General features: G+C 72.0%; 52 protein-coding genes and 1 pseudogene (1 of these 53 only partly in view). 29 read left to right on the top strand and 24 right to left on the bottom strand.

The features are described from left to right. The 3 genes from ABZW30_RS34370 to ABZW30_RS34360 all read left to right on the top strand — a co-directional run. A protein-coding gene (locus ABZW30_RS34370; protein WP_355675158.1) for a bifunctional GNAT family N-acetyltransferase/acetate--CoA ligase family protein crosses the window boundary here: on the top strand, positions 1 to 2,543 show its 3' portion. It extends 181 nt beyond the left edge of the window; 2,543 of the gene's 2,724 nt are visible here — the last part of the coding sequence; its start codon lies off the left edge, out of view; the stop codon is at positions 2,541 to 2,543. Positions 2,544 to 2,548: 5 nt separating this feature from the next. Next, complete coding sequence (locus ABZW30_RS34365) at positions 2,549 to 3,244, top strand: CBS domain-containing protein (RefSeq protein WP_355675157.1); 696 nt, start codon at positions 2,549 to 2,551, stop codon at positions 3,242 to 3,244. Positions 3,245 to 3,425: 181 nt separating this feature from the next. Beyond that, positions 3,426 to 4,610 carry a chloride channel protein gene (locus ABZW30_RS34360; RefSeq protein ID WP_355675156.1) on the top strand — a complete coding sequence of 395 codons (1,185 nt, stop codon included), beginning with the start codon at positions 3,426 to 3,428 and terminating at the stop codon, positions 4,608 to 4,610. Here the strand turns inward: ABZW30_RS34360 and ABZW30_RS34355 are convergent. After that, the gene (locus tag ABZW30_RS34355) at positions 4,513 to 5,403 is read right to left on the bottom strand and encodes a YhjD/YihY/BrkB family envelope integrity protein (RefSeq protein WP_355675155.1); all 891 of its coding nucleotides are present in this window, start codon (positions 5,401 to 5,403) and stop codon (positions 4,513 to 4,515) included. The genes ABZW30_RS34360 and ABZW30_RS34355 overlap by 98 nt on opposite strands. A 243-nt stretch (positions 5,404 to 5,646) precedes the next feature. Between ABZW30_RS34355 and ABZW30_RS34350 the strand changes: the two genes are divergently transcribed. The 6 genes from ABZW30_RS34350 to ABZW30_RS34325 all read left to right on the top strand — a co-directional run bounded on the left by ABZW30_RS34350 (position 5,647) and on the right by ABZW30_RS34325 (position 11,100). After that, a complete protein-coding gene (locus tag ABZW30_RS34350; protein ID WP_355675154.1) occupies positions 5,647 to 6,168 on the top strand; it encodes a hypothetical protein in 522 nt (173 codons plus the stop codon). Between the two features lie 316 nt (positions 6,169 to 6,484). Further along, the gene (locus tag ABZW30_RS34345; RefSeq protein ID WP_355675153.1) at positions 6,485 to 7,714 is read left to right on the top strand and encodes a hypothetical protein; all 1,230 of its coding nucleotides are present in this window, start codon (positions 6,485 to 6,487) and stop codon (positions 7,712 to 7,714) included. 587 nt (positions 7,715 to 8,301) lie between these two features. Then, positions 8,302 to 8,919 (top strand): CBS domain-containing protein, encoded by a 618-nt coding sequence (locus tag ABZW30_RS34340; protein WP_355675152.1) that lies wholly within the window; start codon positions 8,302 to 8,304, stop codon positions 8,917 to 8,919. A 115-nt stretch (positions 8,920 to 9,034) separates the two neighbouring features. Beyond that, positions 9,035 to 9,712, top strand: coding sequence for a response regulator transcription factor (locus ABZW30_RS34335; protein ID WP_355675151.1), 678 nt, complete (start codon positions 9,035 to 9,037; stop codon positions 9,710 to 9,712). Positions 9,713 to 9,812: 100 nt separating this feature from the next. Continuing rightward, entirely contained in the window at positions 9,813 to 10,094 is a 282-nt protein-coding gene (locus tag ABZW30_RS34330) for an SHOCT domain-containing protein (protein ID WP_355675150.1), read from the top strand. A 22-nt stretch (positions 10,095 to 10,116) separates the two neighbouring features. Next, on the top strand, positions 10,117 to 11,100 hold the full coding sequence (locus tag ABZW30_RS34325) for a nitroreductase family protein (RefSeq protein WP_355675149.1): 984 nt from the start codon (positions 10,117 to 10,119) through the stop codon (positions 11,098 to 11,100). A gap of 114 nt (positions 11,101 to 11,214) precedes the next feature. Here the strand turns inward: ABZW30_RS34325 and ABZW30_RS34320 are convergent, their stop codons facing one another. Continuing rightward, the gene (locus tag ABZW30_RS34320; RefSeq protein WP_355675148.1) at positions 11,215 to 12,930 is read right to left on the bottom strand and encodes a GAF domain-containing protein; all 1,716 of its coding nucleotides are present in this window, start codon (positions 12,928 to 12,930) and stop codon (positions 11,215 to 11,217) included. 197 nt (positions 12,931 to 13,127) lie between these two features. Between ABZW30_RS34320 and ABZW30_RS34315 the strand changes: the two genes are divergently transcribed. The 3 genes from ABZW30_RS34315 (at position 13,128) to ABZW30_RS34305 (ending at position 15,389) form a co-directional block, all read left to right on the top strand. After that, the gene (locus ABZW30_RS34315) at positions 13,128 to 14,171 is read left to right on the top strand and encodes an alcohol dehydrogenase catalytic domain-containing protein (RefSeq protein ID WP_355675147.1); all 1,044 of its coding nucleotides are present in this window, start codon (positions 13,128 to 13,130) and stop codon (positions 14,169 to 14,171) included. A 26-nt stretch (positions 14,172 to 14,197) separates the two neighbouring features. Beyond that, on the top strand, positions 14,198 to 14,851 hold the full coding sequence (locus ABZW30_RS34310; protein ID WP_355675146.1) for a pyridoxamine 5'-phosphate oxidase family protein: 654 nt from the start codon (positions 14,198 to 14,200) through the stop codon (positions 14,849 to 14,851). A 229-nt stretch (positions 14,852 to 15,080) separates the two neighbouring features. Continuing rightward, positions 15,081 to 15,389, top strand: coding sequence for a hypothetical protein (locus ABZW30_RS34305; protein ID WP_355675145.1), 309 nt, complete (start codon positions 15,081 to 15,083; stop codon positions 15,387 to 15,389). A 281-nt stretch (positions 15,390 to 15,670) separates the two neighbouring features. On the opposite strand, the gene ABZW30_RS34300 is transcribed toward ABZW30_RS34305, so the two are convergent. Next, a complete protein-coding gene (locus ABZW30_RS34300; RefSeq protein ID WP_355675144.1) occupies positions 15,671 to 17,626 on the bottom strand; it encodes a putative Ig domain-containing protein in 1,956 nt (651 codons plus the stop codon). A 216-nt stretch (positions 17,627 to 17,842) separates the two neighbouring features. Between ABZW30_RS34300 and ABZW30_RS34295 the strand changes: the two genes are divergently transcribed. Next, positions 17,843 to 20,266 (top strand): ricin-type beta-trefoil lectin domain protein, encoded by a 2,424-nt coding sequence (locus ABZW30_RS34295; RefSeq protein ID WP_355675143.1) that lies wholly within the window; start codon positions 17,843 to 17,845, stop codon positions 20,264 to 20,266. A 128-nt stretch (positions 20,267 to 20,394) separates the two neighbouring features. On the opposite strand, the gene ABZW30_RS34290 is transcribed toward ABZW30_RS34295, so the two are convergent. Next, positions 20,395 to 21,363 carry an NAD-dependent epimerase/dehydratase family protein gene (locus ABZW30_RS34290; RefSeq protein ID WP_355675142.1) on the bottom strand — a complete coding sequence of 323 codons (969 nt, stop codon included), beginning with the start codon at positions 21,361 to 21,363 and terminating at the stop codon, positions 20,395 to 20,397. Between the two features lie 21 nt (positions 21,364 to 21,384). Between ABZW30_RS34290 and ABZW30_RS34285 the strand changes: the two genes are divergently transcribed. Both ABZW30_RS34285 and ABZW30_RS34280 read left to right on the top strand, forming a co-directional pair. Further along, positions 21,385 to 21,636 (top strand): hypothetical protein, encoded by a 252-nt coding sequence (locus ABZW30_RS34285; RefSeq protein ID WP_355675141.1) that lies wholly within the window; start codon positions 21,385 to 21,387, stop codon positions 21,634 to 21,636. A gap of 30 nt (positions 21,637 to 21,666) precedes the next feature. Further along, positions 21,667 to 22,749, top strand: a complete 1,083-nt coding sequence (locus ABZW30_RS34280) for a hypothetical protein (protein WP_355675140.1) — start codon at positions 21,667 to 21,669, stop codon at positions 22,747 to 22,749. Positions 22,750 to 22,798: 49 nt separating this feature from the next. Here the strand turns inward: ABZW30_RS34280 and ABZW30_RS34275 are convergent, their stop codons facing one another. The 4 genes from ABZW30_RS34275 to ABZW30_RS34260 form a co-directional block, all read right to left on the bottom strand. Continuing rightward, positions 22,799 to 23,017: a hypothetical protein gene (locus ABZW30_RS34275; protein WP_355675139.1), complete on the bottom strand. Its 219-nt coding sequence runs from the start codon at positions 23,015 to 23,017 to the stop codon at positions 22,799 to 22,801. A gap of 104 nt (positions 23,018 to 23,121) precedes the next feature. Further along, entirely contained in the window at positions 23,122 to 24,816 is a 1,695-nt protein-coding gene (locus tag ABZW30_RS34270) for a SulP family inorganic anion transporter (RefSeq protein WP_355675171.1), read from the bottom strand. Between the two features lie 8 nt (positions 24,817 to 24,824). Continuing rightward, the gene (locus ABZW30_RS34265; RefSeq protein WP_355675138.1) at positions 24,825 to 25,172 is read right to left on the bottom strand and encodes a metalloregulator ArsR/SmtB family transcription factor; all 348 of its coding nucleotides are present in this window, start codon (positions 25,170 to 25,172) and stop codon (positions 24,825 to 24,827) included. A gap of 3 nt (positions 25,173 to 25,175) precedes the next feature. Further along, the gene (locus ABZW30_RS34260) at positions 25,176 to 25,370 is read right to left on the bottom strand and encodes a hypothetical protein (RefSeq protein WP_355675137.1); all 195 of its coding nucleotides are present in this window, start codon (positions 25,368 to 25,370) and stop codon (positions 25,176 to 25,178) included. A gap of 260 nt (positions 25,371 to 25,630) precedes the next feature. Between ABZW30_RS34260 and ABZW30_RS34255 the strand changes: the two genes are divergently transcribed. Beyond that, on the top strand, positions 25,631 to 26,011 hold the full coding sequence (locus tag ABZW30_RS34255; protein WP_355675136.1) for a metalloregulator ArsR/SmtB family transcription factor: 381 nt from the start codon (positions 25,631 to 25,633) through the stop codon (positions 26,009 to 26,011). A 275-nt stretch (positions 26,012 to 26,286) separates the two neighbouring features. Here ABZW30_RS34255 and ABZW30_RS34250 read toward each other — a convergent pair whose 3' ends face one another. Next, positions 26,287 to 26,646: a hypothetical protein gene (locus ABZW30_RS34250; RefSeq protein ID WP_355675135.1), complete on the bottom strand. Its 360-nt coding sequence runs from the start codon at positions 26,644 to 26,646 to the stop codon at positions 26,287 to 26,289. 518 nt (positions 26,647 to 27,164) lie between these two features. Here ABZW30_RS34250 and ABZW30_RS34245 point away from each other — a divergent pair. Further along, the gene (locus ABZW30_RS34245; RefSeq protein ID WP_355675134.1) at positions 27,165 to 29,072 is read left to right on the top strand and encodes a putative Ig domain-containing protein; all 1,908 of its coding nucleotides are present in this window, start codon (positions 27,165 to 27,167) and stop codon (positions 29,070 to 29,072) included. 111 nt (positions 29,073 to 29,183) lie between these two features. On the opposite strand, the gene ABZW30_RS34240 is transcribed toward ABZW30_RS34245, so the two are convergent. The 3 genes from ABZW30_RS34240 to ABZW30_RS34230 are packed head-to-tail and all read right to left on the bottom strand — an operon-like array spanning position 29,184 to position 32,114. Next, positions 29,184 to 30,341, bottom strand: coding sequence for a hypothetical protein (locus ABZW30_RS34240; protein WP_355675133.1), 1,158 nt, complete (start codon positions 30,339 to 30,341; stop codon positions 29,184 to 29,186). Then, positions 30,334 to 31,062: a TIGR03943 family protein gene (locus ABZW30_RS34235; RefSeq protein WP_355675132.1), complete on the bottom strand. Its 729-nt coding sequence runs from the start codon at positions 31,060 to 31,062 to the stop codon at positions 30,334 to 30,336. The genes ABZW30_RS34240 and ABZW30_RS34235 overlap by 8 nt, the downstream gene beginning before the upstream one ends. Then, a complete protein-coding gene (locus ABZW30_RS34230) occupies positions 31,059 to 32,114 on the bottom strand; it encodes a permease (RefSeq protein WP_355675131.1) in 1,056 nt (351 codons plus the stop codon). The genes ABZW30_RS34235 and ABZW30_RS34230 overlap by 4 nt, the downstream gene beginning before the upstream one ends. A gap of 235 nt (positions 32,115 to 32,349) precedes the next feature. Here ABZW30_RS34230 and ABZW30_RS34225 point away from each other — a divergent pair, with 235 nt between their 5' ends. Then, the gene (locus tag ABZW30_RS34225; protein WP_355675130.1) at positions 32,350 to 33,348 is read left to right on the top strand and encodes a pyridoxal-phosphate dependent enzyme; all 999 of its coding nucleotides are present in this window, start codon (positions 32,350 to 32,352) and stop codon (positions 33,346 to 33,348) included. Between the two features lie 115 nt (positions 33,349 to 33,463). Here the strand turns inward: ABZW30_RS34225 and ABZW30_RS34220 are convergent, their stop codons facing one another. Further along, positions 33,464 to 36,022: a collagenase gene (locus ABZW30_RS34220; RefSeq protein WP_355675129.1), complete on the bottom strand. Its 2,559-nt coding sequence runs from the start codon at positions 36,020 to 36,022 to the stop codon at positions 33,464 to 33,466. A gap of 252 nt (positions 36,023 to 36,274) precedes the next feature. Between ABZW30_RS34220 and ABZW30_RS34215 the strand changes: the two genes are divergently transcribed. Both ABZW30_RS34215 and ABZW30_RS34210 read left to right on the top strand, forming a co-directional pair. After that, positions 36,275 to 36,505 (top strand): hypothetical protein, encoded by a 231-nt coding sequence (locus ABZW30_RS34215; RefSeq protein ID WP_355675128.1) that lies wholly within the window; start codon positions 36,275 to 36,277, stop codon positions 36,503 to 36,505. Then, positions 36,498 to 38,126: a radical SAM protein gene (locus ABZW30_RS34210; RefSeq protein ID WP_355675127.1), complete on the top strand. Its 1,629-nt coding sequence runs from the start codon at positions 36,498 to 36,500 to the stop codon at positions 38,124 to 38,126. Before ABZW30_RS34215 ends, ABZW30_RS34210 begins: the two co-directional genes overlap by 8 nt. A gap of 296 nt (positions 38,127 to 38,422) precedes the next feature. Here the strand turns inward: ABZW30_RS34210 and cynS are convergent, their stop codons facing one another. Together cynS and ABZW30_RS34200 are read right to left on the bottom strand one after the other, a co-directional pair. Then, complete coding sequence (gene cynS / locus ABZW30_RS34205) at positions 38,423 to 38,893, bottom strand: cyanase (RefSeq protein WP_355675126.1); 471 nt, start codon at positions 38,891 to 38,893, stop codon at positions 38,423 to 38,425. A gap of 113 nt (positions 38,894 to 39,006) precedes the next feature. Further along, positions 39,007 to 39,600 carry a carbonic anhydrase gene (locus ABZW30_RS34200; RefSeq protein ID WP_355675125.1) on the bottom strand — a complete coding sequence of 198 codons (594 nt, stop codon included), beginning with the start codon at positions 39,598 to 39,600 and terminating at the stop codon, positions 39,007 to 39,009. A 127-nt stretch (positions 39,601 to 39,727) separates the two neighbouring features. Here ABZW30_RS34200 and cynR point away from each other — a divergent pair, with 127 nt between their 5' ends. From cynR to ABZW30_RS34185, 3 genes are all read left to right on the top strand, one after another. Next, on the top strand, positions 39,728 to 40,645 hold the full coding sequence (gene cynR, locus ABZW30_RS34195) for a transcriptional regulator CynR (protein ID WP_355675124.1): 918 nt from the start codon (positions 39,728 to 39,730) through the stop codon (positions 40,643 to 40,645). 189 nt (positions 40,646 to 40,834) lie between these two features. After that, the gene (locus ABZW30_RS34190) at positions 40,835 to 41,740 is read left to right on the top strand and encodes a hypothetical protein (protein WP_355675123.1); all 906 of its coding nucleotides are present in this window, start codon (positions 40,835 to 40,837) and stop codon (positions 41,738 to 41,740) included. Between the two features lie 187 nt (positions 41,741 to 41,927). Next, positions 41,928 to 42,152, top strand: a complete 225-nt coding sequence (locus tag ABZW30_RS34185; RefSeq protein ID WP_355675122.1) for a hypothetical protein — start codon at positions 41,928 to 41,930, stop codon at positions 42,150 to 42,152. On the opposite strand, the gene ABZW30_RS34180 is transcribed toward ABZW30_RS34185, so the two are convergent. Together ABZW30_RS34180 and ABZW30_RS34175 are read right to left on the bottom strand one after the other, a co-directional pair. Continuing rightward, on the bottom strand, positions 42,139 to 42,363 hold the full coding sequence (locus tag ABZW30_RS34180) for a hypothetical protein (RefSeq protein WP_355675121.1): 225 nt from the start codon (positions 42,361 to 42,363) through the stop codon (positions 42,139 to 42,141). The two genes, ABZW30_RS34185 and ABZW30_RS34180, sit on opposite strands and share 14 nt — an antisense overlap. Before the next feature lie 202 nt (positions 42,364 to 42,565). After that, a complete protein-coding gene (locus tag ABZW30_RS34175) occupies positions 42,566 to 42,688 on the bottom strand; it encodes a hypothetical protein (protein WP_355675120.1) in 123 nt (40 codons plus the stop codon). A gap of 268 nt (positions 42,689 to 42,956) precedes the next feature. On the opposite strand from ABZW30_RS34175, the gene ctaD reads away from it, so the two are divergent. Together ctaD and ABZW30_RS34165 are read left to right on the top strand one after the other, a co-directional pair. Next, positions 42,957 to 44,660 (top strand): cytochrome c oxidase subunit I, encoded by a 1,704-nt coding sequence (gene ctaD, locus ABZW30_RS34170; protein ID WP_355675119.1) that lies wholly within the window; start codon positions 42,957 to 42,959, stop codon positions 44,658 to 44,660. Further along, positions 44,657 to 45,058, top strand: a complete 402-nt coding sequence (locus ABZW30_RS34165) for a cytochrome c oxidase subunit 4 (protein WP_355675118.1) — start codon at positions 44,657 to 44,659, stop codon at positions 45,056 to 45,058. Before ctaD ends, ABZW30_RS34165 begins: the two co-directional genes overlap by 4 nt. Here ABZW30_RS34165 and ABZW30_RS34160 read toward each other — a convergent pair. After that, positions 45,018 to 46,643, bottom strand: a complete 1,626-nt coding sequence (locus tag ABZW30_RS34160; RefSeq protein ID WP_355675170.1) for a ubiquinol-cytochrome c reductase cytochrome b subunit — start codon at positions 46,641 to 46,643, stop codon at positions 45,018 to 45,020. The two genes, ABZW30_RS34165 and ABZW30_RS34160, sit on opposite strands and share 41 nt — an antisense overlap. Before the next feature lie 320 nt (positions 46,644 to 46,963). Then, positions 46,964 to 47,413: an Lrp/AsnC family transcriptional regulator gene (locus ABZW30_RS34155; RefSeq protein WP_355675117.1), complete on the bottom strand. Its 450-nt coding sequence runs from the start codon at positions 47,411 to 47,413 to the stop codon at positions 46,964 to 46,966. Positions 47,414 to 47,587: 174 nt separating this feature from the next. Between ABZW30_RS34155 and aspA the strand changes: the two genes are divergently transcribed. Next, positions 47,588 to 49,090, top strand: a complete 1,503-nt coding sequence (gene aspA, locus ABZW30_RS34150) for an aspartate ammonia-lyase (RefSeq protein ID WP_355675116.1) — start codon at positions 47,588 to 47,590, stop codon at positions 49,088 to 49,090. A gap of 136 nt (positions 49,091 to 49,226) precedes the next feature. Here the strand turns inward: aspA and ABZW30_RS34145 are convergent, their stop codons facing one another. Then, a complete protein-coding gene (locus ABZW30_RS34145) occupies positions 49,227 to 49,991 on the bottom strand; it encodes a VOC family protein (RefSeq protein ID WP_355675169.1) in 765 nt (254 codons plus the stop codon). A gap of 378 nt (positions 49,992 to 50,369) precedes the next feature. On the opposite strand from ABZW30_RS34145, the gene ABZW30_RS34140 reads away from it, so the two are divergent. Further along, on the top strand, positions 50,370 to 51,260 hold the full coding sequence (locus ABZW30_RS34140; RefSeq protein WP_355675115.1) for a DUF4389 domain-containing protein: 891 nt from the start codon (positions 50,370 to 50,372) through the stop codon (positions 51,258 to 51,260). Between the two features lie 294 nt (positions 51,261 to 51,554). Here the strand turns inward: ABZW30_RS34140 and ABZW30_RS34135 are convergent, their stop codons facing one another. Together ABZW30_RS34135 and ABZW30_RS34130 are read right to left on the bottom strand one after the other, a co-directional pair. Continuing rightward, positions 51,555 to 52,004 carry a hypothetical protein gene (locus tag ABZW30_RS34135; RefSeq protein WP_355675114.1) on the bottom strand — a complete coding sequence of 150 codons (450 nt, stop codon included), beginning with the start codon at positions 52,002 to 52,004 and terminating at the stop codon, positions 51,555 to 51,557. Continuing rightward, a complete protein-coding gene (locus tag ABZW30_RS34130; protein WP_355675113.1) occupies positions 52,004 to 52,234 on the bottom strand; it encodes a hypothetical protein in 231 nt (76 codons plus the stop codon). Before ABZW30_RS34130 ends, ABZW30_RS34135 begins: the two co-directional genes overlap by 1 nt. Before the next feature lie 297 nt (positions 52,235 to 52,531). On the opposite strand from ABZW30_RS34130, the pseudogene ABZW30_RS34125 reads away from it, so the two are divergent. Beyond that, positions 52,532 to 53,140: pseudogene (locus ABZW30_RS34125) on the top strand (alpha/beta hydrolase); the annotation flags it as partial. Between the two features lie 94 nt (positions 53,141 to 53,234). On the opposite strand, the gene ABZW30_RS34120 reads toward ABZW30_RS34125, so the two are convergent. Continuing rightward, positions 53,235 to 53,492 (bottom strand): RICIN domain-containing protein, encoded by a 258-nt coding sequence (locus ABZW30_RS34120; RefSeq protein ID WP_355675112.1) that lies wholly within the window; start codon positions 53,490 to 53,492, stop codon positions 53,235 to 53,237. A gap of 424 nt (positions 53,493 to 53,916) precedes the next feature. Here ABZW30_RS34120 and ABZW30_RS34115 point away from each other — a divergent pair, with 424 nt between their 5' ends. Beyond that, positions 53,917 to 54,924, top strand: a complete 1,008-nt coding sequence (locus tag ABZW30_RS34115; protein ID WP_355675111.1) for a transporter substrate-binding domain-containing protein — start codon at positions 53,917 to 53,919, stop codon at positions 54,922 to 54,924. A gap of 55 nt (positions 54,925 to 54,979) precedes the next feature. Here ABZW30_RS34115 and ABZW30_RS34110 read toward each other — a convergent pair whose 3' ends face one another. Then, positions 54,980 to 55,585 carry a hypothetical protein gene (locus tag ABZW30_RS34110; protein ID WP_355675110.1) on the bottom strand — a complete coding sequence of 202 codons (606 nt, stop codon included), beginning with the start codon at positions 55,583 to 55,585 and terminating at the stop codon, positions 54,980 to 54,982. Positions 55,586 to 56,019 lie beyond the last annotated feature (434 nt).

Below are 56,019 nucleotides of genomic sequence, written 5' to 3'. Positions count from 1 at the left end.
AGGCCGCCGACCGGCTGTGCGGGTCGCCGCGGGCCGGTCTGCTGGCGCTCGGTGCCTGGGTGGGGGAGGAGCTGATCGGTGAGGCGGACTGCGAGCTGCTGGACGACCCGCCGGACACGGCGGAGCTGGCGCTCGCGGTGGCCGACCGCTGGCACCACCGGGGCGTCGGCACCCTGCTGCTGGAACACCTGGTGCACGCCGCCCGGGTGGCCGGCATCCGTTTCTTCGAGGCCGACACGCTGTTCGGCAACCGCGCCGTCCACCAGGTCTTCGCCGACCTCGGGCTGCCGGTCGAGCGCCGCTACGCGCTGGGCGAGGTGAGGATCCGGGTGCCGCTGGACGAGAGTGACGAGCGCTACCGCTCGGCCGTGGACGAACGCGGCCGCCGCGCCGACGTCGCGAGCCTGGGGGCGCTGCTGCGCCCGGCCTCGGTCGCGGTGGTCGGGGCGTCCCGGCGGGCGGGCTCGGTCGGGCGGACCGTCCTCGGGAAGATCCGGCGGGGCGGCTTCGCGGGCGCGGTCTGGGCGGTCAATCCGCACGCCCGGGAGATCGACGGCGAGCCCGCCTACCCGTCCGTCCGCGCGCTGCCCGCCGTGCCGGACCTGGCCGTGCTGGCCGTGCCCGTCGGTGCCGTCCCCGGGGTGGCCGAGGAGTGCGGCGCCGCCGGGGTCCGGGCGCTGGTGGTGCTCACCTCCGGTCTCGGGGCGCAGGAGGCCCGCGGGCTGATGAGGGCCTGCCGCCGGCACAGCATGCGCCTGGTCGGACCGAACAGCCTGGGCATGGCCCAGACCGATCCCACCGTCCGGCTGGACGCCGAGTTCGGCGGCGCCTTCCCGAGGCCGGGCAGCGCAGGGGTGGCCGTGCAGAGCGGCGGTGTGGGGATCGCGCTGCTCCAGCGACTGGCCTGGCTGGGCATCGGAGTGTCGAGCTTCGTCTCGCTCGGCGACAAGTACGACGTGAGCGGCAACGACCTGCTGCAGTGGTGGGAGGCGGACGATCGCACCGACCTCGCGCTGCTCCACCTGGAGTCCTTCGGCAGCCCGCGATCCTTCGCCCGCACCGCCCGCCGGGTCACCCGGACCATCCCGGTGCTGACCGTCGACGCCGGTCGATCCACCGCCGGCCGCCGGGGTGCCGCCTCGCACACCGCGGCCGCCGCCACCCCCACCGTCACCCGGGAGGCACTGTTCCGGCAGGCGGGCGTCACGGCCACCCACAGCATCGAGGAACTCGTCGATGCCGCCGCCCTGTTGCACGCCCAGCCGCTACCCGCCCCGCGCGGTGCGGTCGCCGTGGTGTCCAACGCGGGCGGCATCGGCATCTTGGCCGCCGACGCCTGCGTCGAGGCCGGGCTGGTCGTGCCGGAGCTCCCGGCGGAACTGGGGAAGTCGCTCCCGCCCGGCGCCTCCGTCCGCAACCCGGTGGACACCACGGCGGCGGTTCGCCCCACTGAACTCGCCCTGTTCCTACGGGCGTTGGAACGCGAGGAGGCCGTCGACGCGATCCTGGTGTGCCTGGCGCCGACGGCGCTGTGCGAGACCCCCGGCCAGGACCCGGTGTGCGCCCTGTTGGAGGGCCCGGCTCGGCGCCGCGTCCCGGTCGCGGCCGTGCTGCTCGAGCAGCAGGTGCCCGTCCGGTACCGCACCTGCGCCGACGGCGGCAGCCTCCCGGCCTACTCCGACAGCCTCTCCGCCGCCCGTGCCCTCGCCCACGCCCGGGACCGCGCCCGCTGGCTGGCCGAACCGCCGCCCGAGCCCGCAGCCGCCTCGGACTGCGACCGCCGCGCCGCCCGCAGTGTGGTGGAGGGCTACCTCACCTCCCACCCCGAAGGCGGCTGGCTCGACCCGCTGTCGACCGCCGACCTGCTGGAGGCCTACGGGTTGCCGCTGGCCACCTTGGTGTGGGCCCGCGACGAGCACACGGCCTCCGTCGCCGCCACCGGCCTGCGCCGGCTCGGGTACGAGGGGAAGGTCGCCCTGAAGGCGTACTGGCCCGGGCAGGTCCACAAGAGCGCTGCGGGCGCCGTCCGCACCGGACTGGCGACCGATGCCGAACTGCGCACCGCCTACCGGGAGTTCGCGCGGAAGTTCGACCCCGAGCTGGCCGGAGCGGTGGTCCAGCCGATGGCCGCCCCCGGCGTGGAGCTGCTCGCGGGTGTGGTCCAGGACCAGGTGTTCGGCCCGCTGGTCGTCCTCGGCCTCGGCGGCACCGCCGCCGACCTGCTGGCCGACCGGGTGGCCCGGCTCGCCCCGCTGAGCGATCGCGACCTGACCACCATGGTCACCGAACTGCGCAGCGCGCCCATGCTGTTGGGGAACGGCGGGGCGCCACCCGTCGACCTCGCCGCAGTACGGTCCGTCCTCGCCCGGCTGTCCCGGCTCGCCGACGACTTCCCGGAGCTCGTCGAGGCCGACCTCAACCCCGTCATCCTCCACCCCGACGGCGCGGTCTGCGTGGACGCCCGGATCCGCCTAGAACGCCGGCCCTCCTTCGACCCCTACCTGCGACGGCTGCGGCGCCCTGCGGCCGCCGAGGGGGAGTGAACACCGTGAAGCACAGCATCCTCGACGGCACGGCGGCCGACACCTTTCCGGCCGCCGAGCCCGCCCGCCCACCCGGCCGAGCCGCCGTCCGCGACTGCATGACCCGCCCCGGCATCGCCGTCACCCCCGACACCGACTTCCCCACCGTGGCCGCCGTGCTGAGCGCCTCCCGGCGCGGCATCGTGCCCGTGGTGTCCGCCGACGGCACCGTCGCCGGCGTGGTCGCCGCCTCCGACCTGCTCGCCGCCTACGCCGAACAGGACCCGCAGCACGAACTGCTCGCCCGCGACCTGATGGCCGCCCCGGCGCTCACCGTCACCGAGGACACGAGCGTCACCGGCGCGGTGGCACTGCTGGCCGAACACGCCCTGCACCACCTGCCCGTCGTGGACACCGACGGCCGCCTGATCGGCCTGCTCTCCTCGCACGACCTCCTCGACGCCCTGCGCCGCGACGACGAGGCCATCGGCTCCGAGGCGCTCGCCCTCGCCCTCACCCCCGGCACCGGTGTCGTCCCCGGCTCCCTGCACGTCCGCTGCGAACGCGGCCTGCTCTCGATCGGCGGCCGCACCCGCACCCGCGGCGACGCCGCCGCGCTCTGCCTCCAGATCGCCCGTATCGACGGTCTCGTCGCCCTGGCCGACCACCTGGTGTGGGACCTGGACGACCCCGAACCGGCGCCGAGCGCGGAATGCGAGTGAAATCGCCCATCCAGTAACAGAGTTGGGCCTTCGTCGGGGCCCTGGGTGGATGGCTGCCGAGGCGGAACGCGGCTGCGGGTGGAGCGGCGAAGCACCGGAGGGCGGCAGTGGGCCGTTCGAGTGATGCTTCGCGCGCCGCCGGTCGGTTGCGTTCGGACGGCCCGGGGGCGGTGGTTGCTCCGTGATAGACGTCGGGGACGCGGCTGCCGCCGCCGCGTTCGCTGCGCAGACCGGCGCCGAGGAGGAAATGAGCTTGTCGGCCGACCCCCGGTCCCCGGCACCCGGCGCGGCTCCACCGGATGCGGCGGTCGTCGTCCGTACCTCCGGCTACCTGAAACTGCTGGCGCTGGCGGCCGTCCTGGGGGTGCTGATCGCCGCCGCGGCCTACGGCTTCCTCGCCCTGGTCTCCGAGCTGCAGTCGATGACCTACACGGACCTGCCGAAGGGCCTCGGCTTCCACGGGACACCGCCCTGGTGGCCGTTGCCGCTGCTCGGCGTCGCCGGACTGCTGGTCGGCGCGACCGTCCGGTACCTCCCCGGGACCGGCGGCCACGAGCCGACCGAAGGCCTGTCGACCTCGGGCGCCCCGGGCGCGATCGAGCTTCCGGGCGTGTTCCTCGCCGCGCTGGCCACCCTCGGCCTGGGCGCGGTCCTCGGCCCGGAGGCACCGCTGATCGCGCTCGGCGGCGGGCTGGCCGTGCTGGCCGTCAAGCGGCCCGGTCGGGACGTCCCGCCGCAGGTCGCCGCCGTCGTCGGGGCCGCCGGAAGCTTCGCGGCCGTCAGCACCCTGCTGGGATCGCCACTGCTCGGCGCCTTCCTGCTGATGGAGGCCTCGGGGCTCGGAGGCCCCTTACTGGGGGTGGTCCTGGTCCCGGGCCTGCTCGCAGCCGGTATCGGCTCCCTCCTCTTCATCGGCCTCGGCAGTTGGACCGGTCTGGGCACGTACTCCCTGGCGCTGAGGAGCGTGCCGTACGCGGATCGACCCGACATCACCGAGTTCGGCTGGGCGCTGGTCATCGGGGTGGCGGCGGCCCTGCTCGGCACCGGTATCCGCCGGTTCGCCCTTCTGCTGAAGACCCGGGTCGAGCGGCACCGGATGCCCGCGACCGTGGTGATGGGCCTGGCGGTTGCCGGGTTCGCCATCGCCTACAGCGAGGCCACCGGCAAGGGCGCCCACCCGGGTGGCGCTGGCGCGATGACCGAGCCGGGACCGACCCGGCGAAGGGGCGTACGTCCCGCCCACCGACGCGGGGGCCGTGCGGGAACCGTCATTCCCCGTCCGCCGGAGCCGGAGCCGGAGTCGCCAGTAGCCGGGCCAGTCGGCCCTGGCCGGCCACCACGTACCCGATGCCGATTCCGAGCGTGATGGCCGTGAACACCACGATGAGCCAGCTGAGCAGGGTGAAGACCAGACCGAGTGGGCCGAACTGGGTCACGCTGTGGTTCAGCGAGCGGGGGATGTAGAGCTTCGATCCCGAGGCGAGCGCCGTCAGTGCGGCACCGGTCAGCGCGGCCCCCGGCAGCAACGGGAGCCAGGGGACACGGCCGCCGAGCAGCAGGTGCTGTGTCCACCACCAGAGCAGAGTGGCCGTGACCAGGTAGAGGAAGAACCCGAGGCCGTCGCCCACCCCGAATCCGGACCGCACCTGCCCCTGGATGGTCAGGCCGGCGAGCCACACCAATAGCCAGGCGAGCCACCGCCATGCTGCCAGACGTCCCGACAGATGGGGCAGGTGCCAGCTCCGTTCGCACAGACGTTGCAGGACGCGGCTGCAACTCGTGGCCGAGAGCAGGGTCACCAGGACTCCGACGCCGCCGAAGGCCTTGGCGGTGGTGGTCCGGCCGTTGGTCTCGAGCACCTGTTTGATCTCGTCGAGCGAGGCGCCGTGGAGCCCCAGGACGGTCCGCAGGGACTCGGAGACGCTGCTGCGCACCTCATGGGGCATGAAGGCGGCCAGCACGAACAGCACCGGGACGGCGGTCAGGAACGCCTGCGCCGCGAGGCGGGTGGCGATGTCCAGAACCTGGATGTGGATCAGCTGCGCCAGGAGTCGGCGCGGGAACGGGGCATCACGCAGCGTGGCCGTCCGCCCCCGCAGCCAGGCTGATCTGGTGCGGATCCAGTGAGCGCGGCTGGGCTGACCACGCTGCTCCCCCACCCCGCTCTCCCTCCGGTCGATGTCGGCACCCCGCTCGCCGCTGCGGTTCGTCGCCGACGCGAGCACCTCGGATTCCGTCCAAGACTGGGGGAGGGGATGGTGTGCGGCATCTCGGGCGGCCCGCCGTTCGGCGCAACGGCCCGGGGATTCACCTGCCAGGCAGGCCGAGCGCTGGGAAACCGGGGAGGATCGGGGCAACGGGTTTCATCGGTCGTCCTCGGCGTGGAGACAGGAGGAGGCGCCGTGACAACGTCCCACGGGCGTACCCCCGTCCCGCCCGAACCGGTCCCGGACAGAACCGGGGACCGGACGGACTACGCCGGCGCGGTCTACGGCTCGATGCTGGCGGCCTCCGTGATCGCGGCCTCCGGCTTCCACGAATCGCATCCGCGGCTGTCTCTCATCCTGCTGCTGGTGGGCACCGGGATCGTCTTCTGGATCGCCCATGTCTACGCGCACGTGGCCGGGCAGCGCGAGGTCGGCCGCCGGGTCACCTGGAGCCAGGTGCGCCTGACCGGCCGGCACGAGTGGCCACTCGTCGAGGCGGCGGCGCTGCCGGCCCTGGCGGTGCTGGTCAGTCCCTGGCTGGGGATGGGGGAGAACGCCTGGTTCGCCCTCGGCGTCGCCGTGACGCAGCAGGTGGCCTGGGCGACGCTGGGCGCCCGCCGGGCGGGCGCCTCATCGGGCCAGGCCGCCGCGGAGGGCGCGGTCAACCTGCTCCTGGGCCTGGTCATCGTGGCGGCCAAGGTGACCGTCGGGCACTGAATCACGACGACTCGCCCGACGGCGGGAGACCTGGTCGGCCACGGCGTCCGCCGTTCCGGCGACGACGACGGCGGTGCGCGCCACACCGCGCGGCAGCCCGGGCACGGCTCGTCTCTCCTCCGGGCGGCCTAGCCCGGGGTGCCGGGCGTCGGGGCTTACGGGGCAATGGTGGTCAGCGGCGTTCCGGCCGCGTGGAGTGGTGGGAGTCCCCATGAACGAGCCGCCAGGTCCTAAGTCCGTGCCGGGGGCCGGTGGGGCGGGGGACGACGGTCCGCCTTCCGGGGGCGGGCGTCCTTCGAGGGTGGGGCGGATCGTGATGAGTACCGTCTCGGCGGTGCTGATCACGTTGACGTGCATTCTGGTGCCGGTCTCGTTGCTGACCGTGTGGGTGCATGACATCGTCCTGGACACGGACCGGTACGTCGCCACGGTCGCTCCACTGGCGCGCGATCCTGCGGTTCAGGACGCGGCGGTCGACCGGATCGCGCACGCGGTGGACGTGCGGGTGGACGGTCCGGCGGTCATGTCTGATCTGGCCGCTTGGTTGCAGTCGCGGAGTGTGCCGCCGCGGGCCGCGTCGGCGGTCAAGTCCTTGGGGCCCAAGCTCGACGACGCGGTGAACCAGGTGGTGACCAAGGCGGCGACGGAGGTTGTGCACAGTGACACCTTCGTGACGGTGTGGACGCAGGCCAACCGTTTCGCCCATACGGCGGTGGTCCAGGTGCTCACCGGGCACGGTCGGGGCCCGGTGGAGGTCACGGACGGGACGGTGAGCCTTGACGTCGGGGCGGTGGTGGACCGGCTGAAGGAGGAGCTGGTGGCCGCGGGGCTGTCGCCGGCGGAGAAGATCCCGGACGTGAACAAGCGGCTGGTGTTGTTCCAGTCCGACGAGCTGGCGAAGATCCGGGGAGCCGCGCACGCCCTCGATGTGGTGGGCAACTGGATGCCCGTGGTGACCGTGCTGCTCGGTGTGATCGGTGTCCTGTTGGCGCGGCGCAGGCGTCGGGCGTTGGTGTCCACGGCCCTGGGTGCGGCCGGCGGCTGTCTGCTGATGGCCATCGCCCTGGTGGTGGCCCGTCACTACTATCTCCACCACCTGCCTGCCGCGGTGCAGTCCCAGGCGGCCGCGGCGGCGGTCTTCGACACCTTGCTGCACTTCCTGCGGATCAGTCTGCGCACCGGGATCGTCCTGGGTGTGGTGGTGGCGCTCGGTGCCTACTCGTCCGGTGCGGGGCGGTTGCCGCAGACGGTCCGTGGGCGGGCGGACAGCGTCGCCGAGTCGGTCGCCCGCTGGGGTGACCGGCACGGGGTGCGCACCGGGCGGGCCGGTACCTGGATCGATGCCCACCGCCGTCGGCTGGTTCTCGCGGTGGTGCTGGTCCTGGCCCTGGTGTTCGCTCTGTGGAACCATCCGACCGCGCTGACCGTGCTGCTACTGCTCGCCGTCCTCCTCGTGGTGCTCGCCGTCCTGGCACTGCTCGCGGCCTCCGGACGGGTCGCCACCTCCACGGACCCGCGGACGGGTGGGCGCGGGACCGGTGAGTGACGCCGGGTGGGCCGGTGTGGCGGTGGCCGGCGTCACCGCCGCCTACGCGCTCGCCTCGCGACGCCTGGCTGCGCAGCGACACCGCCCTACTGGGCCGACTGCTCGGCATCGGCCTGGTGCTCGGCATCGCGCTGGGCCGGCTGCTGCCCGGGCTCACCGGGTGGGAGCCGGCGCTCGTGGGCGCCGTCCTCGCCCCGACCGACGCGGCGCTCGGCAGGAGCGCGAGGCGGACTTCCGCTCCTACGTGCGCCAGGCCGCCGGCACCTCCCCCCTCCACCACCGACGAGCCGGCCAGGATCGCGGAACTGCACAGCACCGGCAGGCTCACGGACGAGGAGTACCAGCGCGCCAAGGCCAAGGTCCTCGGCCGAGCACCGTCTCCGGGGTCGCTCGGGGTTCCGTCCTCCCGCCACCCGACCGCCCTGTCCTGGGCCGGACCGGCCCTGGCGGCAGGGACCGTACGGCCCTGTCCGGCGGCTCCCGGCGGGCGGACAGTGAAGGCGGGACCACTCGAGGAGGAGCGAGGACGACACCGAGCAGCACCTGGAACCCCCCGCGCCTACCGCGCCGCTCCCTAGGAGACCACCGTGACCAGCACACCGAGCACCGTCGCCGACGTCATGACCCACGCCGTGGTCGCCGTCGGCCGCGACGCGGACTTCCGCGAGGTCGCCGAGACCCTGCAGCGCTGGCAGGTCAGCGCGGTGCCCGTGCTGACCGGCGACGGCCGGGTGATCGGCGTGGTCTCCGAGGCCGACCTGCTCACCGCCCGGGACCGCGACGGCGAGCGCGCCGACGCCCTGACCGCCGGGCGGATGATGTCCGTCCCGGCGGTCACCGTGCACCCCGGCAGCCCGCTCAACGAGGCCGCCCGGGCGATGGCCCGGGGCCACCTCAAGCGGCTCCCGGTCGTGGACGAGGAGGACTACCTGGTCGGCATCGTCAGCCGGGGCGACCTGCTCAAGGTCTACCTCGGCGACGACCGCGAACTGGCCTACCGGGTCCGCTTCGAACTGGTCGCCACCCTCGGCCCGAACGCCGCGGTGGACTCCGACATCCGCTCCGAGAACGGCCGGATCACCCTGACCGGCGGCCTGCCGGACACCGTTTCCGCCGACGTCCTGGAGCGCCTGGTGCGCTCCGTGCCCGGCGTGGTCGGCGTCGAGCTCCGGATCGCCGCCCCGGCCCCGTCACCCGGGCGGTGATCCACCGCGTCCGGTGCCCGGTCGCCGTCGTCCCGCGCGGCTGACCCGGTGCGCCTCGCGGCGTGAACGCGCAGAATCGGTGGTGCCATCGTCCGCGCACGTCAGGGAGCAGGCCATGGACACGCCCCAGCCCGTACGGGTGTTCCTGCTGGACGACCACGAGGTGGTCCGCCGGGGGGTCCGCGACCTCCTGGAGGCCGAACCGGACATCGAGGTCGTCGGCGAGGCCGACGACTGCGCGCAGGCCATCGCCCGGGTGCCCGCGCTGTGCCCGGACGTCGCCGTGCTCGACGTGAGGCTCCCGGACGGCGACGGTGTGAGCGTCTGCCGGGAGTTGCGCGACAGGATGCCCGGGTTGGTCTGCCTGATGCTGACCTCCTTCGACGACGACGACGCCCTGCTCGACGCGATCATGGCGGGCGCGGCCGGCTACGTCCTGAAGCAGGTCAAGGGCGCCGAACTGGTCACCGCGGTCCGTACGGTGGCCTCCGGCCAGTCCATGCTCGACCCGGCCACCACCCGCAAGCTGATGGAGAGCCTGCGCCACCACGAGGAGAGCGAGAGCGACGCCGCGCTCGCCGGGCTCACCCCGCGTGAGCGCGAGATCCTCGCACTGGTGGGGGAGGGCAAGACCAACCGGCAGATCGGCCAGGAGCTCTACCTCGCCGAGAAGACCGTGAAGAACCACGTGTCGCGGCTGCTCTCCAAGCTGGGCGTCGAGCGCCGCCTCCAGGCGGCCGTCATCGCCGCCCACGCCGAGCCGCCCGAACAGCACCGCCCGGGCCGGCACTGAGCCGGGTGGGCCCGGACAAAGTGCCGAACGGCCCAAGCGCCTCATCGGACCCCGGCAGCACGGTGGAAGTGGTCCACCCGGCACGGCCGAGGAGGCGGCGATGATGTACTGGAACGGCCCCGGCACGGACGGCTGGGGCATCGGCCTGATGACCGTGGGCATGCTGCTCTTCTGGGCACTGGTCGTGCTCGGCGCGGTCGCCCTGGTCCGGTACCTGAGGCAGGTGCCGGCGGCCCCGCCGACCCCCGCGGCGCCGCCCGAACGGCCCTCGCCGGAACAGCTGCTCGCCGAACGCCTCGCCCGCGGCGAGATCGACCCCGACGAGTACCGCACCCGCCTGGGCATCCTGCGCGAGGGCGCCGAGCCGTCCGCCTCCGGCTGACGCCGCTCCCCGGGAGGCCGCCATGCCCACCCTCGCCCTCGACGCCGCCGCCCTGGAGAAGCTCGTCTCCGCCGCGGTCGCCGCGCCCTCGATCCACAACAGCCAGCCTTGGCGCTTCCACCTCCAGCCGGACACCTCCACCCTGGAGGTCCGGGCCGACCGCAGCCGGGCCGTCCCGGCCGCCGACCCGCAGGGCCGGGCGCTGCACATCTCCGTCGGCGCGGCCGTCCTCAACTTGCGGGTCGCCGCCCGCCATCTCGGCTGGGCGCCCTCGGTGCGCCTGCTGCCCGATCCGGCGGAACCCGATCTGTTCGCCGCCGTCGGCCTCGACGCCGCGGCCGCCGTGTCCGCCCCGGGCACAGAGCGGCTGTACGAGGCGATCTGGCGCCGGCACTCCATCCGTACGCCGTTCACCGACGAGCCCGTCCCGCCGACCGTCCTCGACGAACTGGTCGCGGCCGCCCGCGCCGAGGACGCCGCCCTCCACCTGCCCGACCACGTTGAGACCGCCCGCCTGCTCCACCTGACCGCCGAGGCCGAACGCCGCAACACCACCGACGAGGCCCAGCGCGACGAGAGCCGCAGCTGGATCCGCACCGGCGACGCACCGCCCTACGGCATCCCGCTCGCCGCGCTCGGCCCCCAGGACCTGGCCGGCCACCTGCCCATGCGGGACTTCGCCGCCATCCACGCCGCCGAGCACCAGGCCCCCGCCCTCTTCGAGCACGAGCCGCGCATCGCCGTCCTCGCCACCGAGCACGACACCCCCGAGGACTGGCTGCGCGCCGGCCTCGCCCTGGAACACGTCCTGCTCGCCGCCACCGTCTACGGCGTCCGTGCCTCCCTGCTGCACCAGGCCATGGAGTGGCCCCACCTGCGCTGGGAAGCCCGCGACCCGCACCGACGCCCCGGCTACGTCCAGATGTTGATCCGCCTCGGCTACGGCCCCGAGGGAGCCCCGACGCCCAGGCTGGCGGTCAGGGAGGTGCTGGGCCGGGAGGGGTAGCGGCCGGTCCCGCAGGCAGGCCCGCCGTTCGCGACGGGGCTCAGCCGTGGAGCCGCTCGCGCACCGCGCCGCGAAACACGATCACATCGGGGTCGGCCCAGGGTGTCAGTGCGTTCAGGCGTCCGGAAGGGGAACCCGCCACACCAGCTCGGTGCCGCCCTCGGGGCGGGCGCGGGCGGTGAAGGTGCCGCCCAGGGCGGTGGCGCGGTCGGTGAGGTTGGCGAGGCCGCTGCGGCGGCCGCCCTCGGGGAGGCCGATGCCGTCGTCGGTGACCGTGACGGTCAGCTCCTGGTCGGCGGAGACCGCGGCGTCGACGGCGCCGGCCCCGGCGTGGCGGGCGGCGTTGGACAGGGCCTCCTCCAGGACCGCGACCGCCGCGTCCGCGATCTCGGCGGGGACGGTGGCGTCGAGCAGGCCGGTCATCCGCAGAGCCGGGGTGAAGCCGAGGAGGTGGGCGGCGCGGTCGACCACGGCGACGAGCCGGGCGCGCAGGCCGCTCGCGGCCGGGCCGGACTCGCGCAGGCGCAGGCCGAAGATGGTGGCGCGGATGGTCTTCGCGGTCTCGTCCAGGTCGTCGATCGCCCGCAGGACGCGGTCCGTCGCCTCGGGGTGCTCGATGAAGCGGGTGGCGCCCTGGAGGGTCATCCCGGTGGCGAAGAGCCGCTGGATGGCCAGGTCGTGCAGGTCGCGGGCGATCCGGTCGCGCTCCTTCAGCAGCGCCACCTGCTCGGAGTCGCGGCGGCGCTCCGCGAGCTCCATCGCCACCGCCGCCTGGCCGGCGAAGCCCAGCAGTGGCCCGGACTCGCCCTCGTCGAACAACGGTGCACCGGACGCGCGGGCCAGCATCAGCACACCGCGGATCCCGCGCTCGACCGTGCCGACGGGCACCACGACCGCCGGTCCCAGGCCCTCCCAGCGCGGCGGGCCGACCGTGATCCGGGGGTCCTTCTGGACGTCCGGGCTCACCACGATCCCGCCGGTACGGGCGGCCGCGCCCATGAACGAGCCCTCGACCGGCACCACCAGACCCCGGTGCTGCTCCGCACCGAGCCCGACGGCGATCCGCACCTCCAGCTCGCCGGTGTCCGGTAGCGGAACGGCGACGACGGCGAGGTCCGCGCCGGCGATCTCGGCGGCCCGGGTGAGCAGCAGGTCCAGCACCTCCTGCTCCGCACTGCCCGACAGCAGGCTGCTGGTGACCTCCGCGCTCGCCTCCAGCCAGCGCTGCCGCCGCCGCGACCGGGCGTAGAGGCGGGCGTTGTCGATCGCCACCCCGGCGGCGACGGCGAGGGTGGCGAGCACCGACTCGTCCTCGGCGTCGAACTCGCCCCCGCCGCGTTTCTCGGTCAGGTACAGGTTGCCGAACACCCTGTCCCGGATCCGGATCGGCACCCCCAGGAAGGACCGCATCGGCGGGTGATGGGCCGGGAAACCGTAGGAGGCCGGGTGGTTGGCGATCCGGGTGAGGCGCAGCGGCTCGGGGTGGCGGATCAGCTCGCCGAGGATGCCGTGCCCGGACGGCAGCGCGCCGATCCGCTTGACCTGGTCGTCCGTGACACCGACCGGGATGAACCGGGACAGCCGCTGGTCCTCACCGATCACGCCCAGGGCGCCGTACTCGGCGTCCACCAGGGTGACCGCCGCCTCCACGATGTGCTGGAGGGCCTGGGACAGCTCCAGGTCGCGGCCGACGGCCAGCACCGCCTCCAGCAGGCTGTGCACGCGGTCGCGGGTGCCCCTGGCGGCGTCCAGTCGGGTCTGGAGTTCCTCCAGCAGGTCGTCCAGCCGGAGGTTCGGCACGGGGGTGGAACTCTCCGATTCGCTGCCCAAGGCATCCTCCACGGCTCACCCGACGCCCCTGACCAGGGTAGGCGCGTACGGCCCGGGGCGCCGGACACGGGGAGGGGGCCCATCGGCCCAGCGGGAGGACCCCACCGGGCCCCTGGCAGCGGGCGCGGCGGCGTCGGAGCCTGGAAGGGCGAGTGGAACCCACCCGGCTCCGCCAGTCCCGGAGGAGTGATCGCGGCATGAGGGCGCTCACCTACCACGGACCCGGCCGCCGCACCTGGGGCGACGCCCCGGACCCGGTCGTCCGCGACCCGGAGGACGCCGTCGTCCGGGTGGACGCGGTCACCGTCTGCGGCACCGACCTGCACATCCTCAAGGGCGACGTCCCCGAGGTCGAACAGGGCCGAATCCTCGGCCACGAGGCCGTCGGCACCGTCACCGAGACCGGACCGGGCGTCCGCACGGTCGGCGCCGGCGACCGCGTGCTGGTCTCCTGCATCTCCGGCTGCGGCCGCTGCGCCTACTGCCGGGGCGCGCGTTACGGTCAGTGCACCGGCGGTGGCGGCTGGATCCTCGGCCACCTGATCGACGGCTGCCAGGCCGAGTACGTCCGCACCCCCTTCGCGGACACCTCCCTGTACCGGCTGCCCGAGGGCGTCGGCGACGAGGACGCCCTGCTGCTCGCCGACATCCTGCCCACCTCCTACGAGGTCGGCGTCCGCAACGGCAGGGTGGGCCCGGGCGACACCGTCGCGATCGTCGGCGCCGGGCCGATCGGGCTCGCCGCGATCCTCACCGCCCGCCTCTACAGCCCGTCCCGCATCGTCGCGGTCGACCTCGCCCGGAGCCGCCTCGACGCCGCCGAACGCTTCGGCGCCGACACGGCGCTGACCGTGGCCGAGGCCACCCCGGAGGCCGTCCGCGGGCTGAGCCGGGACGGACTCGGCGTGGACGTCGCGATCGAGGCGGTCGGCGTGCCCGAGTCCTTCGAGCTGTGCACGCGCCTGGTGCGCCCCGGCGGCCGGGTCGCCAACGTGGGCGTGCACGGTGGGCCGGCGGTGCTCCACCTGGAGGACCTCTGGATCCGCGACGTCACCATCACCACCGGGCTGGTCGACACGAACAGCACTCCGCTGCTGCTCGATCTGCTGGCGGTCGGCAGACTGGATGTCGCGGGCCTGGTCACCCACCGCTTCGGGCTCGACGAGATGCAGGACGCGTACGACGTCTTCGCCGACGCGGCCGGCACCGGAGCTCTCAAGGTCGCGCTCTTCCGGACGTGACCTGCGTGCGTAGAGGAAGCGCAGCCATGACCGAACGCCCCGACCCCGTCGCCATCGCCCGCCGGATCGTCCAACGCCGCGACCAACTCGGTCTGAGCGAATGGATGCTGGCCTACCGGGCGAACATGGCACCGGCCTACCTGCGGCAACTCCTCCAGGCCGGGCCGGAGTTGGACCCCGAGGCCTTCGTCCGGATCGCCTCCGCCCTCGGCACCACCTGGCCGGAGCTGCTGTCCGGCCACCGCCCGGACGCCCCGCCGGGGCAGAGCGACGCCGCCCCGCACCCGCTGCTGCTCCACCTGAGCGAGCCGCAGTGCTGGGACCTGATCGGCACCCACGGCGTCGGCCGGATCGGCCTGCCCGTCGGGCCGGCGCCCTTGGTGCTCCCGGTGAACTACACGGTGGACGCCAGAACGATCGTCTACCGCACCGCCCCCCGGGGTGCCGCCGCTCCGGCCGAGGGCTCGCCGGCCTCGTTCCAGGTGGATCACATCGACGACCGCCGCAGCCAAGGCTGGAGCGTCCTGATCCTCGGCGAGGCCCACCACATCGACGACCCGGACGAGCAGCGGCGGCTCTCGGCGCTGCCGGGCACCACACCGTGGGCCGGTGGCGCCCGCCCGCTGTGGGTGCGCATCCGGCCCGGCGAGGTCAGCGGCCGCCGGATCGGCACGGGGTGAGCTGTTCGCGCTGTGCTGAACGAGCGCGAATCGGAGCCCGGACCGGCGACGGAGGCGCTCCGCCTGCTCTCCCGGACGGCAGCCGGCGCCGACACGGAAACCGACACCGACGGAACACCGACGAACTCGGCGAGTCGCCGGCGTACGTCGGCTCTGCACGTCCACGGAGGACCGCCCAGGTCTCCCAGGCGCGCCGGTCGGCCGCGGGGGCGAACCGCACGGGCCGGCGGTGGTGCCGTATGAGCTGGGCTGTTCGGCGCCGCTGACCGATCAGGTCACCGCCGCGAACCAGCCGCGTCCGGCTCTCGACGACGAGTACGGGACGGCGCCGGAGCCGCGGGTGGGCTCGACCCTCGGGCTCGTCCAGGCACTGGCACACGGCGACCCGCTGGGGCAGGCCGTCGCGGTCTACACCCGCACCCGCCCCGACCCCCTCACCGTGGCCTTCGTCGACCTCCTCGCCCAGCAGGCCCGCGTCAACCGGGCTCGCCTCCCGGCCGGCGCGCCCGACCGGGAGGCGGCGAGCCCGACGGGCTGAGGCATGGCTCGCCGTCAGCGCGCCGGTTCACCGTGGCGCGACGGCTTCGGTACCGCCGGGGGCTCAGACCGCCGGGGGCAGGCCCGCCGCCTCGGTGGCGGCGACGGCCCGGCGCAGGGTCTTCCCGGCCTGGTCCAACTCGTCGGCGCGGCGGTCGAGTTCGGTGGGCTGCGCCGTCACGCGGCCCGGTGACGTGCAGGGCCTGGCTGCACGGAGGCCCGTGCGGGGCTGGAACCGCTCCCGGGTCCCGCCCTCGTGGACGGGGCCCGGGAGCGGGCCGCTCAGGACAGCTTCACCGACGCGTCGTCGACCAGGAACGCGGTCTTCCCGCTCGTCGAGTGCGCGACGAGCTTGATGCCCACCGTCGAGCCGAACTCGGCTGCCACGTAAGGCGTCAGGTCGAAGGACTGCGGCCGGTAGCCGTTGGTCGCGTCCTGGTTGGTCCAGGTCTTCACGGTCGCCAGGTAGTTGCCGCTCCACTGGTCGTAGAGCTCCAGTGAGAGCGTGTCCACCGCCGAACCCCCGGGTGCGGAGGCTCCCTGGGCGCTGCCGGTGATGTTCAGCCAGAAGGAGAGGTGCTCCTTGGTGTACCCGGGGGTGGTCTCCACCCACTGGGTGATGGAGTCGTCGTTCGCGGTGTTCTGCCCGAGCCATGCGTATGTCGAGCCGCTGTGCGCCTGGTGCGCGGTGGAGGGCGTGATGACGTTGTAGCCGGATGGGTTCCAGACGCCGTGGTCGGCGGTGCCGTTCTCGAAGCCCGGGTCGTTGAGCTGCTCGATCGGGGCGCAGCCGGTCTGCGGGCCGCGGAAGAACCCGGCCTTGAAGGTCTGGCTCTGGGTGTTGCCCCGGTCGTCCCGGCCGGTCACGGTGATCGTCTTCCAGCCGGTCGCGTGCGTCGTGCCCGTGATGTGACCGGTCGTCGGGTCGATCCGCAGGCCGGCGGGCAGGGCCTTGGCGCTGTACGTGATCGGGCGCCCGGCGCGGTCGGAGGCGAGCACCGGGATGTCGACGGGCTTACCGCTCTCGACGGTCTGCTCGCACGGCTGGGTGACCTGGAGCGGTGCGTTCCCGAAGACCGGGTCGTCGCCCTTGCACAGGTGGTCGTAGTTGGACCAGGTCGTCTGCACCGGGAAGACGCCGGTGGAGAGCGTCAGGTTGAACATCCCGCCGTTGGCGCCGACCGGGATCCAGGAGCACTTGTCGCCGTTCTCCTGGCCGGTCGCGTCCGTCCAGGCGCCGGAGGCGGTCTGGTCGGTGATGGTCTCGGCGTACTCGTGGCCGCCGATGATGCCGTAGCCGTCGAGTCGGCCGCGCGCTCCGGTATTGATCCAGTTGGTGCCGCAGGCGGGCACGTCGGTCAGGTACGGCATCAGGGTGTAGGCGAGGGTGCCGGCCGAGCTGCGCATGAAGGTGTGCCAGGCGCAGTAGCCGAGTTCCTTCCACTTGTCGGAGTCCAGGCCCTGGCCGGTGTTGACGATGTACTGCACGTCCCGGTTCCGGTTCGGGTCGGTGTTGCCGAAGTGCTGGGCGGCGGCGGCGACTTCGGCCGCGATCTCCGGCTCGGTGGCGGCCTTCGGCGCGGGCTTCGCGTTGTCCACCCAGACGCCGGCGAGGGTCTGGCCGGCCACCGGCATGCCGACGTGGTTGGCCTCGGGCGGGCAGTAGGACGAGCCGGGGGTGATGCCCTCGCAGTACTGGGTCATCACACGGGACCAGGTGTCGGTGCCGCTGCCCAGGCCCTTGAAGAAGTCCTGCTGGTAGGGCGCGGCGCCGTCCGGGTCGCCGGAGAGCGTGACGTTGCCGGTGGCGGGGTCGGTGCCGGGGTCGCCCCACTGGCTGCCCCAGTAGATCAGGTAGACCTTCGGCTGGCCGGTGGTGACTCCGATGGAGTCCTGGCCTCCCCGATAGGTCATCTGCAGGTCGTAGTTGTTGCGCGGGGACGCGGCGGCGGCGCGGGCCTTTGCCGCCTGTCGCTGGGCGAAGGTGTCGGCGTTGGGCATGACGTGCGGTCGGATGGCGCCGACCTGGACCCAGGTGCCGTTGATCTGCCGCCAGCCCTCGGCGGCGGGATGCGGGTCCTTCGGGGGCGTGGACGACGCGGGAGGCTGGGCCGGGGTCTCCGGCCGGTCCTGGGCGTGGGCCGGGCCGGCGGTGCCGATCGCGGCGAGGCCGAGGGCGAGGGTGCCGAGCAGGAGTTTCCGGAGTGGTCCGCCGGGGCGGGAGCGTGCTGTGGGCACAGGTTGGTCCTGACTCTCGGTCGAGAAGCGGGGAAGTGACAGCCGCCCGTGCGCTTCCCGTTGACGGCGTCGGATGCGGCATGTGAAATGACACATGTCACCGATCACATGGGTCAAGACCCGTGGGTCGAGGTTCGCGCCCGGACCTTTCCGACCCGCGACTTTGAACGTTCAAACCGCACCGCACCCCACCCCGCCGCACCGCCAAGGAGCCCCATGTCCTCCGCCCGTGCCCTGCCGTCGGGCCTCGCCGTCCTCGCGGCCCTGACCGTCCTCACCGCCCAGGCCGTCGTCGCGAGTCCGGCCCGGGCGGCGGACGGCGTCCCGGTGAACGGCGTCCCGGTGAACGGCGCAAGTTTCGTCCTCGGGGCCGGGCCGGACGGCGGGTGCCTGGGGACGAGGTTCGCGCAGGCCGCGGCCGGGACCCCGGTCGTCCGGGCGGCCTGCCAGGGGCTGTTGAGCCAGCGCTGGCGGCTGCTGCGGGTCAACACCGCGTCCCCGGCCGCCTACGTCCTGATCAACTCGGCGACCCGGCGCTGTCTGGTCGTGGGCGGCGGCGGCCACCAGCGCGTCCGCACCGCCGTCACCGAGGACTGTGGAAGCGTCCCCGACAACGAACGGTTCACCATCTCGCCGGCGCCCGGCGGCGGTTACACCCTCGCCGTCGTCGACAACGGGCAGTGTCTCACCGCCCCGCGCGGCGCGGCGGACCTTCCCGTCCAAGCCCGTGCCTGCGAGGCCTCCGCGGACCAGCGCTGGACGCTGACCCGTACGGAGCCGCTGGTCCTCAGCAACCCCGGCTTCGAGAACGGCGCCTCCGGTTGGACGTTCACCGAGCACACCGGCGTGGCCACCAACAACCCGCACTCCGGCAGCCGGCTCGCCTACCTCGACGCCGGCACCGGCTACCGGGTCGGCCAACAGATGACCGCCGTCACCGCGGGCACCTACGACCTGTCCGCCTGGATCGCCACCGGCTCGGCCGGCGGCACCTTCTCGGTCAGCGTCAACGGCACCGTCCTGCAGTCGCTGCCCCTGCCCGAGCAACCCACCTACGCCAAGTACACCCTCCCCCGGGTGAAGGTCGCCGCAGGGGACCTGGTCACCCTCGCCGTCGGCTCCTCCCCGTCGGGCTGGGTCAACGTGGACGACGCCTCGGTCGCCCCCTCGGCCCCGAACGACCCGCAGATCAGCTCCTCCGACCCCGACCTGGTCGCCATGTTCGACTGGGCCAAGACCAAGGCCAACAGCTGGGTCCAACAGGCGGGCACCACCGGCGTGTTGAACATGGACGAGAACAACACCGGCGGCACCTCCATCGGTACGTACGACACCACGTACTGGGCCGGCTACCCGTTCCGCTCCGCGTTCTACAGCCGCGACTTCGCCCACCAGATGGTCGGCGCCCACCTGCTCGGACTCGACGCCCAGAACAAGACCATGCTGCGCGGCTTCGCCGCCTCCGCCACCGATCTCAACGGCCACTACCCGGTGTGGGCCCTCAACCTGGACGCCAGGACCTACGCCGCCATCGACTACCACGGCCCGAACAGCTTCGTCCGGGAACTGCCCGCCCCCTTCGAGCTGGTCCAGAAAGCCGGCGAGGCCTACCGCTGGACCGGTGACCGCGACTACGCCGAGGACCCCCTTCTGACGGAGTACGTCCGCACCACCCTCGACACCTTCATCACCCAGCACCCCGGGCCGATCGACAACCACGGCATCCCGATCCCCCAGGCGAAGAGCAGCAGCATCTTCGCCGGTACGGCCAGTTACGCCGAGAACGCCGCCACCACCTACGCCGAGGCCGGCGACGCCCTCGCCGCCCAGTACCAGGCCTACCTCTCCGCGGCGACGCTGGCCGCCGCCCGTGGCGACAGCGCCGGCTCGGCCGCGTACGAGCGGGCCGCCGCCGGCCTGAAGAGCTACGTCAACACGACCTGGAGCGTCGACCCGGAGCAACCCGCCGACGTCGTCCACGGCTACGACACCCAGGGCCGCCCGGTCGGCGGCTGGGGCTACGAGACCAGCGTGCTGCTGCCGATGAAGAAGCTCCTCGACCCCGGCCCGCGCCTCGACTCCTACCTGAAGTTCATCGACGCCCAGGACTCCGGTCCGCAGGCCTCCGTCAACGCCGAGGGCTACACCTACCTGCCCGACACCTACTTCGCCAACCACGACGGCGCCACCGCCTGGAAGTGGATGCAGCACGTCTACCAAGGTGTCGACCAGCTCCACCTCAGCGGCCGGATGCTCAACGGCGACTACCCCGAGCTCCCGTTCACCCTGCTGAGCCAGACCGTCCAGGGCCTGCTCGGCGTCGAACCCGACGCCGCCGCGGACGCCCTGACCACCGCCTCCCAGCTCCCGGCCGGCATCGGCTGGCTCCAGGTCGCGGGCATCCCGATCGGGAACGGCACGGTGACCCTCCGGCACGACGGCCAGACCGGCAGCACCCTCACCAACACCGGTGACACCGCGCTGACCTGGGAGGCACGCTTCCCCGGCAGCCACACCGGGATCACCGTGGACGGGACGCCCCGGCCGACCCGCACCGTCACCGCCGACGGCACGACCTACACCCTCGCCACGGTCACCGTCGCCCCCGGCCGGACCACGACGGTGGCCGTCACCGGTTAGGACGCGAAGAAGCGGCCCGTACCGACGGCCCTTCTCGACGGCCCGCCCGGGCCCGGAGGTCACCCTCCGGGCCCGGGCGCGGGAGCGCATCGGCCCCGCCCCGTCCGTCGCCGCGGGTGTCGCAGGACTCAGCGCTGCCTCCAGGCGGTGAGGAGGCCGGCCTCCTGGCTGGGCGTCAGGGTCTCCGGCAGCGGCTCGAACGGCGCGATGTCGCGCGCGGTGTCGGCCACCGGGCGGAGCTTGAGCCCGGTGGCGAGGGCGGCGGTGGGGTCGGCGGTGCCGGTGGCGCGGATCAGCGGGTCGGTGGTCCACAGTGGCAGTGCGCGGTCCGGGACGTCGGCCGCCCGGAGGAAGTCGTCGTCCACCCAGGTGAGCGTGGTCCCGGCCGGGGCGACCGCGGAGGCGACGGCGCCGAGCAGGTCGCCCATGGTGAACGGCGGGGGAGTGGCGGCGTGGTAGGCGCCGGATGCGCCCTGTTCCAGCAGGGCGAGCATCCAGGCGGCGAGGTCGCGGGCGTCGACGACCTGCACCGGCGCGTCGGACCGGCCGGGGGCCAGTACCTCGCCGCCCCGGGCGAGGCGCCGTACCCAGTAGTCGAAGCGGTGGGTGTAGTCCTGGGGGCCGATCACGTACGTCGGGCGCACCAGCAGCGTGTCCGGGCCGAAGGCCTCCCGTGCCGCCCGCTCGCACCGGACCTTGAGCGGGCCGTAGCTGGTGGCGGTGACCGCATCGGGCTCCGGACCGTCCGCGGGCAGCAGCGGGGAGTCCTCGGTGAACGCCGGGGCGCCGGGGGTGTCGTACACGGCCATGGACGAGATCAGGAGACAGCGTCCGGCGGCGCCGGGGTCGAGCGCGTCGGCCAAGTGTCGGATCTGGCGGGGGAAGTACGCGCTGACGTCGACGGTGGCGTCCCAGCTGCGGCCGCGCAGCAGGGACAGGTCCGCGTCGCGGTCGGCGATCAGGTGAGTGGCGTCGGGGAGCAGGTGGGCACCGGACCTGCCCCGGTGCAGCACCGTGACGTCGTGTCCGGCGGCGAGTGCCGCCCGGGCGAAGTGGAATCCGACGAACCTGGTGCCACCCATGATCAGAATGCGCATCGGGCCATCGTGCCAGTGCGGGTGCGCATCGGACCAGCACTCGGCGTCCGCGCCGAAGCCCTCGGCATCTACGAGCCGGTGCCCTACAACAACCACCCGGCGAGGCTCCTGGTCGACCTGATCGCCTCGGCCAAGGCCGACCTGGCGGTCCGGGACGGTGCGGCGAGCTCCTTCTACCACCCGTCTTGCGACGTGACCCCGCTCCAGCAGACGATCGACGGCATCGAGGCGCTCGGCTACACCTTCGTCGGCCCGACCGACCTCGCCAACTGAACGTCCTGACCGGGTGAGGAGCTATCAGCAATGAACCCGATGAAGAGGACGGCCGCCGCCTGGTCCGCCTTGGTCGTCCTCTTCGTCGGCGCCGGATGTTCGTCGTCCGGCGCCGACGAAGAGGACATGCAGCCCAGTCCCTCGGCCGGCGCTCCGAGCGGTCAGCCCGACGACGGCAAGGTGGGCGAGTTCCGGGGCATGACGCTCCCCTCGTGGAACACCGACGACTACAACAGCCCGCAGGCCGCGACCTACCTGCGGCAGATCGCCGCCACCGGTGCCCGGTGGGTGACCTTCACCCCCACGTGGTACCAGGACCGCGTCACCGACTCGGACCTGCGCACCACCAAGGAGACCGCCGGCGACGACAGCCTGTGCGCCGTCATCCGCCTCGCCCACGACGCGGGGCTCAAGACCATGCTCAAGCCCCACGTCGACCTGACCGAGGGCGGCGACCGGGCCAAGATCACGCCCACCGACCGGGACGCCTGGTTCGCGGCCTACGAGCGCTTCATCGCCCACTACGCCCAACTCGCCACCGACACCGGCGTCGACCAACTCTCGGTCGGCACCGAACTCGCAGGCACCTCGCAGGACGGCGCGCACTGGAGCAAGGTCGTCGCCGCGGTCCGGGACCGGTACAAGGGACGGCTGACGTACGCCGCCAACTACGACGAGTACCAGAAGATCCCGTTCTGGAACGACCTCGACGTCATCGGCATCGACGCGTACTGGCCGCTGGCCGACCAGGCGACGACCGACCCGGCACGGCTGCGCCAGGCGTGGCAGCCCATCGCCGAGGAGCTCGCCGCGTTCTCCGAGCGCCAGCAGCGGAAGATCCTCTTCACCGAGGCCGGCTACGTCAGCCAGCGCGGCACCACCACCGCCCCGTACTCCTGGACCGTCAGCAAGAGCGACGGCGACGCCGAACAGGCCGCCGCCTACGAGGCGTTGCTCGCCTCCTTCGACGGCAAGCCCTGGTGGGCCGGCGTCTGCTGGTGGATGTGGGACGACTGGCCCGACAGCGGCGAGACGGCGAAGAAGCTCGCGTACACGCCCCACGGGAAGCCTGCGGAGGACGTGCTGCGGAAGTGGTGGGCGCGCGGCACGTGAGGGGTTTACGCGGTCCTGGAGCACTGCGGGCACGGGGGGAGGCTGTCGCTCATGTGTTCAGGATATCCAGGGTGCGAGGGGCGTTTTCCGTGGTCAGCGGGTGCGGATGGCCGCCGTGGGGACGCGCTGCCCGGGGTTCGGGGCGGATGTGCAGACGGCGGCCGGTGGCGGCGGCCTCCGCAAGGAGGGCCCGGAGCGCGGGCAGGTCGACGGTCTGCCGGGCGTCGGGGGAGCCGTGGTCGTCGTAGGGAGTGACGGTGAAACGCAAGGGTGGCCTTTCCGGGGACGCGGTGGGTGGGGTGCGGGAGACGGACGCACGCGGTCCTGCCGCCGTCGGGGTCGGGCTGGACGGTCAGTGCCCGGCGGTGCCGGTCACCGGGAGGCTCTGGCGGTGGTGAGGCCGTGCCCGTCGGGGCCGGCCTGGTCGTGCACGTGGGTACGGGCGTACGCGATGGCGTCGGGGGTGGTGGCGAACAGGTGTCCGTCGGCGCGCAGCCGGTCGAGTGTGCCGAGGGCGTCGAGGGGCCGGCGGTGTTCGTCGCGGATGCCGGAGACCAGGACGAGCGTGCCGCGGCGCTGGAGCTCGGTGATGGCGTCGCCGAGGACGGTGGCGCCGCTGGCGTCGATCGCGCTGACCCGGGACATCCGCAGGATCGCGACCTTGACCTCGGCGGATTCGGTGAGCTCCAGCAGGAAGCGGTGGGCCGCGGCGAACAGCAGTGGGCCGTCGATGCGGTAGGCGACGATGTGCTCGGCGAGCAGCGCCTGCTCCTCGTCGTGGTGGTCGGCCGGGGGCAGGTCGGCGTGCAGCGGGACCTGCTCCACGCGTGCTGCCTTGGCGACGGCGGCGAGCGCCAGGACGCCGGAGACGAGCAGGCCGACCACGACGGCGGTGACCAGGTCGAAGGCGAGGGTGGCGGCGGCGGTGAGGGCCAGGACCGCCGCCTCGCCACGCCCGGTGCGGGCCAGCGCGCGCAGCGAGCCGACCTGGACCATCCGTACGGCGGTGGCGATCAGCACCCCGGCCAGGGCGGCGAGCGGGATCCCGGAGACCAGGGGCGCGGCGGCGAAGACGATCACCGCAAGGACGGCGGCGTGGACGAGGGCGGCGAGCCGGGAGACGGCGCCGGAGCGGACGTTGACGGCGGTGCGGGCGATGGCGCCGGTCGCTGCGACACCGCCGAACAGCGGGGCGGCCAGGTTGGCCAGGCCTTGGCCGAACAGCTCACGGTCGCCGTCGTGGCGCTCGGACACGCTCATGGCGTCCGCGGCGGTCGCGGACATCAGCGACTCCAGGGCGGCCAGGGCGGCGACGGCCAGCGCCGACGGCAGCAGGGCGGGGACGGCGGAGAGGTCGAGGAAGCCGAGCGAGGGGGCAGGGAGCCCGGTGGGCAGGTGGCCGATGGTGGCGACCGGCAGGTCGGCGAGCTTGGCGCTGACGGTCGCGGCGACGACGGCGATCAGCGAGAACGGCAGCGCGGGCCGCAGCCGTACGCCGATCAGCATCACGGCGGCCACGGCGACGGCGACGGCGAGGGCGGCCCAGTGCGGTGCGGACGTGAAGTCGGCGACGGCCTTGGCAGCGACGACGGCGGGATTGTCGCCCTCGGGCTTCCTGGCGCCGAGCGCTCCGGGCACCTGCTGGAGGGCGATGACCCCGGCGATGCCGACGGTGAAGCCCTCGACGACGGGGACGGGCACATAGGCCATCCAGCGCCCGGCCCGGGCCAGGGCGAGGGCCATCAGGAGCACTCCGGCGAGCAGGCCGACGGTCAGCACCCCGTCCGTGCCGTAGCGGCCGACGATCGGGACCAGGACGACGGTCATGGCGCCGGTCGGCCCGGAGACCTGGAGGTTGGAGCCTCCGAACACGGCGGCGAGCGCGCCCGCGACGACGGCGGTGGCCAGGCCCGCCTCGGCACCGGCGCCGGAGGAGATGCCGAAACCGAGGGCCAGCGGCAGTGCGACGATCGCCACCGTGAGGCCGGCGAGCAGGTCCTTGCGCGGGGAGCGGCTCATCGTGGCGAGGATCTGCCGGGTGGGCAGGACGGCACGCACCCGGCTCATCACGGTGTTCACGCCGTCGCCTCCAGGGCGGTGGTCGCGGCCAGTTCGGGCAGCAGCCGGCTCTGGCCGGTGATCACGTCGCCGAGGATCCGGCGGGCGGCGAACAGCAGCTCGGCGACGTCGGGCGTGGCGAGCGCGTAGACCACCGTGTTGCCGTCGCGGGTGGCGGTGACCAGGTTGGTGCGCCGCAGGACGGCGAGTTGCTGGGAGAGGCTGGAGGCCTCGATGTCGAGGGAGGCGAGCAGGTCGCGTACCGGAAGCGGGCCGTCCTGGAGGAGTTCGAGGATCCGGATACGGGCCGGGTGGCCCAGGGTGCGGAAGAACTCCGCCTTCGCCTGGTACAGCGGGACGGCCATGGTTCAGCTCTCTCCTTGCTCTTCCTCAGCGGTGTGCGGCACGTCGATGCCGTGGGCGGTCGCGATCCGCAGCAGGGCCGCCACGCGCCCGGCGTAGGCCTGGGAGCCGTCGTCGTCCCCATCGGCCCGGGCCTGCCGAAGGGCCTGGCGGGCCCGGGCCAGCTGTTCGTGCAGTTCCTCGTCGAACACCGCGGTCACGACTCTTCCCTCCCGGGGTTGCCGGCGGGTGCCGGGCGCACCTTCGCCGATCCGACCGCATGCCAGCATGTATGGACTTGAAGAATTTATCAAATCACATGTTTAGCATGTGATGGATTCAGTAGTAGTGATCTGCTGTGATCGGCATTGGTCGTCGCGGGCCCGGCCGCACCCACCCCTCGACCGGCGGGCATGGGCGGCCGACCGGTTGGTAAGGTCAACTCTTCGATGATGTTCCGCCCGATGGAGACGGTGACGACGTGAACGCCGAAACGCCCACCCCGCCTCCCGTGGTCGGTGCACCCCTGTATCAACTGAAGGCGGAGTTCTTCAAGACCCTCGGCCACCCGGTGCGCATCCGCGTCCTGGAGCTGCTGAGCGAGCGCGAGTACGCGGTCTCCGAAATGCTGCCCGAGGTCGGCGTCGAGGCCTCGCACCTGTCCCAGCAGCTCGCCGTGTTGCGACGCTCCAACCTGGTGATCGCCCGTCGCGAGGGCTCCACCGTCTACTACCGCCTCACCAATCCGCAGGTGGCCGAGCTCCTGCGGGTCGCCCGCACCATCCTCGGCGGCGTGATCAGCGGCCAGGCCGAGCTCCTGGACGGCCTGCTCGCCCAGCCCCAGAAGCCCGGGCGCGACTGACCGCTCCCGCGCACCCGGCCGGTCCACGGGATGCCCGCCGCCACCCCCGGGCACGATTCCGGGGGTGGCGGCGAGCCGGCATGAACCCCTCGCGACCAAGCGGGGTCGGACAGGTCGAAGGAAGGCCCGCAACGCGCGTACGCACCGCGCCCACCCGGCGCGAAGCGGCACACCACCACTGCCCGCACCGGGGACGGAGCGGTCGGCGCGGCTGTACGGCGCCGCGGTGAGATACGCCTTCCTCCTTTTGCCCTTCCATGCAATTGACAAGGTTATCAACTGCTAAGGTCATCATGTGACGGCACCGCCGGAAGCGTGCTGTCGCGGTGAGGCCGCCCTGGAACCGACGCCGGGGCGGCCTCGCCCATCGCTCCTTCCCCGCCGGTCGGTTCGAACGCGAGCTGCGCGACCTGCACGGCCTCGTCCTGCTCGACCACCCGCTGCCGCACGGCCTCGTCCGCCACCCGCACCAGCCGCGCGGCTGGTACCCGATGCGTCCCGACGCCGCACGCCCCCGCCAGCCGTTCCGGCGTCGGCATCGCCGAAATCTGGTGCGGCACCGTCACCAGCCGGGTCGAACTCGCCCCCGACGGCACCCTCACCCGGCTCAAGACCGTCGACCCGTCGTTCTTCAACTGGCCCGCCCTACCGGTCGCCCTCGCTGACACGATCGGCCCGGACTTCCCGCTCACCACCAAGAGCTTCAACCTCTCCTATGCGGGCAACGACCCCTGAAACGACGGGATTTGGCTTTTCTTCGAGGTCCCGAAATGATCGCCGGGGAGAATATCCCATTGCTGATTTCTCGCCGGACTCTTTCCTTCTCGGAGGTTTCGGCGGCGCGAACACATCGCTTTTGCGCAACCCGTTGACTGAGGCCCGTCACCGCTGCTTTTCTTCCGTTCACGCCCCCTGCCGCAGCCTCCTCAGGCCGGCCACCGGGCACTGGTTTCCGCTGCTCCACCATCGCTCCGCAGCTCTGCTGCTGACGTGGCGTCGGTCGACGTCCGTCAGCCCCCATGGCACTGCCGGCAAGCACGGGCCACCCCACCGTTACGCCTCGCGCCCGTGTCATCGCCGTACCCCGCCCTGCCACGAGCCGTCATCCGGGCCGACCGGCACCGGAGTCGGCAGGAGAGAGGAACCCCCACACATGGGCATCCCCCGCGTCCGTGCGCTCAGACGAGCGGCCCTGGCCGCCGTCGCGTCGCTGTCCCTCGTCACCGCCGCCCTGACCACCAGCGGTGCCGCCCAGGCGGCGGACGAGCCGGCGTCACCGCAGAACGGCTCCGTGACCAACCCGTACAGCCCCGCCTACCAGCACCCGTACCGGCACGGCGTGCTGCCCACGGTCGGTCAGAACGACAAGATGAAGCAGTGGGCCTCCACCCACGCGACCCCCAACGCGGCCACCGGACCGCAGACCCTCTCCTACGGCGGAGGGATCGACGGGATCGGTGTCCAGAGCGGCCACTCCAAGGTCTACCTGGTCTTCTACGGCAACCAGTGGGGTACCCAGACCACCGACGCCAACGGGAACGCCAGGTTCTCGGGCGACTCGGCCGGAGCGGCGGGTGCCGCGCAGCAGATGTTCAAGGGCATCGGCACCGGCAACGAACTCTGGTCCGCGGACCTGACGCAGTGGTGCGACGGGCCGAACGTGGCCACCGGCGCCACCAGTTGCCCCTCGAACGCGAACTTCGTCCCGTACCAGAGCGGCGGCGTGCTCGCCGGCGTGTGGTACGACAACGCGGCGGCGTCACCGAGCGCCGCCTCCGGCCACCAGCTCGGCCAGGAGGCCGTCAACGCGGCCGCGCACTTCGGCAACACCACGGCGGCGTCCAACCGGGACGCCTACTACGTGATCCTGTCGCCGCACGGCACCAACCCGGACAACTACCAGAACCAGTACTGCGCGTGGCACGACTACAACGGTGACTCGACGCTGACCGGCGGCGCGGTGACCTCCCCGTACGGCGACGTCGCGTTCAGCAACCAGCCGTACAACATCGACTCGGGCGCCGGCTGCGGCGTGGGCTTCGTCAACTCGCCCGGCACGCTGGACGGCTGGACCATGACGCTCGGCCACGAGTGGCACGAGATGATGTCGGACCAGAACCCGGCCGGCGGCTGGACCAACCACGTGTCCGGCAGCTCCTACAACGGCCAGGAGAACTCCGACGAGTGCGCCTGGCTGTCCCCGGGCACCGCGGGCGGCGCGGCCAACATCACCTTCGGCAGCTTCGGCACCTGGGCCGAGCAGGCCAGCTGGTCCAACGACACCAACTCCTGCGCCATCTCCCACCCGATCGTGGGCGGCGGCTCGACGGGCAACACGGTGACCGTCACCAACCCCGGCAACCAGACCACCGCGCAGGGCTCCTCGGTCAGCCTGCAGGTCCAGGCCAGTGACTCGGCCTCCGGCCAGAGCTTCACCTACTCGGCCACCGGCCTGCCGACCGGTCTGTCCATCGACTCCGCGACCGGCCTGATCACCGGCACCGCCACCGCCGCCGGCAGCTACAACGTGACCGCCACCGCCAAGGACACCACCGGCGCCACCGGCTCCACCAGCTTCGGCTGGACGGTCAGCGGCTCCGGCGGCTCCTGCACCCCGGCGCAGCTGCTCGGCAACCCCGGCTTCGAGACCGGCTCCGCCGCGCCGTGGACCGCGACCAGCGGTGTCATCGACAACTCGGCGTCCGAGCCGGCCCACAGCGGCTCCTGGAAGGCGTGGCTGGACGGCTACGGCACCACCCACACCGACACGCTGTCCCAGACGGTGACGATCCCGGCGGGCTGCAAGGCGGCGCTGAGCTTCTGGCTGCACATCGACACCGCTGAGACCGGCACCACGGCGTACGACAAGCTGACCGTGCAGGTGAACGGCACCACGCTGAAGACCTACTCCAACGTGGATGCCGCGGCCGGCTACCAGCAGCGCACCTTCGACCTCTCCGCCTACGCGGGCCAGAGCGTCACCCTGAAGTTCACCGGCACCGAGGACGCCTCGCTGCAGACGAGCTTCGTGATCGACGACACCTCCATCCAGACCAGCTGACCCCTGGTTCATCAGCGATGGGCCCGGCGGCACCAGCCGCCGGGCCCACCCCCTTCGGGGTTTCCGGCCGACCGGCACGGAACCCCGGCCGCGAAGAGACGACGGCGGAGGTCAGTGGGTGGTCGTGGTCGGCCCGAGGGCTCGCAGGTGATCCAGGACCGCCGGGTCCTGGGCGTCGAGCCAGTCGGCGAGTTGGCGGAAGGACACGCAGCGGACGCCGTCGCGGTGGCACAGCTCTTTCATGGTCGCCCCGGCCGCCTGGAGGCCGGGGCCGGTGTCGTGCCGGGGGTCGAGGTCGGTGTCGATGACGAGCGGCGCGCGGGTGCCGTGGTAGACGCGGTCGAAGGCGTTCAGGTACGCCTGCGGGGGCTGGTTCGCGGAGAGCACCTGGTGCGTCCCGGAGGCGTCCGGGATGCGCTGGAGCGGGAAGTTCCAGATGCCGTCGATCCGGGCCGGCCAGCGCTGGTCGTCGCCAGGCGAGCCGGCGTCGTAGCGCCAGCCGGCGTCCTTCTCGGCGGGCAGCAGGTTCGTCCGGCCCTCCAGGCACGGGGCCCGGCCGCCGACCAGTTCGGTCTGGTAGTCGAAGGGCAGCGGGGGCAGGTCGGTGAAGCCCGTCCCGGTCTTCCAGAAGTTGACCATCGAGTAGCCCTGGCTGATCTCGCTCTGCCAGTCGGTCATCGACCAGTCCCGGGCCCCTCCGGGGCCGCAGAACTGGCCGATGAAGCCGTCGGCGATCTCGTCGCCGTCCAGCCAGGCGCGGCCGAGCTGCTGCAGTGTGGCACGGACCTGGCCTTCGGTCGGGAAGGGGACGGCGGCGGTGCCGGCCTCGTGCTGCGGCGGCTGGTACTGCCACCGCGCCGACGCCGGGAGCAGATCGACGCCGCGCAGGAAGAACGTCACCTCGGCGCCGCCGGCCTTGGCCGACGTACGGGTACGGGAGAACAGGTGGCGCTCGTCCTCGGTCGGGGCGTCGAAGGAGAAGACCACGAACTGCGGCGGCTGCTCACCGGGCTTGAGTCGGACGGGAGTCGGCTGGCCCGGCTGCGGGCCGGTGTCGGAGGTCGACCCGTCGCCGAGCACGGTGACGGTCGGGTCCGCCGCGCCGGCGCCGGGCGGGGACGTGGCGGCGGAAGCGGCCGGGCCACTTCGGTGGTCGGGGACGGCCGGCATGAAGGCGAGCGCGGCGACGACGCCCAGCGCGAGTGCGGCGGCCGCGCCGCGGTGGTCACCCGCGCCTCCGCCGTGCGGAGCCGACGGGCGCTCACTCATAGGGGTTCTCCGGTTCGGCGATCCGGCGGACCAGGGTCGCGGTCAGGGCGGGAACAGCGCCGTCCTGGCCGTTCTGTCCGTCCGGCTGCCACTCGCCGGTCACCTCGACCCACGTGCCCTCGGGCGGTGCGTCGGTGCCGTGGATCACGACCTTGCTGCTCGACGCGTCGGCGGCGCAGCAGGAGATCGTCAGCCGGGCGAGGTCCCAAGTCCCGTCGCCGGGGCCCGGTGTGGCGAAGCCGGTGAGCCGGATCCGGTGGCCCTTGAGCGAGCCGCTGCTGTCCCAGAGCGCGCGGGAGTCGAAGTCGGCGAGCCGCATGCTGACCGGGTCGGTCGTGGGCAGCGGTGCGAAGTCGCCCGCCGCCTCGGCGGGTTTGACGGCGGTGTTGTCCGAGTGCTGCGCGGTGAAGGCGCCGAGCGCCCGGGGCTGGAGCAGGTAGATCGCCAGTACGGGCAGGAGCAGCAGCCACGCGGTGCGGGGAGCGCCGTGCCCGTGCCCGTGCCCGTCATCCGCGTCCCCGCGGTGGCCGGGCCGGAGCAACTCCCGGGCGGCGACCCCCGCGCCGACCAGCCCGACGACGACGAGCAGCACGCCGCTCGCGATCAGGTACGGCCGAAGGCCCCTGCGCACGTACCGCAGGTACAGCTCGCTGAAGAGCGAGATGTGCAGCACCGCCGCGCCGACCAGGATGTGCAGCACCGCCCGGACTTCTCGCCTCACAGGAGCCACCAGCCGGTCAGGGTCGCCGCGGTGACGGCGACGACGAACGTGGCGGCGCAGAAGCGCCAGGCGAAGGCCCGTCCGAAGGTGCCGGCCTGGAGGGCGATCAGCTTGGCGTCCACCATCGGGCCGACGACCATGAACGCGAGCTTGGCGGTGGCGGAGAAGCCGGTGAGCCCGGCCGCGACGAAGGCGTCCGCCTCCGAGCAGACCGCGAGCAGGACGGCGAGTACGGCGAGTACCAGGACGGAGACGCCCGGCAGCCCGGCCAGGTCCTTGAGCAGCCCGCGCGGCACGGCGACGTTGAGGGTGGCCGCCGTCATCCCACCGATCACCAGGAAGCCGCCGGCGTGCAGGAAGTCGTGCTCCAGCGAGGCGCGGAAGGCCGGCCACCCGGTCGGGCCGCCCGACGGCACCGTGGGCCTCAGCCACTCCGGGCGGCCGAACCGTGACCAGAGCAGCCCCATCACCACCGCGGTCGCGAGGGAGGCGATGAAGCGCGCGGCCACCAGCTCGGGCTGCCCGCGGAAGGCGACGGCGGTGGCCACGAGAACCACCGGGTTGACGGCCGGTGAGGAGAGCAGGAACGCCAGCGCGGCCGCCGGAGCCACCCCCCGCGCGATCAGCCGCCCGGCCACCGGCACCGAGGCGCACTCACACCCGGGCAGCACGACTCCGGCGGCGCCGGCGATCGGCACGGCGAGCAGCGGGTTCCTCGGCAGCGCCCGCTCCAGCAGGCGGGCCGGGACGAACGCGGCGATCGCGGCCGACAGCACCACGCCGAGGAGCAGGAACGGTAGCGCCTGCACGCAGACGGCGACGAAGACCGCGCCCCAGGCCTCCAGCCATGCCGGCCCCGTCCAGTCGCCGAGGACCTGACGTCCGACCAGGACGGCGAGCATGCCGCCGACCAGCAATCCGAGCGAGCCGATCGGATGGTGGGCACGGGCCGTCGGTTCCGGTTCCGACTTCGGTTCCGGTTCCGGTTCCGACTTCGGCTCCGGATCCGCGATCGGGTTCGGCCGGGCCTCGATGGCGATCTCGTCGGCCATGGGCGGCTGGACGCTCCTTCGCTCGGGGTGGTTCGGGATTGACGGGTCGCGGCCGCGTTCCGTGCTGCGACCGGGGGTGAGTCTAGGGGCTCCGGGAGCGCAGCCGTCCCGCCCCCGGACCTGGTCCGGTCGGCCGGTCAACGTTCGGCGATGCTTTCCGGCGGCCGGCGTGGTGGTTCACGCGGTCGCTCCCCCTCCCTGGGCAACGCTCCGCCGTTGCCCTACCGTCGGCCGTATGAAGCGTCCGCTGCTGCACCGGCGTTGGCCGGAACTGGCCGAGTCGCTGCCGTACCTCCCGCTGGGCGACGGGCCCACCCCCGTCCGCCCGTTGGCCGGGCTCGGCTGCCGGGGTGCGCTGTGGGTGAAGGACGAGAGCGGGTACGGGCGCGGCGGCTGGGGTGGCAACAAGGTCCGCAAGCTGGAGTGGCTGCTGCCCGAGGCCCGTCTCCGGGGTGCGCGGACCATCCTCACGGTCGGCGGGATCGGCACCAACTGGGGCCTGGCTGCAGCGCTTTACGCGCGTCCGTTGGGGCTCGACGTCGCCCTCGGCCTGATCGATCATCCCGTCGACGAGCACGTTCGGGCCCAGCTCCGACGGCTGCGCGCGAGCGGTGCGACGCTGCACTTCCTGCACACCCGGACCCGGCTGGTCCTGACGGCGCCCTGGCTGTTCGCCCGGCACACCCACGGCCTCACCCCGCCGTACTTCCTGCCCGCAGGCGGTTCCTCCGCGCTGGGGACGCTCGGATACGTCGAGTGCGCGCTCGAACTGGCCGGGCAGGTGGCGGACGGGCTGCTGCCGGAGCCCGGGTGGATCGTGACCGCGGTCGGCTCGGGCGGTACCGCGGCGGGCCTGGCACTGGGGCTCCGACTGGCCGGCCTGCGCACCCGGGTGCTGGGCGTCGTGGTCAACGACACCCTCCGCCTGGACGGGGCGACCCTCGCCAGGCTGGCGGGGAGGTCGCTGGCGCTGCTGCGGGAGCGGGGCGCGCACGTGACGGGAGCCGGGCTCAACGCGTCGGACGTGGTCGTGGAGTACGGATGGCTCGGCGCGGGCTACGCCCACCCCACCGCCGAGGGCGCCGTGGCGCTCGCGCGGGCGCAGGACCAGGCGGGTCTGGAACTGGAGCAGACGTACACCGCCAAGGCGTTCGCGGCGCTCCTGGAGCTGGATGCGGCAGGGCGCTTCGCGGGGGAGCCGGTGGTCTTCCTCAACACCTTCGGCCCGAGGTAGCGGCCGGTCGGTGTGGACGACGAACCTGTGGCACCCGGCATCGGCAGGGGCATCACGTGGACGTACGGGACCCACCCCGCCCGAGGCGGGGTGGGTCCCGAACGCAGGTAGCGCGTCAGTACTGGGTGCTGACGGTCACCCCGCTGAAGTCCGTGTTGGCGTACAGGCTGATGTACCGGTAGCCGGCCGCCGAGTTGGTGACGGTGAGCGTCTGCGTGGTGCCGGGGTTGGTGGAGGAGGCGGTGTAGGCGCTGGGGGAGGCCCAGGTGTCCTGGTTGTAGTAGAGGGAGGCGCTGCCGGTGCCGCCGGAGGCGGAGACCTTCAGGGTGGTGGTGCCGGCCGGCAGGTAGACGTAGAAGTAGTCGAGGTTGCCGGCGGTGCGGGCCTGGTTCGGGCGGGAGCAGTTCTGGCCGAGCGCGTCGGTGCGCGGGTCGGTGCACGTCGGCAGGGCGGCGCCGGTGGTGACGGTGACCGATGACGGGGTGCTGGCGGACTTGCCGGCGCTGTCGGTGACGGTCAGGGCGACGGTGTAGGTGCCGGGGCCGGCGTAGCTGTGGACCGGGTTCCGCTCGTCGGAGGTGGCGCCGTCACCGAAGGTCCAGTGCCAGGAGGTCAGCGACGCCTGGGAGTTGGTCTCGACGGACTTGTCGGTCAGGGTGACGGTGGCGCCGTCGACGGACTGGCCGAACAGGGCGGTGGGGCCGTCGGCGTAGCAGGCGCCGGCGGCGCAGGCGTTCAGCCAGGTGTCGAAGTCGGCGTCGTAGGAGGTGCCGAGGTTGTTGTAGACCGCGTAGCCGCCCTGGTAGTCACCGGTGCGGAAGTGGTCGAGCATCGCGTGGACGTCGGCCGGGTGCTTCTCGATCATGTACCGCACGGCCAGGTAGCCCCACGGGTAGGTGCGCACCGTGTCCGAGTTGCCGTAGGTGTTCTGGAAGACGGTGCTGAGCTTGTACCGGTGCGTGGCGGCCTCGGTCATCGCCTGGGTGTCGGTGGTGCCGCGATAGGCGTAGGACTCGTACTCGGCGACGCCCTCGATCCACCAGATGTCCGGGACGGAGGTCTCGGTGGTGAAGTTGCCCTTCATGTCGTAGATGTTGTCGAGGTAGTGCGTGTACTCATGGTTGAGGTTCCACACGTTGGCGGGGAAGCCGTCGTTCCACGCCTTCTGGTACATCACCGACACGGGCCGGTTGTTGGGGTCGGTGACGTCCATGACGGTCTGGCCGCCGTTGTCGGTGGAGTTGCCGTAGATGGCCCAGGAGTAGGTGAGGTAGTCGTCCCGGTTGGAGAAGACGGCGAGGGTGATGGTCTTGCCGTACTGGCCGGGTATGGGGCCGTTGTCCTTGACGAGGTTGTGGAAGAAGCCGTCCTCGCCGCGCAGGCTGGCGCAGACGGTAGCCAGGTCGGCGGGGGAGAGGGCCTCGGCACGTATGGTGCGGTTGTCGCAGACCAGGGTGTCGGGCAGGACGGCGGCGGTGAGCTTGCCGGGCAGGTCGCAGGTTCCGTAGTAGGAGCACTGCGCGTTGTCGTACTGGTTGGCGTTGTAGGCGGTGTACACGTACAGCTTGCCGACGGCGCCGGAGATCGGGGTGGTGTCGAGCACCTGCTTGACCAGGGGCTTGGCGAAGGTCTCGACGCTGCCGCCGTCGCCGGCGGTGCGGGCGAGGTCGTTGCCGGCGTTGACGTCGAGGAAGGCGTTGGGGGTGGTGAGCAGGTCCTTGTGGTTCTGCGCGAAGTTCGCGAGCGTGGTGATGACGCTCGGGTCGGCCGTGACGGCACTGACGTAGGCGGGGTTCCAGTTGGCCCGCCACAGCGGTGCCCACAGCACGGCGTTGACGGCGCTGACCATCTTCGGGAACGCGTTGTAGTCGTTGTTGTAGCCGTTCAGGACCTGCTTGTAGACGTTCAGGTACTGGGCCTGGATGTTGGCGCTGTCGGTGAGGACCAGCACCTCGCTGAGCACCGGGCCGTTGGCGTCGCTGACGTCCGTCCGGTGCGCGCTCGCGAAGAAGGCGTCGAGGCCGGCCTTGACGGCGGCGGTGAGCGTGGCGTCGTAGGGGCCGACGGCGCTCGCGTTGTTGGACTGGACGTAGTAGCCGGCGCGCAGGAAGAGCACGAGCTGAAGGATGTTTGCGGAGTTGTCGCCGGTGTAGTTCGCCGCCTGGGCCCGGAAGGCGTTGGCGATGGTGAGCATCTGGGACTGCTTGAAGATGTTGCCCGCGTCGGTTCCGGTGACGTTGTACAGCGTCTTGACGCAGTCCGTGGTCGAGCCCTGGACGAAGGAGACCAGGTCGGCGCCGCTGCGGGAGCCGAAGTCGGCGGGCGTACAGCTGGGTACGGCCGGGGCCTGCGCGGTCAGTGCGTGCTTGGCCGCCGTCGGGGCGTTCGGATGCGGGGCGGTCTGGACGGCGGTCCCGGCCGGCTGGAGCGCCTGGCCGAGCAGCGCCGGCGCCAGCGGTGCGGCGGTGCGGCCCATGTCCTCGGTGGAGGACGCGGCGACCTCGGGCCCGAACGGCTTCGGTGCGGTGGCGGTGGAGGAAGCCGCAGCGGTGGCCGCCGCCGGCGAGGCGGCCACGGGTGCCGCGGACGCGGCGAGTGCGGGGGTCGGGAGCAGGGTGGCGGAGCCGGCGAGGGCGGCGGCCACCAGGAGCGGAAGGGATTGGCGCAGACGCACTGCGGTGTCCTTGTCCTGAGGTGGGGGAGGTAACGGGGCGTCAGCCACGAGGGGGAGGGGGGAGTTGACGTGTGACCTGTCACCGGATTGAGGGTCAGAACAATGTCACAGGTTATATGTCATCGCAAGAGGTGGAGCGCGGGTGGAAGGTCGGCAACACGCCATCGATGACCGAGGATCACGATTGGTGACTCTCGGTGATCTATGGTGGTTCGCGCACCCCACACCCCCCCACCCGAGGAGTCGCCCACCATGTCCACACCGAACCCTGGCGCCGAAGTACCCTCCTTCCTGGCGTGGCCGTTCCCGCACCGCCCGCACCCGGGCGACCCGATCGACATGGAGTTCATCCTCGACAAGCTCGCACCGGACACGCGGAACCAGCTGATCGCCGTGCGCCTGGAGGCAGTTGCGGCCGTTCACCAGGCGGTCGCCGAGGGGGCCAGGAAGGCCGCCTCCCTCATCGCCGGCGCCAATGGCTAGGGTCGCTGCACCCGAAGTCGTACTGATCGGCTACCAGGACCAGGGCAACCTCGGCATGGGATACCTGGCCGCGGTCCTCAAGGAGCAGGGCCGGACGGTCGAGCTGATCGACGTACGGGACGGGCCGCAGCGGATCGCGGCCCGGCTCGCTCCGACGACGGCTGCGGCGCAGCCCCTCGTCGTCGGCTTCTCGCTGATCTTCCAGTTCTTCCTGCCGCAGTTCCGCCGGGTCGCCACCGAGCTGCGCCGGGCCGGAGTGACCAGCCACTTCACCATGGGCGGGCACTACGCGAGCCTGTGTCACGACGAACTGCTCGCCCAGATGCCGGAGTTGGACAGTGTCGCCCGCTACGAGGGCGAACACACCCTGGTCGAGCTGGCGGACCGGCTCGCCGCCGGTACGGACTGGCGCCCTACCCCCGGTCTCGCCTTCCTGTCCGACGGGAAGGTGACCGAGAGCCCCACCCGGCCGCTCATCCAGGATCTCGACTCGCTGCCCTTCCCGTACCGGCCGTACGAGCCGGAGCGGATCGTCGGATTCCCGACGGTCCCGTTGCTGGCCAGCCGTGGCTGCGCCCGCCGCTGCTCCTTCTGCTCGATCCACACCTTCTACCGGACGGCACCCGGGAAGACCGTCCGGGTCCGGAAGGCGTCGACGGTGATCGAGGAGATGCTGCTGCTCCACCGCGAGCAGGGCGCCCGGGTCTTCCTGTTCCAGGACGACGACTTCCCCCTCTGGGGCAGGGCCGGACGCAAGTGGGTGGACGAGCTCGCCGAGCGGATGCACGGGACCGGCCTCGCCGAACGGGTCATCTGGAAGATCAGCTGCCGGGCGGAGTACGTGGAGCCCGAGCTCTTCACCAAACTGAGGGACGCCGGGCTCTTCCTCGTCTACATGGGCATCGAGTCCGGTGTCGAAGCCGGTCTCCAGATCCTCCACAAGCAGCTGACGGTCGAGCAGAACCTCACCGGTGTGCAGACCCTGAAGGACGTCGGCCTGCACTTCATGTACGGCTTCATGCTCTTCGACCCGTCCAGCACCTTCGACTCGGTGCGGGGCAACATCGGCTTCCTGCGGCAGATCGTGGGCGACGGTTCGAGCGCCGCGACCTTCTGCCGCATGCTGCCCTACGGGGGCACGCCGATCCGGGACCGGCTCAAGCTGGAGGGCCGGCTACGCGGCGATGTGAGCCGCCCGGACTACGACTTCCTCGACCCGCGGCTGACCGACTACTACCGGCAGCTGAAGCCCGTCTCGGGCCAGTGGGTGAGCGACGAGGGCATCTCCCACGAACTGCACTGGGCCTGGGACGAGTTCACCACGGTCGAGCGGCTCGTCCCCGGCCTCACCGGTGGGCAGGAGTACCGCCGTGCGCTGGCCGCGCTCACGGCGGAGTGCAATGAGGCGCTGTTCCGGCTCGTCGAGGACTCCGCTACCGCCTTCGAGCACGGCGAGCGGTCGCTGCTCGATCCGGCCGCCGCGCGGGCCACCTGCGAAGGCGTCCGCACCCGGCTGCTGGAGCTGCGCAACGGCTACTTCCTGGGCAACGTCGAGGCTCTCACCGAGGCCGTGCGGCTGAACGCCATCCGCGGTCCGGTACTGGCACCTCAGGTCCACTGACCGACGGCCTCCGTGGCGCTGGCCGTCCTGGACGGCCAGCGCTGCCATGTACGGGCGCCGGACTGCGGGCCTGGTCGGAAACCGCCGATCAGGGTGGGGGGACAACCGTAGGAATGCTGTCGTGCAGCGCGCCTACGAATTAACGTTTCTCCAGCTGCTGGGGCGGCTGATGAACGGCCGGCGGATCCCCCGGCGACGAGTGGACTTTCGTCCATTCCTCGCCGGGGTGCGTACCTCCGCTACGTCCGCTGACACGGAATCGGGCCGGTCGCGGCCCGCCCCGCCGTGGGCATCGATCAGAAGGGCCTGGTCGGCAGGTACTTGCCGTCCAGGGTGATGACGGCGCGCTCGCCGCCCTCGGGGTCGGCGACCTTCTTCACGTCGAGCTTGAAGTTGATCGCGGAGATGATGCCGTCGCCGAACTGCTCGTGGACCAGGGCCTTGAGGGTGGTGCCGTAGACCTGGAGCATCTCGTGGAAGCGGTAGATCGTCGGGTCGGTGGGGATGCCGCCGGGGATCGAGCCGCGGGTGGGGATGGTCTGCAGGAGCATCGTCGCGTCATCGTCGAGGCCCAGCAGTTCGGCGACCGCCTTCGCGGAGCCTTCCGGCAGGGGGTGCTGGCCGAGGACGGCGGCGGTGGTGAAGGCGACCGACAGGCCTGAGGCGTCGGCGATCTGCTGCCAGGAGAGGTCCTTGCGCGTCTTGGCCTCGACCGCGGCGGCGGCCAGCGCCTGACGGGCGGCGGGGTCGAACTGGGCGTGCACCATGGGTGGTTCCTTTCACGGTGTGCCCCTTCGCGCATCGGGTGCGCGAAGTGGGCGGGTTCAGGGGGAGGGGCGCCGTCCGTGCTGAACGGGCAGGCCCGGTAAGGGCGTTGAGGTCAGGCGGCGACCGGGGCGGTGGAGTCGACGGTCCGGAGCTCCTCGACGCGGCCGGTGGCGATGTCGAAGACCCAGCCGCGCAGGGTGACCTGCCGCTCGGCCAGGGCGCGGGCGACCGCCGGGTGGGTGGCCAGGTTCGCCAGCTGGTCCAGCACGTTCTGCCGTACCAGAGCCGGCACGTCCGCGGTGGTGGTGGTACGGGCCACCGAGGCCTCGGCGAGCCGCAGCCAGTCGGCGACCGCCGGCGCGTCGCTCAGGTCGTGGCCGTGGGCGAGGGCGGTCATCGCGCCGCACGCGGAGTGCCCGCAGACGACGATGTCCCGCACGCCCAGCGCGGTGACGGCGTACTCGACGCTCGCCGCGACGCCGTCGGCACCGGGGGTGTGAGCGGGGACGAGGTTGCCGGCCGTGCGGATGACGAACAGCTCGCCGGGCTCGCACCCGGTGATCAGCTCGGGGACGACGCGGGCGTCGGAGCAGCCGATGAACAGCGTGTGGGGGGTGTGGTGGGTGGCCAGGTGGGCGAAGAGCTCCTTCCTGGCCGGGAAGACGTCCTGCTGGAAACGCGCGACGCCCTTGGCGAGGTCATGCACGGGGTCACTCCCTTTCGTGGTGGCCCGGCCTCTGGGGCCTGGCGAGATCCACTGTGCATGACCTGCATCTATAGTGTCCAAGACGTATCATCCATGGTCCTCATTGATGCCATCTATAGTTGTGCTCATGGCCTCCCCGGAACTGCGTCACCTGCGCTACCTGCTCGCCGTCGCCGAGCACGGCAACTTCACCCGCGCGGCCGAGGACCTGCGCATCTCCCAGCCCACGCTGTCCCAGCAGATCAAGCAGCTCGAACGGACCCTCGGCACGCAACTGCTGGACCGCACCGGCCGCACCGTGCGCCTCACCGACGCCGGCGAGGCGTACGCCCACCACGCGCGTAGCGCGCTGCGCGACCTGGCCGCCGCCGAGCGGGCCGTGCACGACGTGCAGGACCTCTCGCGCGGACACCTGCGGTTGGCGGTCACCCCCACGTTCACGGCCTACCTCGTGGGGCCGCTCACCGCCGAGCTCCACGCCCACCACCCCGGCATCACCCTGACCGTGCGGGAGACGACCCAGGACCGCATCGAAACCGGCCTGCTGGACGACGAGTTCGACCTCGGCATCGCCTTCCGGGGTCCCCACCTGCCCGGTATCAACGCCAGCGCCCTGTTCACCGAGGCGCTCACTCTGGTCACCGGCCCCCGTCACGTCGCCGACCGCGCCGACCTCCCCGGCCCGCTACCGGTGCGAGAGCTTGACGATCGGCAACTGGCCCTGCTCAGTGCCGACTTCGCCACCCGCGGCCATATCGACGCCTACCTGGAACGGCACGGCGTCAGCCCGCGCATCGCCGTCGAGGCCAACTCCATCCAGGCCCTCACCGAGGTGGTCCAGCGCACGCCGCTCGTCACCGTCCTGCCGGACGCCGTCACCCACGACCACCCTCGCCTCATCCCCGTCCCGCTCGACCCCGCCCTTCCCGCCCGGGTCGTCACGCTCCTGCGGCGCGCCGACGCGTACGAAAGCGCCGCCGCGCGTGCGTTCACCCGCCTCACCCGCGACCTCGTGCGCACCCGCGGATATCCGCCCGCGTCCTGAACGCGCGGGGCGGTGGCGGTCCTTTTCTCCTTTCTACTGACGCGAAATCATTTTTCTCATGAAGATCATTGTGTCGGCCCGTCCGCCTTTGAATAACAATTCGCTCTCAAGGGCTTTCCGAATTTCCCCCAGGGTCTTACGCTGCGGCGCGTGTCGATATTCCGAAGACTCCGCACTTCCGGTCCGCGCGTGCGGACGGAACTCGATGACGTCCAACTCGGCCGCGTGCGGCGACAATTGAATTCCGTCGGGCGGCTGGGGCCGGACGACATCCAGATCGACCAGGTCGAGCGGCTGCTCCAGGAGGCCGGCACCGACTGGGACCGCCGCGGGCACCGCTTCGCCGTGCTCGCCGAGGCCGCCGCGCCGTCGACGTTCGCCCGGTCCTGGCGTCGGCGCCGCCCGCGCAGCGCGGACCCGCTGGTCTTCGACGCGTGGGTGGAGCTGGTCCGCGGCCGGCAGGCCGGGGGCATGGCGGACGCCTGGGCGGCCGCCGAGTGTTGCTACCGCGCCGCCGAGGCCGTTCCCGCCGATCCGGAGCCCTGGGTGGTGCTGCTCGGGATCCTGCGCCTGATGCGGGCCGAGTCGCGTGAGCTGTTCGCCGTCTGGGCCGAGGTGACCGCGCGCGACTCCTGGAACCGCGAGGCCTATCTGCAGATGCTGCGCTACCTGTCGCCGGAGGAGTGCGGCTCGCGCAGCAGTCAGCTGGACTTCGTGGACACGCTCCGCGCCTCGATGCCGTCGGTCGCACCGGTCGTGGGCGTCGAGCTGACCGCTCTGGTCGACGAGCACGCCCGCACGACGGCGAAGGGCGGCGTCGAGGCGCTGATGGCCCGCCGCCAGTGGACGCACATCCGGGCCGCCGGCGCACTGGACACCGCACTGGCCACCTGGCCCCGCGAGGGTCGCCTGCGCCACGCGGCGGCCCTGGCCGACCTCAACCTGCTCGCCTACGCGCTGGTCCAGGCCGGCCGCGTCCGCGAGGCCGGTGACACCTTCCGCCGGATCGGCGACACCGTCACCGCCTGGCCGTGGTCGCTCGACGGCGACCCGCTCCAGCAGTTCGTGTACTGGCAGGCCAAGGCCCTGGCCTGAGGCGCAGCCGAAGGCCCCCAGGGCGCGGCGCCGGCCTTGAGCCGCAACGGCGCCCCCGGACTGCGGCGCGGATGTCGATCAAGCCGTCCCGGCGTCGTTACGGCGTCCGGGCGGACGGCTCCGTCGCCTCCTGCGCCTCCGGTGTGGCCCCCCGCAGCGGACAGCCGCGCTGCGGGGGGTCGTCCGCGTGACGGGCATGCAGGACATCGTCGGCCGGGTGCGCAACAAGCGGGTCGACGAGCGCACCGGCAAGGAGGACCCGTACCAGGACATCGTCAAAGCGCGGACGGCTTCCTCCGGGGGGGGGATCGCCGGCGAGATCGCCACCGTCCTCGGAGCACCGGGAGCAGGGGCCGGTATCCGTGCCTCCACGCGGTACCGATGCCCCGAGGGGGGCGTCAGAGATCGGTAGCGGAGATCACCTCACGGACAGTGACCAGGCAGGGATCGCAGTACCGGTCCGGCAGCGCCGGTCCGGTACCGCTGTCGGTCGGAACCACCCGCTGCGAGGGTTCGAGGACCCGACCGCACAGCGACGCCGTAGCGTCGTCCTTGGCCACCACGTGCCACACCAGTCCGGGCGGTGACACCGCCGGGTCGTGCTCGGCCCACATCTCGTACACGGCGACCTCCGGGTCTCGGGGCTAGGTCACCCCCATGCAACCCCGCGACACCACGGCCGGCCACCGGGCCGGACCCGGTGGGATGGTTACACCGGGTACCGACCGGGCACACGCGCGGTCGGCCGGGAACGGCCCGGCCGCAGACACGCTCGCCGCGCTGCTGCATCGACGTCGGGCGGCGCCCCGGTTGCGGGAAGCCGGGTCAGTCCGTGGCCATCCGGAGGGCGACCCGGGTGAAGTGCGGCAGATCGGCGGGCAGCGCGTCCGGGCGGCCGGGCGCGGGCGGCGCCCCGCCCAGTACGCCGGGCGACGGCGGCGAGCACATCGGCACGGCCCACCGGCACGGCCCAGATATCCGGCCTTGGCGCCGCGTCGGAGGCGACGGACGGGTGCCCCGCACCAGCGGGTGCCCGGATCGGGAGGATCCGCACTCGGACGGCGGACCCCGGGCGACGGCGACCGCGATCGCGCAGCGTGGCGTCCCGACACGCCGGTCGGCCGCCGCTAGGGTCGCTCCCGGCGCGCGAAGCCGCGTACTCCGTGGCGGACGACGGGCCCGGGGGGTGCGTCATCGGCTTCGCTGCGGAGGTTTCATGAGTGCGTCTGACACCGCGCCGTCGCGCGTACAGGTCCGCGTCCGGCGTGGCGGGACGCTGCTGCGCTGGCTGTTCACCACGGACCACAAGGTGATCGGAAACCTCTACCTGGCGACAGCGTTCGGGTTCTTCCTGGTCGGCGGCCTCATGGCGCTGCTGATGCGGACACAGCTGATGGGCCCCGACACCGGGTTCCTGTCGAATCAGCAGTACAACCAGATGTTCACCATGCACGGCACGATCATGCTGCTGCTGTTCGCCACCCCGACCTTCGCCGGCTTCGCCAACGCGATCATGCCGCTGCAGATCGGTGCACCCGACGTGGCCTTCCCCCGGCTGAACGCCTTCACCTACTGGGCCTTCCTGCTGGGCGGGCTGATCGTGCTGAGCGGCTTCCTCACCGCGTACGGGGCTCCCGCCTTCGGCTGGTTCGCCTACGCGCCGCTGAACGGGGCGGCGCACTCACCGGGAACCGGCCCGGACCTGTGGGCGCTCGGACTGGTGGTGGCCGGTCTCGGGACGATCCTGGGCTCGGTCAACTTCATCACCACCATCACCTGCCTGCGGGCGCCGGGCATGACCTTGTTCCGGATGCCGATCTTCACCTGGAACGTGCTGTTCACGTCGATCATGGTGCTGCTGGCCTTCCCCGTGCTCACCGCCGCCCTGCTGCTGTTGGAAGCGGACCGCAAGTTCGGCGCGCACGTCTTCGACCCGGCGAACGGCGGGGCACTGCTGTGGCAACACCTGTTCTGGTTCTTCGGCCACCCGGAGGTGTACATCGTCGCGGTGCCGTTCTTCGGCATCGTCAGTGAGATCATCCCGGTCTTCAGCCGCAAGCCGCTGTTCGGCTACTACGGGATGATCGGCGCGACCATCGCCATCACCTCCCTGTCGATGTCGGTGTGGGCCCACCACATGTTCGCCACCGGGCAGGTGCTGCTGCCGTTCTTCTCGATGATGTCCTTCCTCATCGCGGTGCCCACCGGGGTGAAGTTCTTCAACTGGATCGGGACGATGTGGCAGGGCTCGCTGTCCTTCGAGACCCCGATGCTGTGGTCGATCGGGTTCCTGGTGACCTTCCTGTTCGGCGGCCTGAGCGGGGTGCTGCTGGCCGCGCCGCCGGTGGACTTCCACGTCACCGACAGCTACTTCGTGGTGGCCCACCTCCACTACGTCCTGTTCGGGACGGTCGTGTTCGCGACCTTCGCGGGGTTCTACTTCTGGTGGCCGAAGCTGACCGGGAAGATGCTCCACGAGCGGCTGGGGAAGGCGCACTTCTGGATCCTCTTCACGGGGTTCCAGACCACCTTCCTGGTGATGCACTGGCTGGGCGCCCAGGGGATGCCGCGCCGCTACGCGACGTACCTGGAGGTGGACGGCTTCACCACCCTCAACGTGGTCGCCTCGATCGGCGCGTTCCTGCTCGGGATCTCCAATCTGCCCTTCTTCTACAACGTCTGGACGACCACCCGGCACGGCGCCCAGGTCACCCGGGACGACCCGTGGGGCTGGGGCCGGTCACTCGAATGGGCCACCTCCAGTCCTCCGCCGCACCACAACTTCCACGCGCTGCCCCGGATCCGCTCCGAGTCCCCGGCGTTCGACCTGCACCACCCCGAGGTCCCGACGGAGGCGGAGTCGAGCGGCGGAGCCGACCTGCCGTACGGCCGCCGGGACGGACGGGGGAAAGGGCGATGAAGGCCGAGGGATGGCTGTTCGCCGTCATGACGGTGTTCTTCGCGGTGACCGGACTCATCTACGGGTTCTGGGCCCGCGAACCGGCCGGCAAGGCGATCCTGACCGTGGCCTTCCTGATGTCGGGACTCGTCGCGCTGTTCTGGTTCATCCAGCACCAGCGGAGCGGCGGCGGCCGGGCCCAGGACCGCAAGGACGCCGAGATCGCGGAGGCCGCCGGCCCGGTGGGCTTCTTCCCGCCCCGTAGCGGCTATCCCGTGCTCGCGGCGGCGGGCCTGGCCGCCTTAGCGCTCGGACTGGTCTTCGCCCGGTGGCTGATCGTCTTCGGCGCGCTGGTGCTCGCACTCGCCGTGTTCGGCTTCATCTTCGAGTACCGGGACCACGACGACGGCGGGGCTTGACCCTCCGGAGCAGCCGGCCCAGTCGGCCGGCCCCGGGAGCCGCGGGCGCCGTCGCGGGTTGCGGGTGGGCCGGGGCGGTGAGAACGGCCTCGACGCGGCCCTCCTCCTGCTCCAGGGTGGGCAGGGCGACCCGGTCGCCGTAGTACCAGGAGCCGAGCGCGGCCCGCACCCGCTCCGTTCGCGGCGCCCCCGCCGACGGCTGCGGCGGCTGCGGCGCGTCGCGCACCAGCATCGCGTAGCGCTCGGCCGCCGGCACCGGCCGGCGGTTCCCGCTGAAACCGCCGTCGATCGACTGGTCGATCCGGCCGGTCTCGTCCCCGTCCAGCAGCCGGGCGCGCTCCCTGGCCTGCAGGGCGAGGCAGAGCCGCCGGGTGAGCACGAAGGAGAGCGGCGGCAGCAGGACCAGCGCCGCCCGCAGCACCCAGGTGAGGGCGTTGACCGAGACGTCGAAGGTGTATGCGATCACGTCGTTGCCGCCGGCGATCAGCAGCACCGTGTAGAAGGCGATCCCGGCGACCCCCAACGCCGTGCGGGTCGGCTTGTCGCGTGGCCGGTCGCACAGGTGGTGCTCCCCGTCGCCCGGGGTGATCCACCGCTCGACGAAGGGGTAGACGAACAGCACCCCGAACAGCAGACCGGGCACCACCAGGGCGGGAAGGAACGCGCTCCACGACACCGTGTGCCCCAGCACCCCGGTCTCCGCGGCGGGCATCAGCCGAAGTGCCCCCTCGATGAACCCGATGTACCAGTCGGGCTGCGCGCCCGCGCCGGCGATGTCGGGCCGGTAGGCGCTGTACCGCCAGATCGGGTTGATCTCCGCGAGCAGGGCGGACAGGGCCAGCACACCGGCCACCGCGAACGCCAGGCCGATCGTGCGGGCCAGGAACTGCGGGAAGAAGGGCAGCCCCACCACGTTCCGGTTGGTCCGGCCCGGCGCCGCCCACTGGGTGTGCTTCAGCACGACCACCAGCGTCAGGTGCGCCCCGATCAGCGCCAGCAGCAGGCCGGGCACCAGGAGGATGTGCATGGAGAAGAGCCGCGGAATGATCGCGTGCCCGGGGAACTCGCCGCCGAAGGCGAAGAAGCTGAGGTAGGTGCCGACGACCGGCACGGAGAGCAGGACGCCCTCGGCGATCCTGAGCCCGGTGCCCGACAGGGTGTCGTCCGGCAGCGAGTAGCCGGAGAACCCCTCCAGCAGCGCGAGGTTGAACAGTGTCACCCCGATCACCCAGTTCAGCTCGCGCGGGCGGCGGAACGCGCCGGTGAAGAACACCCGCAGCAGGTGCACGCAGATCGCGGCGACGAACAGTAGCGCGGCCCAGTGGTGGATCTGGCGGACCAGCAGGCCACCGCGTACCTCGAAGCTGATGTGCAGGGTCGAGGCGTAGGCCTCGGACATCCGCACGCCGCGCAGCGGCAGATAGGAGCCGTCGTAGACGATCTCGCCCATGCTCGGGGTGAAGAAGAAGGTGAGGAAGACCCCGGTCAGCAGCAGGACGACGAAGCTGTACAGCGCCAGTTCGCTCAGCAGGAACGACCAGTGGTCGGGGAACACCTTGCGCAGCAGTTCCCTGCCCGCCTCCATGAGCGGGAGCCGCCGGTCGACGACCCGCGCGGCGCGCTCACCGGCCGACGGTTCGGGCGTACTCGTCCGCACCCAGGAGCTGCGGTCCGGCACGCGGTCCGCAAACCTGTCGTAACCCTGATTGCCGTCCATATCGGGCAACCTAGTGTGAAACGCCCCCACGGGAGCGCAGGTCGAGGCGACCCCCCTTCCGTGCGACGCCGGAGCACCCCATCGGAGCAACGCCCACGGGCACCACCGCACGGCTCCGCGAGGGAGCCCGCGGTGTCAGAGGAGCTGACCCGCGTCACCTGTTCCTTCCGCTGACCCACGGGTGCGGCTCAACGGTCGACCGGCAGGCCGCGCGGCTGCTTGATCGGCTTCATGATGATCTGCGAGTTGACGGCGGTGGCTCCGGTGAGGGTGGTGAGCCGGTCGGTCCAGAGCTTCTCGTAGGCCGCGAGGTCGGCGACCGCGACGCGCAGCAGGCAGCCGGGGCTGCCCATCAGCCGGTAGGCCTCGACGACGTCCGGGATCTCCAACAGCTCGGCCTCGAAGGCCGCGACCGAGCGGGTGTCGCGTTCGACCGAGACGAGCACCTCGAAGCCGCGGCCGACCGCGTCCGGGTTGACGATCGCGCGGTAGCCCTCGATCACCCCGTCCTGTTCGAGCTGACGCACGCGTCGCATGCACGGGGACGACGTCAGGCCGACCCGCTGGGCGAGCTCCTGGATGGTCAGTCGGCCGTCCATCTGGAGCTCACGCAAGATTTCCCTGTCGATGTGGTCCATGACGCGATTATCCACCACATCGTGGGCCAGATCGGGCCTGAATCGGCAAACCGATTGCGGACGATTCGGCCTAATCTTGCGTAGGCGGTGTCGCGCGGTCCGCGCCCAGCACGGCGGTCCGCGCCCGAAAGTCGCCGTGGCCACCGAGCCTCCAACCCCAGGAACGGAACCCCCATGCAGCCTGCCCTCAGCAGCTCCACCGCCCCCGTCGGCACCAGCACCAGCACCGGCACCGGCACCGGCACCGGCGCCGACGTCGATGCCGGGCCCGAGGTCCGTACCGAACACGACCTGCTGGGCGAGCGGAACGTCCCGGCCTCCGCGTACTACGGGGTCCACACGCTGCGGGCGGTGGAGAACTTCCCCATCACCGGCACCCCCGTCTCCGCCTACCCGTCGCTGGTGACCGCGCTGGCCTGCGTCAAGCAGGCCGCCACGCTGGCCAACCGGGACCTGGCCCTGCTGGAGAACCGCAAGGCCGAGGCGATCGCACAGGCCTGCGAGGAGATCCGCGGCGGGCGGTTCCACGACCAGTTCGTCGTCGACGTGATCCAGGGCGGCGCGGGCACCTCGACCAACATGAACGCCAACGAGGTCGTGGCCAACCGCGCGCTGGAGATCCTCGGCCACGCCAAGGGCGAGTACCGCTTCCTGCATCCGCTGGAGGACGTCAACTCCGGCCAGAGCACCAACGACGTCTACCCGACCGCGGTCAAGATCGCCCTGCACTTCGCCGCCCGCGAACTGCTCGACACCATGGCCGAGTTGCGGGACGCCTTCGCCGCCAAGGCGGAGGAGTTCGCGGACGTCCTCAAGATGGGCCGCACCCAGCTCCAGGACGCCGTACCCATGACGCTCGGTCAGGAGTTCGCCGCCTTCGCGGTCATGCTGGAGGAGGACCGCGGTCGACTGACCGAGGCCTGCGAGCTGATCCGTGAGATCAACCTCGGTGGCACCGCCATCGGCACCGGCCTCAACGCCCACCCCGCGTACGCGGCCACCGCCTGCGCCCACCTCGGCGCGATCACCGGCATCCCCGTGGTCGTCGCCGGAGACCTGGTCGAGGCGACCCAGGACGCCGGCGCGTTCGTCCAGCTGTCCGGCGTGCTCAAGCGGATCGCCGTGAAGCTCTCCAAGACCTGCAACGACCTGCGGCTGCTCTCCTCCGGCCCGCGCACCGGCCTCGGTGAGATCAACCTCCCGGCGGTACAGGCGGGTTCGAGCATCATGCCGGGGAAGGTCAACCCGGTGATCCCCGAGGTGGTCAACCAGATCGCGTTCGAGGTGATCGGCAACGACCTGACCGTCACCTTCGCCGCCGAGGCCGGCCAGCTCCAGCTCAACGCCTTCGAACCGGTCATCGCGCACAGCCTGCTGAAGAGCCTCACCCACCTGCGGGCCGGCTGCCGGACCCTCGCCGAGCGCTGCGTGGCCGGCATCACCGCCAACCGCGACCACCTCGCCCACCTGGTCGGGCACTCGATCGGCCTGGTCACCGCCCTCAACCCGCACATCGGCTACGAGAACGCCACCGCCATCGCCCAGGAGGCGCTGACCACCGGCGTCTCCGTCCACGACCTGGTACTGCGCCGGGGCCTGCTCACCGAGACGGAACTCGGCGAGATCCTCCACCCCGACAACCTCGCCCGCCCGCACGCCCGCGCCGCCGCCCGCTGACGGCGTTCCTGACGCGCCCGACGGACCGCCTCCTCCGGTCGCGTGCAGCGCATGTGCTGCGAGCCGGCGTGTCGAGGCGGGGTGGGCGCCTGCCCGCCTCGACACGCCGGCTCGATCACGCGGTGGCCGACGGAGGTCAGCTGTCGGTGCGGGGGGCGAAGATGCCGAAGGTGGCACCCTGCGGGTCGCGGATCACCGCGATCCTCGGGCCGTTCTCCATCTCCACGTCGACGGGCCCGTGCAGGACCGCGGCCCCGAGACGCGCCGCGGTCGCGGCGGACGCGTCCACATCGGCGACCTGGAAGAACGGGTTCCAGTGGGAGGGGACCTCCGGCGGGAAGGAGGCGTCCATGGCCATCACGCCGCCGAACATCCGGTCGGCCAGACCGACCATCGGGTAGATGTCGTGCGGCCACACCTGCCAGCCGAAGACACCCTTGTAGAAGGTGACCGCCGCGTCCCTGTCCCGGGTCGACAGGTCGCTCCAGCCGAAGGCGTTCGGTTCGTCCACCACACCGAAGCCGGCGAACCTCCGGGCCTGCCAGACGGCGAACGGCGCGCCGGTCGGGTCGCTGAGCAGCGCCCAGCGGCCGAGGTCACCGACCTCCATCGGCCCCATCCATACCTGGGCGCCCGCCTCCTTGGCGGCCGCACAGGTGTCGTCGACGCTGCCGGCCGCGAAGGACAGCAGCCACATCACCGGCTGCTGCGGGTTCATCAGCGGGGCCACGGCCGCGGCGGGCGCGCCGTCGTGGGAGAAGGTCGTGTAGCCGCCGTACTGCGGGTCCGGGTCGGTCTCGGCGGTCCAGCCGAACAGTTCCCCGTAGAACTGCTGGGCTGCGGGTAGGTCGTGGGCGCTCAGCTGTGCCCAACACGGGGAACCGGGGATGATCTCGACCACCTTCAACGCACTGCCCCTCTCGACGTGGTGTTCTGGCACCGCACCAGCGGTGCGCCATTTGTGCTGGTCAGATGACGGATGGTGAGTCTAATGGTCTGACGTACCGTCAGGTCGGCATTGGTGAAGGCCCGGCGGCGTCGCCTCCGCCCTCGCCGCCCACGAAGGCCCTCGGCACCCCTGACCCGAACGACCGGAACGTCGTCCGAGGTCCTCCTCGGGACCCAGCGGGGTCGGGGGCGGCCCGGCCGGGTCGCATCGGCCGGCTGACCCGTCCGGCGCAGCACGGCGCGCGGGGAGGGCGGGGTGCTGCGATCTTCGGAGGGCACCCGGCCGCGCCCGACCGCCGGGTCCCGTCGTCCCGAGACCGTGGAGGCCCGGATGTGGCAGGCACCCCCCGCCCCCGTCAGCCACGAGTGGCTCCCGGTGCTGGACATGCCGGCGGCCGGCCCGCAGAACCGCTGGACGGTGCTGCTGCGCGCGCTGCTGCTGATCCCCCAGTTCGTGGTGGTGTGGGCGCTGTCGGTGGTGGCGTTCTTCGTCACCGTCATCGGCTGGTTCGGCGCGCTGGTGCTCGGCCGGCTGCCCGGCTTCGTCGCGGACTACCTGACCGCGTTCGTCCCGTACGAGACCCGTGTCACCGCGTACCTGATGCTCACCGTGGACCGTTACCCGCCGTTCCGGTTCCGGACCCCCGACTACCCGGTGCAGGTCGGGCTGCGGCCGGGTGAGCTGAACCGGCTCGCCGTCCTGTTCCGCATCATCCTCGTCATCCCGGCCTCGATCGTGCAGGGCCTGGTGTACGCGGGGTGGTGGACGGTGTCGTTCATCATCTGGTTCGTGGTGCTGGTCCTCGGCCGGATGCCGCAGTCGCTGTACGAAGCGACGGCCGCGATCCTGCGCTACCGGATGCGCTACGTCGCCTACCTGGTGATGCTCTCCTCCGCCTACCCCAAGCGCCTGTTCGGAGAGGAGCCGGGCAGCGAGCCGGACGGCCCGGTGTCGGCCACCCGCCCGCTGGTCCTGAGCGGCGCCGGGCGAGGCCTGCTCGTCGCCTTCATCCTCCTCGGCCTGGTCTCCTGGACGACGAGCTCGATCACCGTCTCGGTCCCGGACCACGACAACGACGACGGCACCAACCCGACCCGGAACGTCATCGCGCCCCTCGTGCCGGGCCCCGCCGACCGCGCTCCCCGGAGCCCGCTCGGCCGGCTGCAGCCGCTCGGCGCGGTGACCACGGATGGCCTCGGAGATCTCGGCGACCTCGGCTGAGGAACAGCGCAGAAGCGACCTACCCCTCACCCCGGTCGGGCAGGCGCCACTGGCCGAGAGGCTCGGCGGCGACGGCCTGCCCGCCGACGTCAACCGGACGACGAGCCGGCTGTCCCTTCTGGACCAGGGTGGATCGGCCGACTCCTGAGCACGACCGGGCCGGCACCAACGTGCGCCGTACTGACCAGGACTGGCCAGGTGAGCGCCCGGGTGCTGACCATCAGCACCCGGGCGGTTGCCGGTCGCGCCCGAACGGCGGGCCAGAGGAGACCGGTGGGCGCCCGCCGTCCCGGGTCAGGGGCGGCGAGGGACAGGGGAGGGCTCGCCGGCCGCCTTCGAGGTGTGCACGATCCGGTCGCAGACGTGGCACACGGCGGGGCCGCCCTGTTGCCACCAGCGGCAGGTCGGGCGAACGGCGCACGGCGGCAGCGGGCCGCCCGGGTCGTCCGCGCCGGTCTCCTGCGCGGCGACGGCCAGCGCGTCGCCGAGCGTGCACCGCTCCGCATCCCACTGACCGCAGGCCGCCCCGACGCAGGGACCGGCGAAGCGGAACCGCGCCTCGGGCGGACGTAGGCCGGGAGCGGAGGCCCGGGCCGCGAACTCGGCGTCCACCGTCAGCGGACGGCGCAGCGCGGCGACGGTCCCGTCCGGCCGGACGATGCCGAGCAGCAGGTGGCCCGGAGCGCAGAGGCTGCTCGGGCACGTCGCCCCGGTCCCGGCCGCACCGGTTCCGGCGTCGTCCACTACTCCTCCGGCGCCATGACGATCCCGATCGGACCCGGCCGCTGGATCACGGCGTCCACCGGGTCGTGGGGAGAGTGGTGCTCGCCGAACGGCACCTCGACAAGTGGGGGCGCGAGATCGAGCTCCGCGACCTCGTCGAGGACGGCCCGTCGCACCGAGTCCCCGATCCTCTCCATCACTCCGTGGGGCAGGTCGCCCTGGACGGTGACACGCAGTCCTTCTCTGGTCATGGCCCTTCCTTCTCGCCTTCTCTCGGGACAGCCGGCCGGTCACCGGCGGCGCCGGCTCATGGACGACGCTGTCACCGGGGCCCGGGCCGGGCGAGCGCTGCTGGCCGATTGGAGTGAGACGGTTCGTGCCAGGCCCTGCCCGCTGGTCGGCCGGACGGCGTGCCGGCCCGCCGGAGCCGAGGGCCTTCAGGAGCAGGGGCGCGTGCCGAGGTGGTTCTAGGGTGTCCTGGAAGCCCCGGATCAGTGCGGCCAGGCCGATCTCGAAGGTGAGGTCGCGGTGATGGGGCGGTGGGTTCGTACGACCTGTCGCCCGAGGCGCGCTACCCCGTCGCGATCGAGCAGAACTACGCGGTCGCGCGCTGGGTCGTCACCGACGGCGCGGGCAAGGGCCTGGACGGGAGTCGGATCGCGGTGGCCGGCGACTCGGTGGGCGGCAACATGAGCATCGCGCTGACCCTCATGGCCAAGGAACGCGGCGACGTCCCGCTGGTGCAGCAGGTGCTGTTCTACCCGGTGACCGACGCCGCCTTCGACGCCGGCTCCTACCACCAGTTCGCCGAGGGCTACTTCCTGCGCCGCGACGGCATGCAGTGGTTCTGGGACCAGTACACCACCGACCCCGCCCAGCGCGCCGAGATCACCACCTCACCCCTGCGCGCCACCACCGACCAGCTCACGGGCCTGCCCCCGGCCCTGGTCATCACCGCCGAGGCCGACGTCCTGCGCGACGAGGGCGAGGCGTACGCCCTCAAACTCCGCCAGGCGGGCGTACCCGTCACCGCGGTGCGCTACCAGGGCATCATCCACGACTTCGTCATGCTCAACGCCCTCCACGACACCCACGCAGCCAAGGGCGCCATCGCCCAGGCGGTCGGCGTGCTGCGCACCGCGCTCGGCACGGCGTAGGGCGGCGGGCTGGTCGCGGTCCCGGCCACACCCGACCCGTGAGAGCGGCGGTCACCCCCCGGTGCGAATCCGAGGGGTGACCGCCGCTCCGCCGTCAGCCGCGCCGGGGGTGGGGGCGCAAGTGGCGTCGGCGGGCCGCTGGTGCCATCGGGGGCCGGGTCCCCGGGACGAGGCCCGGGGACCCGACGGTCAGGCCTGCTTCCCTCTGGGCTGGCTCAGCGGTGGTGGACCCGCCGCTGACGTCCGCGCACATGCCGGACTTGCCGTACTTGAGTTCGTACGAACCGTCGGGCTGCTGGAGGAACTGCCACAGCTGGCTGCCGCGGCCGGTCGCGGTCCAGGTGATCATCATCCGGGCCGGGGGAGCGGAACCGTCAGAGCTGCAGCCCGCCTCCTGTGACTGTCGGGTTTCACCAAACAGCCCAGGCCTCTTGCCATTTCTTTCGATGTGTCATCACATGTCTTCCACGCGCACTTGGCGGGAGTGATGCATTGGATACGGAGACGTCGCCGTCAGTGCTCCGAGGGGTGACGGCCGGGTCGGGACGCGACGATGGTGGATTCGCCGACGGGCGGCGGCGCACACCGCCCGGGCGCCCGCGGCCGGCTGCGGCCGAACCGACCGCCCTGGCCATCGCCGCCGGAGCGTTGACGGCCTGGCAGGTGAACGACCGGATCGTGCTCGCGCTGCCGGCCACCGTCGGCGTGCTGACCGGCATCGGGCGTCGGCCGGCGGAGTACCGACGACCCACAACGAAACCATCGGAGGACATCTGATGCGACTTCGCGGAACCACGGCGATACTCGGCCTCACCACCCTGGTGGTGGCGGCCCTCACGACAGGCGGCCCCACCCGGCCGGCCGCCACACGGACCACCACGGCCGCCGGCGCGCCGACCGCACCCTCGCCCATGCTCGCGGCCGACACCGCTCCCGGCTCGGACCCCTCCTGCAAGGCGAGCAGGTACCCACCGAAGAAGGATCCCTACGGGCCGACCATCAAGGCGATCCAGGCCCGCGGGACGATCAACGTCGGCGTGGACCTGAACGACTACGACTGGGGATTCCTGGGCCCGGACGGCGCCACACCGCAGGGCTTCGACATCGACCTCGCGAACGCGATCGTCGCCTCGCTGGGGAACCCGAAGGTCAACTGGATCGCACTCGACGACGCCCAACGCCAACCGCGCCTCAAGGCCACCGGCGACCAGCGCGTCGATCTGGTCGTCCACACCATGACGATCACCTGCAAGCGGAGCCAGGACGTGGCGATGTCCACCGTCTACTTCGAAGCCGGACAGCGAGTCCTGATGCCGGTCGCGCAGACGAAACAGGGTGAGAGCGGGCCCGACGCGATGAAGGGCAGGCACGTGTGCGTCGCCGCCGGCTCCACCGCCGAGACCCTGCTGGAGCCGGACACCACGCTGCCGACGCCCCAGCAGAAGTACAAGGTGGCCAAACTCGACAAGCAGGACCAGGAACTGGACTGCCTGGTCCAGCTCCAACTCGGCAACGACGACGCGATCCTCACCGACGACGCCATCGCCTACGGCCTGGCCGCCCAGGACCCGCAGACCACCGTCGTCGGCGACCAACTCTCCGACGAGCCCTACGGCGTCGCCATCTCACCCAGCGAACCGGACCTCGCCTCCTGGGTCAACCAGGTCCTGGAGGACTACCGCAAGAGCGGCGCCTGGCGGCAGAGCTACGACCACTGGATCAAGCCCAACGTCCCCGGCCACCCCGACATGCAGCCACCCGAGGCGCAGTACGCCAATCCCTGACCCCGGCAGGGAACCTGAGCTCCTCGGGAACCCCTTGACTCCGGAACCTCTCGCGTCAGCGCTGCCGCGGAATGGGCAGGGGCTCATGGTGGTGCCAGATCAGTGATCGATCCTCGCGGCGAAGCTCCGCAGATCCCCATTCAAGTCGGACCATGCCGTCAGCCAGGGAACAGGCGTAGGCGACGAGAACGAGCTTGGTGTCGGGCGAGAGGCGCGCGAGATCCGAATGAGGCTCGTCCTCATCCGGCAGCTCGATGTCGAGGTCCAGCTCTCCCTGGCGCGGGTCGGGACCATGTCTGCGGATGAGGTCAGCGCGAAGCCCTGACGCGCTGCGGAGTCTGGCGGCAGTCACGGGCATGTCCCTCTTCGCGTACCGGTAGGGGTAGACCACGTGGCCGGCGACCACTGCGACGGTGCGCGCCTGGAGGCGGACCAGCTCGACGCCGGGAAGCTGCGAGAGGTCGGCCGACAGTTCCTCGTACTGTGCGGCATAGAGCCCGTGTCCGTACGCTTCGAGCGTCTGCGTGTGAACGCCTTCATGGCCGCCTTGGGCGCGCTCGTGGGCTCGGACAAGGCATGCGGGCACGATTGCTGTGACCTCGGTGGCGAGGGGGCCGAAGACCGTGCGTGCCCACGGACTGGCGGAGTTTGCGTCCGACATGCGATTCCCCCGATCGATCGTCCCATGACCAACCTCAGGGTCTGACAGTCCGCTGATCGGCACGGTGGATCAAGGGCGCATCGGGGGATCTCAGGGTGCACGGAGCAGGGCGTGTTGCGTGGTGAGGCTGGGGAAGGAGCCGTGGATCTTCGCGACCGGTTCGGGACCACCCCCCGTGTACGACGCCGAACGGCGCAGGAGCGAGTGAACTGTCAGTCGAGTACCGGCATTCGTGCGTGGTACCGGCTGCTGCTGCGACACGCTGTGACCGCTGAAGAGACCTGTGAAGCCGTAAGGAATCAACCTGTTGCTTCGGGGGCAACGGCTCGTTGATCTGGTATGGCGATCACGGAACAGATGCTGTCCCAACTCGATTGTCGTTTCTCAGTGTTGCTGCCCCATCTGAACGAGCGGCAGCGGCGCTTGGCGGTGGC

It is taken from the genome of Kitasatospora sp. NPDC004669 (genome assembly GCF_040609455.1).
Lineage (GTDB): Bacteria > Actinomycetota > Actinomycetes > Streptomycetales > Streptomycetaceae > Kitasatospora.
This window is presented reverse-complemented; position numbering and strand designations above follow the sequence as displayed.

Bases quoted from the DNA above. Each gene is read 5' to 3' on its own strand.
- cynR (WP_355675124.1), top strand. From the start codon at position 39,728: ATGGCCTCCCCGGAACTGCGTCACCTGCGCTACCTGCTCGCCGTCGCC.
- ABZW30_RS34175 (WP_355675120.1), bottom strand. From the start codon at position 42,688: ATGTGCTCGCCGCCGTCGCCCGGCGTACTGGGCGGGGCGCCGCCCGCG.
- ABZW30_RS34225 (WP_355675130.1), top strand. From the start codon at position 32,350: ATGAAGCGTCCGCTGCTGCACCGGCGTTGGCCGGAACTGGCCGAGTCG.
- ABZW30_RS34155 (WP_355675117.1), bottom strand. From the start codon at position 47,413: ATGGACCACATCGACAGGGAAATCTTGCGTGAGCTCCAGATGGACGGC.
- ABZW30_RS34295 (WP_355675143.1), top strand. From the start codon at position 17,843: ATGTCCTCCGCCCGTGCCCTGCCGTCGGGCCTCGCCGTCCTCGCGGCC.
- ABZW30_RS34310 (WP_355675146.1), top strand. From the start codon at position 14,198: ATGACCGAACGCCCCGACCCCGTCGCCATCGCCCGCCGGATCGTCCAA.
- ABZW30_RS34245 (WP_355675134.1), top strand. From the start codon at position 27,165: ATGGGCATCCCCCGCGTCCGTGCGCTCAGACGAGCGGCCCTGGCCGCC.
- ctaD (WP_355675119.1), top strand. From the start codon at position 42,957: ATGAGTGCGTCTGACACCGCGCCGTCGCGCGTACAGGTCCGCGTCCGG.
- ABZW30_RS34110 (WP_355675110.1), bottom strand. From the start codon at position 55,585: ATGTCGGACGCAAACTCCGCCAGTCCGTGGGCACGCACGGTCTTCGGC.
- ABZW30_RS34120 (WP_355675112.1), bottom strand. From the start codon at position 53,492: ATGATGATCACCTGGACCGCGACCGGCCGCGGCAGCCAGCTGTGGCAG.
- ABZW30_RS34290 (WP_355675142.1), bottom strand. From the start codon at position 21,363: ATGCGCATTCTGATCATGGGTGGCACCAGGTTCGTCGGATTCCACTTC.
- ABZW30_RS34325 (WP_355675149.1), top strand. From the start codon at position 10,117: ATGCCCACCCTCGCCCTCGACGCCGCCGCCCTGGAGAAGCTCGTCTCC.
- ABZW30_RS34335 (WP_355675151.1), top strand. From the start codon at position 9,035: ATGGACACGCCCCAGCCCGTACGGGTGTTCCTGCTGGACGACCACGAG.
- ABZW30_RS34140 (WP_355675115.1), top strand. From the start codon at position 50,370: ATGTGGCAGGCACCCCCCGCCCCCGTCAGCCACGAGTGGCTCCCGGTG.
- ABZW30_RS34210 (WP_355675127.1), top strand. From the start codon at position 36,498: ATGGCTAGGGTCGCTGCACCCGAAGTCGTACTGATCGGCTACCAGGAC.
- cynS (WP_355675126.1), bottom strand. From the start codon at position 38,893: ATGGTGCACGCCCAGTTCGACCCCGCCGCCCGTCAGGCGCTGGCCGCC.
- ABZW30_RS34160 (WP_355675170.1), bottom strand. From the start codon at position 46,643: ATGGAGGCGGGCAGGGAACTGCTGCGCAAGGTGTTCCCCGACCACTGG.
- ABZW30_RS34330 (WP_355675150.1), top strand. From the start codon at position 9,813: ATGATGTACTGGAACGGCCCCGGCACGGACGGCTGGGGCATCGGCCTG.
- ABZW30_RS34165 (WP_355675118.1), top strand. From the start codon at position 44,657: ATGAAGGCCGAGGGATGGCTGTTCGCCGTCATGACGGTGTTCTTCGCG.
- ABZW30_RS34230 (WP_355675131.1), bottom strand. From the start codon at position 32,114: ATGGCCGACGAGATCGCCATCGAGGCCCGGCCGAACCCGATCGCGGAT.
- ABZW30_RS34215 (WP_355675128.1), top strand. From the start codon at position 36,275: ATGTCCACACCGAACCCTGGCGCCGAAGTACCCTCCTTCCTGGCGTGG.
- ABZW30_RS34240 (WP_355675133.1), bottom strand. From the start codon at position 30,341: ATGAGTGAGCGCCCGTCGGCTCCGCACGGCGGAGGCGCGGGTGACCAC.
- ABZW30_RS34130 (WP_355675113.1), bottom strand. From the start codon at position 52,234: ATGACCAGAGAAGGACTGCGTGTCACCGTCCAGGGCGACCTGCCCCAC.
- ABZW30_RS34345 (WP_355675153.1), top strand. From the start codon at position 6,485: ATGAGTACCGTCTCGGCGGTGCTGATCACGTTGACGTGCATTCTGGTG.
- ABZW30_RS34115 (WP_355675111.1), top strand. From the start codon at position 53,917: ATGCGACTTCGCGGAACCACGGCGATACTCGGCCTCACCACCCTGGTG.
- ABZW30_RS34270 (WP_355675171.1), bottom strand. From the start codon at position 24,816: ATGAGCCGGGTGCGTGCCGTCCTGCCCACCCGGCAGATCCTCGCCACG.
- ABZW30_RS34280 (WP_355675140.1), top strand. From the start codon at position 21,667: ATGAACCCGATGAAGAGGACGGCCGCCGCCTGGTCCGCCTTGGTCGTC.
- ABZW30_RS34265 (WP_355675138.1), bottom strand. From the start codon at position 25,172: ATGGCCGTCCCGCTGTACCAGGCGAAGGCGGAGTTCTTCCGCACCCTG.
- aspA (WP_355675116.1), top strand. From the start codon at position 47,588: ATGCAGCCTGCCCTCAGCAGCTCCACCGCCCCCGTCGGCACCAGCACC.
- ABZW30_RS34315 (WP_355675147.1), top strand. From the start codon at position 13,128: ATGAGGGCGCTCACCTACCACGGACCCGGCCGCCGCACCTGGGGCGAC.